Origin of the sequence: Burkholderia sp. MSMB1072 (assembly GCF_001524725.1) — a bacterium.
Lineage (GTDB): Bacteria > Pseudomonadota > Gammaproteobacteria > Burkholderiales > Burkholderiaceae > Burkholderia.
Window position 1 is genome coordinate 1 of the sequence record NZ_LOYC01000071.1, and the last position, 56,181, is coordinate 56,181.

The window sequence follows — 56,181 nt, forward strand, 5'->3', positions numbered from 1 at the left end:
ATCAGCGCGCGTCTGGCACGCTGGACGAACCTGGTCGACCTGTACCGCGCACTCGGCGGCGGCTGGATCCAGCGCGCGGGCGAAGCGCCGCGCGCGCCGGATGCGCCGGTCGATTACGACAAGGCGGCCGCTCCGGCGCCTGCGTCGGCAACGGCGACGAACGGGTAAGCACGGAGAAGGGCGGGCGCGGTATGCCGCGCCTCGCTTCGAAGCGGCTGTATGCGAAAACGAAAACGCCGCGGACGAAAGTCCGCGGCGTTTTCTTTTGCGCCGGCGAATCGTGCGGAAAGAAGGGCGTCGATGTCGTGACGATGCGTGCGCCGCGTCGCATTGCGTTCGTGCAATCACACCGATCGCGCCATCACACCGATCACGCCATCACACCGATCACGCCATCACACCGATCACGCCATCACACCGATCACGTCGATCGCATCGATCACGTCGATCACACCGTCAGTCGGCATGGCGCATCGTGCATCCGGCGACCCGCCTGCCCGCGTGAAGCGGGATCGCCCGGCACCGTGTCGGGTCCTGCACCCCGAAACAAAAACGCCACGGCATGCCGTGGCGTTCGTCGTTACCGCTTCGCGCCGTCGTCCGGCGCGGCGCGATCAGTGGTGCGCGTCGGCGGGACGCCCGTCGAAGTCGTGTCCGGCGCGCCGAATCTCGCAGCGTGCATCCTTTTCGCCTTTCACGCCGTTGAACACGATGTTCAGGATCACGGCCGTGGCCGATGCGAGCAGGATGCCGCTGTGCAGGATCGGCGCGAGCGCCGGCGGCAGCTTCGAGAAGAAGTGCGGCGACACGACCGGCACGAGGCCCATGCCGACGCTCACGGCGACGATGAACAGGTTGTGCGAGTTGTTCACGAAGTCGACCTTCGACAGCACCTTGATGCCGTTCGCGGCGACCATCCCGAACATCACGATGCCCGCGCCGCCGAGCACGAACGGCGGCACCGACGCGACGACCTGCGCCATCTTCGGGAACAGGCCGAGCAGCACGAGGATCACGCCGCCCGTCGCACACACGAAGCGGCTCTTCACGCCCGTCACGCCGATCAGGCCGACGTTCTGCGAGAACGACGTATGCGGGAACGAGTTGAAGATGCCGCCGATCAGCGTGCCGAGACCGTCGACGCGCAGGCCGCGCACGAGGCGCTCCTGGTTGACCGGACGATCGACCATGTCGCCGACCGCGAGGAACATGCCGGTCGATTCGATGAACGTGACGAACATCACCGTGACCATCGTCACGATCGACAGCGGATCGAAGTGCGGCAGGCCGAAGTGGAACGGCATCACGAAGCCGACCCACGGCGCATGCGCCACGCCGTCGGTGTTCACGCGGCCGATCGCGAACGCGATCACGAAGCCGGCGACGATGCCGAGCAGCACCGAGATGTTCGCGATGAAGCCGCGGCCGAACTTGTTGATCAGCAGGATCAGCGTGAGCACGAGCAGCGACAGGCCGAGATAGACCGGGCTGCCGTACTCGGGGTTGCCGACGCCGCCGGCCGCCCAGTTGATGCCCACTTCCATCAGCGACAGCCCGATCACGGCGATCACCGTACCGACGACCACGGGCGGGAAGAACCGCAACAGCTTGCCGATCATCGGCGCGAGCACGATGCCGATGATGCCGGCGGCGATGGTCGAGCCGAAGATGTCGAGAATGCCGAGGCCGGGGTTCGTGCCGATCGCGATCATCGGGCCGACCGCCGCGAACGTGCAGCCCATGATGACGGGCAGGCGGATGCCGAAGATCCACAGGCCGAGCGTCTGGATCAGCGTGGCGATGCCGCACGAAAACAGATCGGCGCTGATCAGGAACGCGATCTGGTCTTTCGGCAGCTTGAGCGCGGCGCCGACGATAAGCGGCACGGCGACGGCGCCGGCGTACATGACGAGGACGTGCTGCAGGCCAAGCGTTACCAGCTTGCCGGTCGGCAGCACCTCATCGCACGGATGGACCGTGTTCGATTGCATCTGTCTCACTCCATGATCTTGTTTTCGGGGTGATACGAAGTTATTCGGAATGTGTCCATGCAACAAGAGCACTGGGTTCTATTCCGCTCTTTGCTGGTTCGATATGCCATTTCGGCATGGAGCCGGGGATCGATCATCGGGAAACTGCCGCGGGAGTGAGGTGTACCGGTTTTATAGCGCTTCAAAATAGCGCCGGCCCCCATGTCAAATATGGGTCGCTTTATGGTGTGTATCGGGCGGCCCGCATAGTGGCAAAAAGCGGGGTGGGGAAATCGCGCCGGGTTAACCCGCGAACGGCCGCTTTCGCGTGCAAGGTGCAGCCCGGTGGAGCGCCTCGACCCGACCGCACTTTCGATGCGCCGAAGCGGCGGCCAAAACCGGGGCGCGCGTCGCGATCCCGTTATCATCGATACCCGTTCATACGACTCCCCCTTCACGTCATGCGCCTGCTCGGAATCGACCTCGGCACCGGCTCCGTCAAACTCGTCACGCTCGATGCCGACGGCGTCGAGCGGGCGGTGGCGAGCGAACCTTATGGGTTGTCGTCGCCGCAGCCCGGCTGGGCGGAAATCGCGCCCGACACGTGGTGGCAGGCGCTCGTGCGCGCGGTCGCGCGGCTGCCGGCCGACGAGCGTGCGCAGGTGGCGGCGATCGGTTTTTCGGGCCAGATGCATGGTGTCGTGCTGATCGACGCGGCCGGCCAGCCGGTGCGACCCGCGCTGCTGTGGCCCGACACGCGCGCGGCGCGCGAGGCGGAGGCGGCCGGCTGGCCGGCGTCCGGATCGCCCGTCGCACCGAACCCCGTGGCGCCCGGCATGGCGGGCCCGCTGTTGCGCTGGCTGGCGACGCACGCACCCGATGCGCTGCGTGCCGCGCGCTGGGCCGTGCAGCCGAAGGACTGGCTGCGCATCGCACTCGGCGGCGACGTGGCGGCCGATCCGAGCGACGCGTGCGCCACCGCGCTCGCGACGCCCGACGGTGCGTGGGATATCGCGTTGATCGACGCGCTCGGCCTGCCGGCCGACCGCTTCGCGCCGGTTCATGCGTCCACCGCGCGCTGCGGCGTGCTCGGCGCGCAGGCCGCCGCAGCGCTCGGCCTGCCGGCCGGCGTACCGTTGGCGACGGGCGCGGCCGACACCGCGTGCGCGGCGCTCGGCAGCGGGCTGGCCGCGGCAGGCGATGCGCTGCTGACGACCGGCAGCGGCGGGCAGATCGTCGTGCTCGCGGATGCGCTGCCGCCCGCGCGGCGCGGCTTGCATCGCTATCGTGCGGCGGCGGGCGGCGGCTATTACACGATGGCGGCGATGCAGAACGTCGGGCTCGCGCTCGAAGCCGTGCGCGGCTGGCTCGGCTACGCGCGCTGGGCCGATGCGTATGACGACGCGTTCGCGCAGCCGGCGTCCGAACGGCTGTGCTTCCTGCCGTACCTGACCGGCGAGCGTTCGCCGTGGATGAACCCCGATGCGCGCGGCGGCTGGCTCGGCCTCGGGCTCGGCGATACGCGCGGGGCGATGATGCGCGCCGCGTTCGAAGGCGTCGCGTTCGCGTTGCGCGCGGGGCTCGATGCGATCCGCGAGGCCGACCGCGGCGACGCGGTGACGACGCTCCGCCTCGCGGGCGGCGGCTCGGTCGATCCGCGCTGGCGCCAGTTGCTCGCCGACGCGCTCGGCGCATCGCTGCAGGCGATCGATTGCCCGAACGCCGCGACGCGTGGCGCCGCGCTGCTCGCGGGCGTCGCGATCGGGCATTGGCGCGAGGATGCGTTGCACGCGCTGGCGCCGAGCGCGTCGCCGGTTGCCGCGCCGCACGACGACCGCCTGCTGGCTGCGCGCCACGCGCGCTTCGTCGATCTGTACGCGCGCACGGATGCATGGTTCACGACGGGCGTTTAAACTCGGGCACTTGTTCTTTTGCGTCAGCGATGACGCATCCTGGCAAGCCGGCGACCGTTTCCCGCACGCGATGCGCGGCGGGAGCAGCCATCATGGCGAGCACGAGATTCTTGTGCCGTGCCGCGCGGCACGGCTTCGACCGATTTGCACGAACCCCTGCAGGCGCCGCACGCCGGCTCGGGCCGATCTCACAGACATACAGGAGTGACACGATGAAAACGAAAGCCGCGATTGCATGGAAGGCGGGTGCGCCGCTGACGATCGAGGAAGTCGATCTCGAAGGGCCGCGCGCCGGCGAAGTGCTGATCGAAGTGAAGGCGACGGGCATCTGCCACACCGATTACTACACGCTGTCGGGCGCCGATCCGGAAGGGATCTTCCCGGCGATCCTCGGCCATGAAGGCGCGGGCGTGGTGGTCGACGTCGGCCCCGGCGTCGGCACCGTGAGAAAGGGCGACCACGTGATTCCGCTCTACACGCCCGAATGCCGCGAGTGCAAGTTCTGCCTGTCGCGCAAGACCAACCTGTGCCAGAAGATCCGCGCGACGCAGGGCAAGGGCCTGATGCCGGACGCGACGTCGCGCTTCTCGCTCGACGGCAAGCCGCTGTTCCACTACATGGGCACGTCGACGTTCTCGAACTACATCGTCGTGCCGGAGATCGCGGTCGCGAAGGTGCGCGAGGACGCGCCGTTCGACAAGATCTGCTACATCGGCTGCGGCGTGACGACGGGCGTCGGCGCGGTCGTGTACTCGGCGAAGGTCGAGGCCGGCGCGAACGTCGTCGTGTTCGGCCTCGGCGGAATCGGCCTGAACGTGATCCAGGGCGCGAAGATGGTCGGTGCGGACAAGATCATCGGCGTCGACATCAACCCGAAGCGCGTCGAGCTCGCGAAGAAGTTCGGGATGACGCACTTCATCAACCCGAACGAAGTCGAGAACGTCGTCGACCACATCGTGCAGCTGACCGACGGCGGCGCCGACTACTCGTTCGAATGCGTCGGCAACGTGAAGCTGATGCGCCAGGCGCTCGAGTGCACGCACAAGGGCTGGGGCCAGTCGTTCATCATCGGCGTGGCCGCGGCTGGCGAGGAAATCGGCACGCGTCCGTTCCAGCTGGTGACGGGCCGCGAATGGAAGGGCTCGGCGTTCGGCGGCGCGCGCGGTCGTACCGACGTGCCGAAGATCGTCGACTGGTACATGGAAGGCAAGATCAATATCGACGACCTGATCACGCACACGCTGCCGCTCGAGCGGATCAACGAAGGCTTCGACCTGATGAAGGCCGGCGAGTCGATCCGCTCGGTCGTGCTGTACTGACCGGGGGCATACCGCCATGCTCGAACTCGTTTCCTCGCATGCGTGCCACGGCGGCGAGCAGCGTTTCTACCGTCACGATTCGGCGGCCATCGGCCTGCCGATGAAGTTCTCGGTGTACCTGCCGCCGCAGGCGGCGCACGGGCGCGTGCCGGCGCTGTTCTATCTCGCGGGGCTCACGTGCACCGACGAGACGTTCGCGATCAAGGCCGGCGCGCAGCAGTACGCGGCGCAGCACGGCATCGCACTCGTGATGCCCGACACGAGCCCGCGCGGCGCGGGCGTGCCGGGCGAGACCGATGCATGGGACTTCGGTGTCGGCGCGGGCTTCTACGTCGATGCGACCGAAGCGCCGTGGTCGACGCATTACCGGATGGAGTCGTACGTGACGGGCGAGCTGCGCGAGCTCGTCGCGGCCGAGCTGCCGATCGACGGCGCGCGGCTCGGGATCTTCGGCCACTCGATGGGCGGCCACGGTGCGCTGACGCTCGCGTTGCGTCATCCGGGCCTGTACCGGTCGGTGTCGGCGTTCGCGCCGATCGCCGCGCCGACGCGCTGCCCGTGGGGCGAGAAGGCGTTCTCGGGCTATCTCGGCGCCGATCGCGAAGCGTGGAAGGCGCACGACGCGAGCGAGCTGGTCGCGCGCGCCGATGCGCCGAAGTTCGCTGAAGGTATCCTGGTCGATCAGGGGCTGGCCGATCAGTTCCTCGCGAACCAGCTGAACCCCGACGTGTTCGAAGCCGCGTGCGCGAAGGCCGGCCAGCCGCTGACGCTGCGCCGCCATCCGGGCTACGACCACGGTTACTACTTCATCTCGACATTCATCGCGGATCATCTCGCGCATCACGCGCGCGTGCTGGTGCGGTGAATATCGGCGCAAGCAGGTCACGCATCCGGTTCGCATGAAAGAACGCCGGCGCTACCCCTTCGGGCACGCCGGCGTTTTCATTGGCATCGGGCGGCGATCGCCGGGCCGCGATCAGTTGCGCCGCAACAGGCTCGCGCCGTACACGAGCGCCGACAGCGCGGTGATCCAGAAGCTCGTCGGCCAGTCGGTGTGATAGGCGAGGACGATGCCGGCCCACGCTTCGAACAGCGCGAACAGCGCGGCGAGCAGCACGCCCGTCGACAGGCGCGTCGACAGGTTCTGCGCGGCCGCCGCCGGCCCGACCAGCAGCGTGAACACGAGCAGCACGCCGACGATCTGCGTCGCCGCGGCCACCGCGAGCGCGCACACCGCGAGGAACAGCATCGACACCGTGCGCAGCGACACGCCCTTGGCTTCGGCCAGCTCGGGCTGCAGCGACGCGAACAACAGCGGCCGCGCGATCAGCGCGAGCGCGGCGAGGCTCACCGCGCCGATGCCCGCGAGCACCGCGAGGGTGTCGCGGCTGACCGCGAGCACGTTGCCGAACAGCAGCGCGGTGACCTGCGTCGCGAACGACGTGTAGAAGTGCAGGAACAGCAGGCCGAAGCCGAGCGCGCCGGACAGGATCACGCCGATCGCGACGTCGCGGCCCGCGAGCCGCTCGCCGAGCGCGCCCATCCCGATCCCGGCCGCGAGCGTGAAGCCGACCATCCCCCAGATCGGCGAGATGCCGAGCAGCACCGCGCCCGTCGCGCCGGTGAAGCCGACGTGCGACAGCGCGTGGCCGGCGAAGGTCTGCCCGCGCAGCACCAGGAAATAGCCGACGATGCCCGCGAGCACCGCGACGATTCCCGACGCCGCGAAGGCGTTGATCATGAAGTCGTATTCAAACATCGTGCGAATGCCCGGGATGGGCGTGTCCATGGTGATGATGGCCGTGTCCGCCGCCACCGCCGTGCGAATGATCGTCGTCCTCGTGTTCGTGATCGTGCTTCTCGATCTCGACGTCGCCCGACATCACGAAGATCTTGCCGTTCACGCGCATCACGTCGATCGGCGATCCGTAGAGCCGCGACAGCACGGGCTTCGTGATCACCTCGTCGACGGTGCCGAGCGCCGCGACGCCGTTGCCGAGATACAGCACGCGGTCGAGCGCGTTCAGCAGCGGATTCAGTTCGTGCGCGGAGAACAGCACGGTGATGCCGAGCTCTTGCTGCACGTTGCGCACGAGTTCGACGACGCCGCGCTGGTGGTTCGGATCGAGGCTGATCAGCGGCTCGTCGAGCAGCAGCAGCTTCGGGTTGCCGAGCAGGCATTGCGCGAGCAGCAGCCGCTGCCGTTCGCCGCCCGACAGTTCGGACAGCGGCCGGCGCGCGAGCGACGAGCCGCCGACGAGGTCGAGCACGCGATCGACGTCGCGGCGCGTGGCCGCGTTCGTGTGCGGCAGGCCCCAGCGGTGGCCGTCGGCGGCCATCGCGACGAAGTCGTAGCCGCGCATCCGGCGGTTCGCGAGGCCGCTCCTGATCTGCGGCATGTAGCCGATCGACGCGTTGCCGCGCACGACCGGCACGCCGCCGACCGACAGCGTGCCGGCCGACACGGGGATGAGGCCGAGCACCGCGCGCATCAGCGTCGTCTTGCCCGCACCGTTCGGCCCGAGCACGCCGACGAATTCGCCGGGCTCGATCGAGAAACTCACGTCGCGCAGGATCGTGCGGCCGCCCAGTTCGAGCGTGACGCGATCGACGGCGAGGGCGTGGGGAGTGACGGTCATGTCGTTACGGTCGTCTGTTACTTGCCGGCCGAAAGCGCGTTGCCGAGCGCGTCGAGCTGGCCGGCCATCCATTGCTGGAAGGTCTTGCCGGCCGGCAGCGTCTCGGTGACGCTGACGGTCGGCACGCCGCTGTCGCGCGCGACTTTCAGCATGCGCTTGGTCATCGGCTCTTCGGCTTGGCTGTTGTAGATCAGCACGCGCACCTGCTTCTTGCGCAGGTCGCCCTCGAACGCGGCGACGTCCTGCGCGCTCGCCTCGGTGTCGTTCATCGTCGCGAGCTGGAAGCGCTGGTTGCGCATGTCGAGGCCGATCGCGTCCGACATGTAGCCGAACACGGGCTCGGTGGCCGTCACGGGCACGCCCTTGTACTTCGCACGCAGCGCGGCGACCTTGTCGTCGACGGGCTTCAGCGACGCGACGAACTTCTGCAGGTTCGCGTCGTACTCGGCCTTGTTCGCCGGGTCGGCGCGGCCGAGCTCAGCCGCGATCGCGCGTGCGGCCACGGGCATCGTCGCCGGGTCGTACCACAGGTGCGGGTTGTCGCCGGCCTTCTTGCCGACGAGATCGGCGACGACGATCGTCGCGCGCTTCGCCTGCTTCGACGCGCCGAGCAGCTTGGCCATCCACGGATCGTAGTTCGCGCCGTTGTAGATCACGACCTGCGCGTGCTGGAGCGCGCGGGCGGTCTTCGGGCTCGCTTCGAACAGGTGCGGATCCTGGTCGGGATTGCTGAGGATGCTCGTGACCGCGACGTGATGGCCGCCGATCTGCGAGGCGACGTCGCCGTAGAAATTCTCGGCGGCGACGACGTTGACGGTCGCAGCCTGCGCAAGCACGGGCGCGGCGAACGACAGCGCGGCGACAGCGGCGGCCAGCCAGCGGACAGGCGACAGGGCGCGCCGCGGCGCGCGCTTCAGGGCAATGGACATGGAACTCCTCGTTGGAAGGGCGGCGCGTGCGCCGCGCGAGTCGGCGTCAGCGTTGTGCGGGCTTGCGCTTGCAGTGCCCGCACAGGCCGCTCAGCTCGACGACTTGGTGGTGGACTTCGAAACCGTGCGCGGGCCCGCTCGCGGACAACTGCTTCGCGAGGTCGCCGCCGGGAATCTCGACGGTGTCGCCGCACGCATCGCAGATCAGGAACTGGCCTTCGTGCGGCACGCCGATCTCGCAGCATGCGAAGAACGCGTTCTTCGATTCGATCCGGTGGATGAAGCCGTGCTCGACGAGGAAATCCAGCGCGCGATAGACGGTCGTCGGCGGCACGCGGCCGCGTTGCGGTTCGAGTTCCGCGAGCAGGTCGTACGCGCCGATCGGGCGCTGCGCGGCCAGCACGCGTTCGTAGACCTGGCGGCGCAGCGGCGTCCACGCGAGCCCGTGCTCGGCGGCGAATGCGTCGGCCCGGGACAGCCGGGCGTCAATGGACGATGAGGTAGCCATGGCATGAAGCAGGCGCTGAAACAAAGTACAGCGATGATATAACGTATCGCCGCGCCATGCAGCGCGAATTCCGTTTCCCGCCCTTGCTTCCCGCGTCGCTGCGTCCCCTTCACCGTCAACGCCACTGCGCCGCACCGTGCGCCGCGCGCCCTTGCCGTGCGGGCGCGGCGGGGCATCGCCGGGCGCGGCCGTGCCGCAGCGCGTCATAGAAAGCCGTCATGTCGTCTTGACAGCGCGTATCGCGTATCCGATCATTCGATCACCAACAGAGCAATTGATCGGTCAGCGAGCGTTCGCTCACTTCGCGACCGTCGTGCAACAGAACGAACCGGAGACAACCAGTGAGACTGGCAGACAAGGTCGCGATCCTGACGGGCGCCGCAAGCGGCATCGGCGAGGCGGTCGCGCAACGCTATCTGGACGAGGGCGCGCGCTGCGTGCTGGTGGACCTGAAGCCTGCGAGCGGCTCGCTCGCACGGCTGATCGAGGCCAGCCCCGGCCGCGCGGTGGCCGTCACGGCCGACGTCACGCGCCGCGACGACATCGCGCGGATCGTCGCGACGGCGGTCGAGCGCTTCGGCGGCGTCGACATCCTGTTCAACAACGCGGCGCTGTTCGACATGCGCCCGCTCCTCGACGAATCGTGGGACGTGTTCGACCGGCTGTTCTCGGTCAACGTGAAAGGGCTGTTCTTCCTGATGCAGGCCGTCGCGCAGCGGATGGTCGAGCAGGGGCGCGGCGGCAAGATCGTCAACATGTCGTCGCAGGCCGGCCGTCGCGGCGAGGCGCTCGTGTCGCACTACTGCGCGACCAAGGCGGCGGTGATCAGCTATACGCAGTCGGCCGCGCTCGCGCTCGCGCCGCACCGGATCAACGTGAACGGCATCGCGCCGGGCGTCGTCGACACGCCGATGTGGGAGCAGGTCGATGCGCTGTTCGCGCGTTACGAGAACCGGCCGCTCGGCGAGAAGAAGCGGCTCGTGGGCGAAGCCGTGCCGCTCGGCCGCATGGGCGTGCCGGGCGACCTGACGGGCGCCGCGCTGTTCCTCGCGTCGGCCGACGCCGACTACATCACCGCCCAGACGTTGAACGTCGACGGCGGCAACTGGATGAGCTGACATGCCGCCGCTCGCATGCGCAACCCGGGCGGATTCGCTGCACGCGGCCGCCGCCGCACGAGGACACGCCTGATGGCCGAGATCGTCGTCGCCGGCGAGCTGCTGGCCGAATTCGTCGCCGTCGAGCGCGGCCAGGGCTTCGATACGCCGGGCCTGTTCGCCGGACCGTTCCCGAGCGGCGCGCCGGCGATCTTCGCCGATCAGGCCGCCCGGCTCGGCGCGCGCGTCGCGTATGCGGGCTGCGTCGGACGCGACGCGTTCGGCGACGCAATGGTCGCGCGGCTCGCACGCGATGGCGTCGACGTCGCGCGCATCCGCCGCGTCGCCCGTCCGACCGGCACCGCGTTCGTCGCGTATCGCGACGACGGCTCGCGCAGTTTCGTCTTCACGTTGTCGACCAGCGCGGCTGCGTGCGTGGATGCGTCCGACGTCGACACCGCGATGTTCGACGGCTGCCGCTATTTCCACGTGATGGGCTCGTCGCTGACGAGCGAATCGGCGATCGCGGCGGTGCAGCGCGGCGTGATCGAGGCCGCGCGCGCCGGCGCGAAGGTGTCGTTCGATCCGAACGTGCGGCCCGAGATGCTGAGTTTTCGGCCGATGCGCGCGGCGCTCGACGAGATGCTCGCCGCGTGCCACCTGTTCCTGCCGAGCGAAGCCGACCTGCCGTTCTTCTGCGGGCCGCAGCCGGCCGAGCGCGCGATCGCGGGCCTGCTCGCGACGCATCCGCTGCTCGAGCGCGTCGTGCTCAAACGCGGCGCGCAAGGCAGCGTCGCGTTCGATCGCGCGCACCGGGCGCAGGCGCCGGCGTTCCCGGTCGACGAAGTCGATCCGACCGGTGCCGGCGACTGTTTCGGCGGCACGCTGGTCGCGAGCCTCGTCGCGGGCCTGCCGATCGATGTCGCGTTGCGCCGCGCGAACGCGGCGGGCGCGATTGCGGTCACGCGGCGCGGCCCGATGGAAGGCAACAGCAGCGCGGCCGAGATCGACCGTTTCCTGACCGAACGAGGTATCGCATGTCCGGCCTGACGACCGTTGCCGAGCGCACGCGCACTGCGCACGCGGACACCGTGCTGCGGATGATCTTCGACGCGAACCGCGCGGACGCGCAGCGCGGCATCTATTCGATCTGCAGCGCGCACCGGCTCGTGCTGGAGGCCGCGTGCGAAACCGCGCGCACCGACGGCTCACCGCTGCTGATCGAGGCGACCTGCAATCAAGTGAACCATCTCGGCGGCTATACGGGCATGACGCCTGCCGATTTTCGCCGCGACGTCGATGCGATCGCCGCGCGCTGCGGGCTCGCGCCGTCGGCGCTCGTGCTCGGCGGCGACCATCTCGGCCCCAACCCGTGGCGGCATCGCCGCGCGGCCGACGCGATGCGCGAGGCCGGGGCGATGGTCGCCGCGTATGTCGAAGCCGGGTTCGAGAAGATCCATCTCGATGCGAGCATGGCGTGCGCGGACGATCCGCCGCGGCTCGACGATCGCACGATCGCCGCGCGCGCGGCCGAGCTGTGCCGCGTCGCGGAAGACGCGGCGGCGCGCGCCGGCGTCGCGCCCGTCTACGTGATCGGCACCGAGGTGCCGACGCCGGGCGGCGAGGTGAGTGGCGACGCGAGTCACGACGCGATCGCGCGGATCGCGGTCACGCGCAGCGACAGCGTCGCGGCGACGCTCGACGCGCACCGCCGCGCGTTCTCGGCGGCCGGGCTCGACGACGCATGGACGCGCGTCGTCGCGATCGTCGCGCAGCCGGGCGTGGACTTCGACGATCGCCACGTGCTCGACTACGACAGCGCCAAGGCAGCGTCATTGGGCGCGAGCATCCTGCAGACGCCGCGCCTCGTGTTCGAAGCGCATTCGACCGATTACCAGACCGAAGCCGCGCTCGCCGCGCTGGTGCGCGACCACTTCGCGGTGCTGAAGGTCGGCCCCGCGCTGACGTTCGCGTTGCGCGAGGCGCTGTTCGCGCTGACGTTCATCGAGGACGCGCTGATCGACGACGTCGCGCAGCGCTCGCGGTTGCGCGACGTCGTCGATGCGGCGATGCGCGCGCAGCCCGAGCACTGGGCGCCGTACTACCGCGGCGACGAGACCGCGCAGCGGCTCGCGCGCCAGTTCAGCTACAGCGACCGCATCCGCTATTACTGGCTGCAGCCGGCCGTCGCGGCCGCGGTCGAGCAACTGTTCGACAACCTCGCGCGGCAGCCGGTGCCGGAGACGCTCGTCGCGCAGTGGCTGCCGGACGTTTATGCGGCATGCCGCGCGGGCGGCCTCGCGAAGGCGCCGCGCGCATGGGTGTGCCACCGGATACGCGACGTGATCGCGCACTATGCGCGCGCGTGCGGCATGCAGCGGCCGGCATGACGGGCCGCGAAGGAAACGATGCAACACCGACGCAAGACCGACGACATTTCGAACAATCACAGGAGACATGCCATGCAACGAAAGATGCTCGACGCCGCCGCACGCTGTTTCGCCGGAGCCGCGCTCGCGACGGCGGCCTGCGCGGCGTCCGCCGGCACGCTGACGATCGCGACGCTGAACAACCCCGACATGATCGAGTTGAAGAAGCTGTCGCCGGCGTTCGAGAAGGCGAACCCCGACATCAAGCTGAATTGGGTGATCCTCGAGGAGAACGTGCTGCGCCAGCGCGCGACGACCGACATCACGACCGGCAGCGGCCAGTTCGACGTGATGGCGATCGGCACCTATGAAACGCCGCAGTGGGGCAAGCGCGGCTGGCTCGCGCCGATCACGGGGCTGCCCGCCGACTACGACCTGAACGACATCGTGAAGACCGCGCGCGACAGCCTGTCGTACAACGGCCAGCTCTACGCGCTGCCGTTCTACGTGGAAAGCTCGATGACGTTCTACCGCAAGGACCTGTTCGCGGCGAAGGGGCTGAAGATGCCGGACCAGCCGACCTACGACCAGATCGCCGAATTCGCGGACAAGCTCACCGACAAGTCGAAGGGCACCTACGGGATCTGCCTGCGCGGCAAGGCCGGCTGGGGCGAGAACATGGCGTACGTGTCGACGGTCGTGAACACGTTCGGCGGGCGCTGGTTCGACGAGAACTGGAACGCGCAGCTGACGTCGCCCGAATGGAAGAAGGCGATCAATTTCTACGTGAACCTGCTGAAGAAGAACGGCCCGCCGGGAGCGAGCTCGAACGGCTTCAACGAGAACCTGACGCTGACCGCGTCCGGCAAGTGCGCGATGTGGATCGACGCGACGGTCGCGGCCGGGATGCTCTACAACAAGCAGCAGTCGCAGGTGGCCGACAAGATCGGCTTCGCGGCCGCGCCGGTTGCCGTCACGCCGAAGGGCTCGCACTGGCTGTGGGCGTGGGCGCTGGCCGTGCCGAAGACGTCGAAGCAGCAGGATGCCGCGCGCAAGTTCGTCGCGTGGGCGACGTCGAAGCAGTACATCGAGATGGTCGGCAAGGACGAGGGCTGGGCCTCGGTGCCGCCGGGCACGCGCACGTCGACGTATCAGCGCGCCGAGTACAAGGCCGCCGCGCCGTTCTCGGATTTCGTGCTGAAGGCGATCGAGACGGCCGACCCGAACGATCCGTCGCTGAAGAAGGTGCCGTACACGGGCGTGCAGTACGTCGGGATTCCTGAATTCCAGTCGTTCGGCACGGTGGTCGGCCAGTCGATCGCGGGCGCGGTCGCGGGCCAGATGTCGGTCGACCAGGCGCTCGCCGCCGGGCAGGCGGCCGCCGACCGCGCGGTGCGGCAGGCCGGCTACAAGAAGTAACGCGCAAGCCGTCGCGCGGCTCGCATCGTGCGCCGTGGCGCACGGCGCGAGCCGGCGAAGCCGACAGGCGGGCAGGCCGTTCGCGCCCGCGCATCAACCGGAGGGACTCCGATCATGCGTCACCTGCGTCTTCCCCTGAGTCACGCGCCGTCGGTCGGCGACGCGTCGTCGCCGCCCGGCGCGCCGCGCCGTGCGCGCGCCGGCGCGAGCTGGCTCGTGTCGCCGTCCGTCGCGGTGCTGCTGCTGTGGATGTCGATTCCGCTCGCGATGACGATCTGGTATTCGTTCTCGCGCTACAACCTGCTGAACCCGGACGTGAAGGGCTTCGCCGGGCTCGACAACTACCGTTTCCTCGCGACCGATCCGTCGTTCCTGCCCGCGATCTGGCACACGCTCGTGCTGATCGGCGCGGTGCTCGCGATCACCGTGGTCGGCGGCGTGCTGATGGCCGTGCTGTTCGACCGCAAGTTCTACGGGCAGGGCATCGCGCGCCTGCTTGCGATCGCGCCGTTCTTCGTGATGCCGACGGTGTCCGCGCTGATCTGGAAGAACATGATCCTGCATCCGGTGTACGGGCTCGTCGCGAACGCGATGCGCGCGCTCGGGATGACGCCGATCGACTGGTTCGCCGATTACCCGTTGACTGCGGTGATCATCATCGTCGCGTGGCAGTGGCTGCCGTTCGCGTTCCTGATCCTGTTCACCGCGATCCAGTCGCTCGACCAGGAGCAGAAGGAAGCCGCGCGCATCGACGGCGCCGGCCCGGTCGCGATGTTCTTCTACATCACGCTGCCGCACCTGAAGCGCGCGATCGCCGTGGTCGTGATGATGGAGACGATCTTCCTGCTGTCGATCTTCGCGGAAATCTATACGACGACGGGCGGCGGCCCCGGCGACGCGACGACCAACCTGTCTTACCTGATCTACGCGCTCGGCCTGCAGCAGTTCGACGTCGGCCTCGCGTCCGCGGGCGGCATCATCGCCGTCGTGGTCGCGAACGTCGTGTCGTTCTTCCTCGTGCGGATGCTCGCGCGCAACCTGAAGGGGGAGTACGAGAAATGAGCGACCTGACCTTCGAAGGCCGGCGCACGCCGGCCGTGTTCGACCTCGTGCGGCGCGCGCTGCCCGGCACGCTCGCATGGCTGATCGCGCTGCTGCTGTTCTTCCCGATCTTCTGGATGGCGATCACCGCGTTCAAGACCGAGCAGCAGGCGTACGCGTCGACGCTGTTGTTCATGCCGACGCTCGACAGCTTCCGCGAGGTGTTCGCGCGCAGCAACTACTTCGCGTTCGCATGGAATTCGGTGCTGATCTCGGCCGGCGTCACGGTGATCTCGCTGCTGTTCGCGGTGCCGGCCGCGTACGCGATGGCGTTCTTCCCGAACCACCGCACGCAGAAGGTGCTGCTGTGGATGCTGTCGACGAAGATGATGCCGTCGGTCGGCGTGCTGGTGCCGATCTACCTGCTGTGGAAGAACTCCGGGCTGCTCGACACGGTGTCGGGGCTCGTGATCGTCTACACGCTGATCAACCTGCCGATCGCGGTATGGATGACCTTCACGTACTTCAACGAGATCCCGAAGGACATTCTCGAGGCCGGGCGCATCGACGGCGCGTCGACGTGGCAGGAGATCGTCTACCTGCTGATGCCGATGGCGCTGCCGGGGCTCGCGTCCACTGCGCTGCTGCTCGTGATCCTGTCGTGGAACGAGGCGTTCTGGAGCATCAACCTGTCGAGCTCGAACGCCGCGCCGCTGACCGTGTTCATCGCGTCGTACTCGAGCCCCGAAGGGCTGTTCTGGGCGAAGCTGTCCGCCGCTTCGCTGCTCGCGGTCGCGCCGATCCTGATCGTCGGCTGGCTGTCGCAGAAGCAGCTCGTGCGGGGGCTCACGTTCGGGGCGGTCAAATGAGGAGGCCAAGCGCAGGGACGAACGTGCTGATCTGCGATTGCGACGGCGTGCTGATCGACAGCGAGGCCGTGGCCGCCGACGTGATCGTGCGCGAACTCGATGCGCGCTGGCCGGGCGTCGATGCGCGGCCGGCCGTGATGCCGCTGCTCGGGCTGCGCATCGAGCGCGTGCTGGCAGGCGCGAGCGACGCGGTGGGGCGCACGCTGTCGGCCGACGACGTCGACGCGATCCGCCGCGCGGTCGAGGCGGCCGCCGTCAACGCGCCGATGGTCGACGGCATCGATGCGGCACTCGAGGCGATCGAGCTGACGACCGCCTGCGCGAGCAACAGCTATCGCGCGTACGTCGAAGCGGCGCTCGCGCGCACCGGGCTCGCGCGCTTTTTCGGCGACCGGCTGTTCTGCGCGGATTCGGTCGCGCGGCCGAAGCCGGCGCCGGACGTGTATCTGGCTGCCGCGCGCACGCTCGGCGCGGCGCCCGCGAACTGCCTCGTCGTCGAGGACAGCGTGACCGGCATCACCGCGGCGGCCGCGGCCGGCATGACCGTGCTCGGCTTCGTCGGCGGCGGGCACGCGTCGGCCGCGCAGATCGACGCGCTGCGCGGCATCGGCGCGCGCCACGTATTCGACGACATGCACGAGCTGCCCGGCTACGTCGCGCGCTGGCAGGCGACGGGCGCGGTGCTGCCGAACTAGCAACGATCGAGCGCCGCCGGCCAGGCGGTGCATCACGAACGAACGGAGACAGATCATGGCAAGCGTGCTCCTGCGCAACATCGCGAAGCGCTACGACGACACCGAAGTGCTGCGCAACGTGAACCTCGACATCGCCGACGGCGAATTCGTCGTATTCGTCGGGCCGAGCGGCTGCGGCAAATCCACGCTGATGCGGATGATCGCCGGCCTCGAAGACATTTCGAGCGGCGACCTGCTGATCGACGGCGCGAAGGTCAACGACGTGCCGAGCGCGAAGCGCGGCATCGCGATGGTGTTCCAGTCGTATGCGCTGTACCCGCACATGACGCTGTACGACAACATGGCGTTCGGCCTCAAGCTCGCGGGCGCGAAGAAGCCCGAGATCGACCAGGCCGTGAAGCAGGCCGCGAAGATCCTGCACATCGATCACCTGCTCGACCGCAAGCCGAAGCAGTTGTCCGGCGGACAGCGGCAGCGCGTCGCGATCGGCCGCGCGATCACGCGCAAGCCGAAGGTGTTCCTGTTCGACGAACCGCTGTCGAACCTCGACGCCGCGCTGCGCGTGAAGATGCGGCTGGAATTCGCGCGGCTGCATGACGAGCTGAAGACGACGATGATCTACGTGACGCACGACCAGGTCGAGGCGATGACGCTCGCCGACAAGATCGTCGTGCTGTCGGGCGGCGCGGTGCAGCAGGTCGGCACGCCGAACACGCTGTATCACGCGCCGGCGAACCAGTTCGTCGCGGGCTTCATCGGCTCGCCGAAGATGAACTTCCTGAAGGGCACGGTCGAATCGGCCGATGCGACCGGCGTGCTCGTGCGGTTCGATAGCGGCGAGACGCAGCGTGTCGCGGTCGACGCGGCCGGGCTGCAGCGCGGTGCGGCCGTGACCGTCGGCGTGCGGCCGGAGCACCTGCTGGTCGATGCGGCGGCGGCCGGCGTCGCCGCGCGGACGATGGCCGTCGAATCGCTCGGCGACGCGGCGTATCTGTATGCGGAGTCGGCCGTCGCGCCGGACGGGCTGATCGCGCGAATTCCGCCGCTCGACACGTATCGCACCGGCGAGGCGCTGCGCGTGCATGCGCTGCCCGAGCACTGCCATCTGTTCGACGAGCACGGGCAGGCGTTCCGGCGGCTGAGCGCGCACGCGAAGGCGGCTTGACCGCCGCGCGCCGGTTACAACCGCAAATGCTCGGCCATGTAGTCGACGAACGCGCGCAGCTTGGGCATCGGATGGCGGCCTGACGGCCACAGCACGTAGAACGGCGTGCGGCTCGCGACGTGGTCGTCGAGCACCGCGCGCAGCCTGCCGTCGGCGAGCGTGTCGCGTACGAAGAACTCGGGCAGGCATGCGATGCCGAGCCCGCGCAGCGCGAAGCACAGGCGCGTCTCGGCGTTGTTGCTGACCATCGAGACGGGTACCTCCGGCGGCGTGCCGGTGCGCGGCGCGCGCAGCGGCCAGATCTCGAGCTTGCCGCTGCTCGGGAAGCGGTAATGCAGGCAGCGATGCTGCGCGAGATCGGCCGGCGTGCGCGGCGCGCCGTGCCGGTCGAGATAGTCGGGCGACGCGACCAGGTGCTGGCGGAAGTGGCCGAGCAGCCGCGACGACAGTCGCGAATCGGTCGGCCGGCCGGTGCGCAGGACCACGTCGAAGCCTTCGTCGATCACGTCGACGATCCGGTCGCTGAAATCGATGTCGAGCTCGATCTCCGGATACGCGGCCATGAAATCGGCGAGCACCGGCAACAGCAGCGTGCCGATCGTCGGCAGGCTCACGCGCAGCCGCCCGCGCGGCGCCTCGACGCTCTGCGTCAATTCCCGCTCGGCCGCGTCGATTTCGGCGATCACGCGCCGGCACCGTTCGAGAAAGCGCGCGCCTTCGGCCGTCAGCGTGATGCTGCGCGTGCTGCGGTGAAAGAGCCGCACGTTCAGGCGCGCCTCGAGGCGCGCGATGCGCTTGCCGATCGCCGACGCCGACAATCCGAGCGCGCGGCCGGCCGCGACGAAGCTGCGCGTTTCCGCGACCTGGACGAACACGACGAAACCGCCAAGATTTTCCATGCAGGGCCTCGATTACGGACATCGATGTCCGGAGTGTCCGGAACTCTAACCCGGTTTTTCTTCCGGTGCCGGCTCCTTACGATGGGCGTTCCTTCACTGTTCGAGGTCACGCCATGTCATCGCTGCCTGTCACCACGCACCGCAGGGAACCGGACGCCGCGCTGCGCGCGCGGCTCGACGCCGTGCTCGATCGCGCGCTGGCCGACGCGCGCGTGGTCGGCGCGGTCGTGCTGGTCGCGCGCGACGGCGAATTGCGTTATGCACGCGCGGCCGGGCTGGCCGACCGCGAAGCCGGCACGCCGATGCGCGAGGACACGCTGTTCCGGCTCGCGTCGGTATCCAAGCCGATCGTGACGGCCGCCGCGATGCGGCTGGTCGCGGCATCGAAGATCGGGCTCGACGAACCGGTTGCGCGCTGGCTGCCCGCATTCACGCCGACGCTCGCGGGCGGCGCGCCTGCCGACATCACGCTGCGCCATCTGCTGTCGCACACGGCCGGGCTCGGCTATCGCTTCCTCGAAGCCGACGCCGACGGGCCGTATGCGCGCGCGGGCGTGTCCGACGGCATGGACGTCGCCGGACCGTCGCTCGCGGAGAACGTGCGGCGCGTCGGCGGCGTGCCGCTGCGGTTCGCGCCCGGCACATCGTGGCACTACTCGCTCGCGACCGACGTGGTCGGTGCGCTGATCGAGGCGGTCGACGGCCGGCCGCTCGCCGACGCCGTGGCGGCGCTCGTGACGGCGCCGCTCGGGATGACCGACACGGCGTTTTTCACGCATGACGCGGCGCGCCTGGCGACGCCTTACGTCAGTACGCCCGGCGTGCCGCGCCGCATGACCGACGACGATCTCGTCCCGGTGTACGAGGGTACGGTCGGCATCCGTTTCGCACCGGCGCGCGCGTTCGACGCGGCCGCGTGGCCGTCGGGCGGCGCCGGGATGATCGGTACGGCGGCCGACTGCATGACGCTGCTCGATACGTTGCGCACCGGGCGCGACGGTTGGCTCGCGCGCCGCTGGATCGACGAGATGTCGCGCGTTCAGCCGGGCGCGCACGATCTGCCGGACGCGCCGGGGTTCGGCTTCGGACTCGGCTTTTCCGTGCTGCATGACCCGGTGGCCGCGCAATCGCCGGAATCGGTCGGCACGTGGCGCTGGGGCGGCGCCTACGGGCATGCGTGGTTCGTCGACCGGGCGGCCGGGCTGACGGTGGTGGCGCTGACCAATACGTTGTACGAAGGGATGCACGGGCGCATCGTCACCGACGTGCGCGATGCGGTGTATGGCGTCGACGACCGGAGTGCGCAATGAGCGAGTGCATATCCGTCTCCAGCCGCGCCGTCGATCGGGCTGCCGATCCGTCCACGCCGGCCCGTGCTCACCTGCCTGTCGCGAACCTGCTTGCGCTGGCCACCGCCGGCTTCATCACGGTGCTCACCGAAGCGCTGCCGGCCGGCCTGCTGCCGCCGATGAGCGCCGACCTGCGCGTGACCGAGGCGCTGATCGGCCAACTGGTGACCGCCTACGCGCTCGGCTCGATCGTCGCGGCGATTCCGCTCGTCGCCGCGACGCGCGCGATGCGCCGGCGCCGCCTGTTGCTCGCGGCGCTGGCAGGCTTCGTCGTGTCGAACGCGCTGACGGCCGCGTCGCCGTATTACGCGCTCACGCTTGCGGCCCGGTTCGTCGCGGGGATGTCGGCCGGACTGCTGTGGGCGCTGCTGGCCGGCTATGCGAGCCGGATGGTCGACCCGTCGCTGCGCGGCCGCGCGATCGCGGTCGCGATGCTCGGCATACCGGCGGCGATGTCGATCGGCATTCCGGCCGGCACCGCGCTCGGCGCGACGTTCGGCTGGCGCATCGCGTTCGCCGGTATTTCGGCCGCGGCGCTCGCGCTGATCGGCTGGATCCGCATGCGCGTACCCGACTATCCGGGCCAGCAGGCCGGCGCGCGCGAGCCGGTGCTCGGCGTGATGACGCTGCCCGGCGTGCGCCCGGTGCTGACGGTGATGTTCGCGTACGTGCTCGCGCACAACATGCTGTACACGTACGTCGCGCCGTTCCTCGCGGGCGTGCGGATGGGTACGCAGGTCGATGTGGTGCTGTTCGTGTTCGGCGTCGCGTCGCTCTTCGGCATCGCGCTGACGGGCGCATGGATCGGCGCCGCGCAGCGACGCCTCACGCTCGCGAGCATCGCGCTGTTCGCGCTGGCGGCGGCGATGCTCGGCGCCGGTTCCGGGATGACGACCGTCTATGCGGGCGTCGTGCTGTGGGGGCTCGCGTTCGGCGGCGCGCCGACGCTGTTCCAGACGGCCACCGCGAACGCGGCGGGCGAATCGGCCGACGTCGCGCAGTCGATGCTCGTGACGGTGTGGAATCTGGCGATCGCCGGCGGCGGCATCGCGGGCGGGATGCTGCTCGGCGCGACGGGCGCCGGCGCGATTCCGTGGGTGCTCGTCGCGCTGCTGGCGCTGGCATGGGTCGGCGCGTGGCGTGCACGCCGGCATGCGTTTCCGGCGCCGGGCGCGGCCTGAGCCGGCGCGTGCGACGGCGGCGTCAGGCCGCCTTCGCGGCGAGCGCGGCGCGCGCGCAGGTTTCGTCGGTGACGAGCCCCGACAGCCAGCCGCCGCGCAGCGCGGCAATCACCGCGTCGTGTTTCTTCGGGCCGCCGGCGAACGCGATCGTCGGCCGCTTCGGCGGCGTGGCGAGCGCGACGCTCGTCACGCGTGCGCTCGTCGACACGGTGATCTGCGTGCCGTGCGCGTCGATCGGCACGCCGAGCAGTTCGGCCACCGCGCCGAGCGCGGTCATCTCGTCGCGCTCCTGCTCGGTGATGAAGCCGTCTTCGTAGAGCGGGCAGTGCGGACCGATGTTGCCGATCCCGACGAACGCGACGTCCGCCTCGCCCGACAGCGCCTCGACGATCCGGTACAGCCGGTGATTGCACCACTGCGCGCGCTCGGCGTCGCTGTCGGCGAACAGCGGCGCGGGCAGCAGGAAATGCTTGCTGCCGGTTTTCTCGGAGATGTACTGCGCGACGTCGTAGCGGTTCGACGAGCCGTCGGCCGCGATCGCGCCGACCATCGACACGAGCCGGTGCTGCGGGCGGTCGATCTGCGCGATCTGCGCGACCGCGGCCTTCAGCGTTCGGCCGCTGCTGACCGCGATCACCATCGGCCGCGTTTCGTTCAGGTAGCGCTCCATCACCTGCGCGCCGGCGACCGCGAGCTTGCGGTCGATCGCGTCGGGCGCATCGGCGTCGACGGGCACGACTTCGCACATCGCGAGGCCGTAGCGTTTCGACAGCTGCGCGCCGAGATCGAGACAGTCGGCGAGCCGGTGATCGACGCGCACGCGGATCAGGTTCTTCTCGACCGCGAACGCGACGAGGCGCTGCGCGACGGGGCGCGACACCTGCAGTTTTTCGGCGATTTCGTTCTGCGTGTCGCCCGCGACGTAATAGAGCCACGCGGCGCGCGTGGCGAGATCGAGTTTTTCTGAGGACTTGGACACGATAGCGATTCGGTTCGGATCTGGGGGGCCGCCCCGTGGGCCGGCCGGCGGGCCGCATGACGGCATCCACTGTACCGCATGTCGCACGCACGGCCGGCGGGCGGCCGTGCGTGCGCGGCGCCTACGCGAGCCGTGCGCGCGACGGTTCGTACAACGGCCGCACGTGACGGTACAGCGTACGGAACGCATCGAGGCGCTCGCGCAGCCGCGCATGGCGGGCGGCGTCCGGTGCGTATTCGGCGCGCACCGGCGGCTTGGTCAGCACCGTCTGCGGATCGCCGCCGACGGCTAGCCACCCGAGCCGTGCCGCGCCGAGCGCCGCGCCCGTTTCGCCGCCGCCGATCTGGCGCGTGCGCACGTTCAGCGCGTCCGCGATCAGTTGCGCCCAGAACGCGCTGCGCGCGCCGCCGCCGATCAGCGACAACTGGTCGGTTTCGACGCCGGCCGCATGCAGCGCGTCGAGGCCGTCGGCGAGGCCGAGCGTCACGCCTTCGAGCACCGCATAGCCGAGGTGCGCACGCTCGGTCGCGTGCGTCATCCCGAAGAACGCGCCTTGTGCGTACGGATCGTTGTGCGGCGTGCGTTCGCCCGACAGGTAGGGCAGGAACAGCGGCGCCGCGGCGAGCGCGTCGGCGTCGAGCGCCGCGACTTCGGCGAGCAGCGCGGGCTCGTCGGTACCGGTCAGCTTGCAGACCCAGCGCAGGCAGCTCGCGGCCGACAGCACGACGCTCATCAATTGCCAGCGATCGGGAATCGCATGGCAGAACGCATGCACGGCCGAGGCGGGATTCGGCATGAAGCGGTCGCCGACCACGCTCAGCACGCCGGACGTGCCGAGCGACACGAAGCCGTCGCCCGCGTGGATCGCACCGATGCCGAGCGCGCTCGTCGCGTTGTCGCCGCCGCCGCCCGCGACCGGGACGGCTTCCGACAGCCCGAGCTCGCGTGCGACGTCCGCGCGCAGCGTGCCGGACGGCGCGTTGCCCTCGACGATGCGCGGCATCTGCTCGCGTGTCATCCCGCACGCGGCGAGCAGCGCATCGGACCAGTCGCGGCGTGCAACGTCGAGCCACAGCGTGCCGGCCGCGTCCGACGGGTCCGACACTTTCGCGCCGGTCAGCCGGAATCGCAGGTAGTCCTTCGGCATCAGCACGCATGCGGTTGCGGCGAACACGTCGGGTTCGTGCTTCGCGACCCACAGCAGTTTCGGCGCGGTGAAGCCGGGCATCGCGAGGTTGCCGGCCAGCGCATGGAGATCGGGTGCGCGCTCGGTGAGCAGCGCGCATTCGTCGGCGCTGCGCATGTCGTTCCACAGGATCGCGGGGCGCAGCACGCGATCGTCGCGGCCGAGCAGCACCGCGCCGTGCATCTGGCCCGACAGGCCGATGCCGCGCACCTGCGCGAACGCCTGGGGGTGTCGCTCGCGCAGTGTCGCGAGCGCGGCGAGCGTGCCTTGCCACCAGTCGTCCGGATGCTGTTCGGCCCAGCGCGGATGCGGTCGCGACACCGTGAACGGCGAGCCGGCGGTGCCGACGACCGCGCCGTCCGGGGCGAGCAGCAGCACCTTCACTTCCGAGGTGCCGAGGTCGATGCCGAGATACATGTGCGATCCGTTCCGTCAGAGAGGAGCCGCTACTTTAGCCGTGCCGCGCGGCATGTGCCAAGCGGGTTCGCCCGGCTGCGCGGCCGGGCGCCGGCGCGCGCGTCGTCAGCGCGCGGCGAGCCATGCGTCGACGCGCGCGAGCCCGGCGCGCAACGCGTCGAGCAGCGCGGCGTTGCCGGCCAGTGACCCCCACAGCGCGCGGTCGGTGCACAGCGCGACGACCGGGTCGTCGGCGTCGACGATCGCACGCGCGGCGCTTTCGTCCATCACGCCGTCCTGGTACGCATACGGCAGCGTGCCGCGTGCCCAGCGCTCGAGAAAGCGCAGGAACAGCGCGGGCAGCACGGCGGTGGCGACCGGCGCGGCGCCGCGCGCGAACGATTCGACGAGCGTCGGCGCGATGAAGCCGGGGATCTTCGAGAAGCCGTCGGCCGCGACGCGCTGGTTCGTGTCGAGCACGTACGGGTTGCCGAAGCGCTCGAGCACGACGTCGCGGTAGCGCGCGAGATCGAGCGGGCTCGGCGTCAGGCACGGGATCACGTCCTGCGTCACGTAGTCGTGCGCGAAGCGACGGATCGCCGCGTCGTGCGTGCCTTCGTGGATATACGTATGGCCCGCCAGCGTGCCGGCCCATGCAATGCAGCTGTGGGTCGCGTTGAGGATGCGGATCTTCGCTTCCTCGTACGGATGCACGTCGTCGACGAGTTCCGCGCCGGCTAGCTCCCAGCGCGGCCGGCCGGCCGCGAAACGATCCTCGATCACCCACTGGATGAACGATTCGCCCATCACCGGGCACGCGTCGTCGACGCCGGTGGCCGCGCGTACGCGCTTGCGCACGTCGGCGGTCGGGCGCGGCGTGATGCGATCGACCATCGCGCTGGGCGTCGCGACGTTCGCATCGAACCACGCGACGAGAGCCGTTTCGCCGCGCCGTTCGAGGAATTCGCGCATCCCCGCGCGAAAGCGTGCGCCGTTGTTGCGCAGGTTGTCGCAGCTTTGCAGCGTGAGCGGGCCGGCGCCGCGCCGCACGCGTTCGGCGAGCAGCGCCGCGAGCGCACCGTACAGCGTGGTGCGCGCGCCCTGCAGGTCGGCGGCGACATCGGCGTTCGCGAGGTCGAGCCGGTCGTGTTCGTCGAGGTAGTAGCCGCCTTCGGTGACGGTGAACGACACGATCCGGCAAGCCGGATCGGCGCCGGCGTCGATCAGCGCGGCGAGATCGATCGACCACGGCAGCACGCGCGTGATCGAGCGGATCGTCTCGTAGGCGCGCTCGCCTTGCGGCGTGACGGTTTCGAGCGTGTACGCGCCATGTTGCGCGGCGAGCGCGTCCATCGTCGCGCGCATGTCGTCGCGAATGTTGCCGACGGTCAGCGACCAGCGTTCGTCGGCCGGCACGGCCGCGTTCACGCGATGCAGATACCACGCCTGGTGCGCGCGGTGAAACGAGCCCGCGCCGATGTGCAGCAGCACGGGCGTGCGGGCGGAGGGCGAGTCGCTCATGCGGTGTCTCCTGTTCCTGCCTGTCTATCCTGTCGAATACGATCATTTGCTCTTTATGTGAGCGAATGATCGTATTCGGGCGAACGAAAGTCAAGGCGGGGACACGGCATTTCGATGGTGCGCTGCGGCGCGGGCGGGGCGGGCACGCGGGCGGGCATGCGGGCAGGCGCGACGCAGCTGGCGGAAAAAGCGTCAGCGCCCTTCGCGCGTGAGCGCGACGAGTTCGTCGAGCAGCTTGCCGGCCGGCCCCGGCAGGATCCCGTGGCGGCGCCTGAATGCGGTGAGCGTGCGCACCGCGACGACTTCGCGCACGGGCAGCGTGTCGATCGTGCCGGCGCGCCGTTCGGCGCCGTACATTGGCTCGGCCATCCAGCAGAGGAATCCCGCATGCGCGACCAAGCTTTTCAGCGTCGTGACCGAGCGCGTCTCGACCGCGATGTCGGGCAGCGGGAGGCCGTGTGCGTCGAAGGTCGCACGCATATGGTCGAACGGCGCGGTGCCGCGCGGCGGAATCGCCCAGCGCGCGTGCAGCGTATCGGCGAGCGTCGGCGCGCGGCCGAGTGCGCGCAGCGGATGGTGCGGCGCCGCAACGATATGGCTGCGATCTTCCCAGCGGCATTCGGGAATCGCGACGATCTCGTCGGTATCGGGCCCGTGCGCGGACAGCGCGAGGTCGATCTCGTGCTTGACCAGCCCTTGCGCGAGCCGGTCCCACACGCCTTCGATGATTTCGACGCGCAGGTTCGGCCAGCGGTCGAGCACGCGGCCGACCGCGACCGGCAGCACGAGGCTCGCGATGCTGCCCACCGTGCCGACCTTGATCGTGCCCTTCGCGAACCCGCGCATCGCGTCCAGTTCCTCGCGCGCATGCTCGGCCTCGTGCTGCAGCAGCGTCGCGTGCGGCAGCAACGCTTCGCCGAACGCGGTGAGCTGCACGCCCTTCGAATGGCGCTCGAACAGCGGCGCGCCGACCTGCTCCTCGAGCCGCTTCAGGATCCGGCTCAGCGCCGGCTGCGTGACGTGCAGCGCGTCGGCCGCGCGGCCGAGGCTGCCGCACGCGACGATCGTCGTGAACGCACGCAATTGTCGGAGATCGAAAGTCATGCCGGGACGTAATGGCTTTTCGCAGAAAATACAGTATCCGCGAATGGCTTGCGCTTCGATACTGTGGAAACCGCCAAGCCATCGAGGAGACGCCCGAGCATGTCCGGCACCCCGTCCCAATCCGCCGTATCGATCACCGTTCGCGATGCCGTCATCGACCTGTTTCGCCAGTTCGGCATCGACCGCGTGTTCGGCAATCCCGGCTCGACCGAGCTGCCGATGTTTCGCGACTTCCCCGACGATTTCCGCTACGTGCTCGGCCTGCACGAAGCCGTCGTGGTCGGGATGGCCGACGGCCATGCGCAGGCCACCGGCAATGCAGCGGTCGTCAACCTGCATTCGGCGGCGGGCGTCGGCAACGCGATGGGCAACCTGTTTACCGCGTTCAAGAACCGCACGCCGCTGATCGTCACCGCAGGCCAGCAGGCGCGCGCGATTCTGCCGTTCGATCCGTTCCTCGGCGCGACGCAGGCCGCCGAGCTGCCGAAGCCGTACGTGAAATGGAGCATCGAGCCCGCTCGCGCGCAGGACGTGCCGGCCGCGATCGCGCGTGCGTACCGTATCGCGATGCAGGAGCCGCGCGGCCCCGTGTTCGTGTCCATCCCGGTCGACGACTGGGACCAGCCGGCCGAACGGCTGCCGCGGCGCGACGTCAGCAGTATCGTGCGGCCCGATCCCGACGCGCTCGCGCGGCTCGGCGACGCGCTCGACGCCGCGCGGCGCCCGGCGTTCGTGGTCGGCGCGGCCGTCGATCGCGCGGGGGCGTGGGACGACGCCGTGCGTCTCGCCGAGCGGCATCGTGCGCGCGTGTACGTCGCGCCGATGTCGGGGCGCTGCAGCTTTCCCGAGGACCATCCGCTGTTCGCCGGCTTCCTGCCCGCGATCCGCGAGAAGATCGTCGCGCGGCTCGCCGGGCACGATCTCGTGTTCGCGTTCGGCGCGCCCGCGTTCACCTATCACATCGAAGGCTTCGGTCCGCACGTGCCGCCGGGCGCGATGCTCGTGCAGCTCGTCGACGATCCGGGCGTCGCCGCGTGGACACCGTCGGGCGATGCGGTCGTCGGCAACCTGCGGCTCGCCGCGCGCGATCTGCTGACGCGGCCCGCGCCGCCCGAGCGGCCGATGCCCGCGCTGCGCCCGCCGCACGTCCGTGTCGACACGCCCGCCGCCGGCGAGCGCATGTCGGTCGCGTTCGCGCTGCAGACGCTCGCCGACGTGCGCGACGCGCAGGACATCGTCGTCGAGGAGGCGCCGAGCGCGCGGTCGGTGATGCAGGAACATCTGCCGTTCACGCGCAGCGGCACGTTCTACACGATGGACAGCGGCGGCCTGGGCTACGGGATGCCGGCCGCCGTCGGCGTCGCGCTCGCGCAGCCGGGCCGGCGCGTGATCGGGCTGATCGGCGACGGCTCGAGTCTGTACTCGATCCAGGCGCTGTGGAGCGCCGCGCAGCTGAAGCTGCCGATCACGTTCGTGATCCTGAACAACCGGCGTTACGCGGCGCTGCAGGACTTCGCGCCCGTGTTCGGCTTCGGCCCCGGCGATCCGGTGCAGGGCACCGATCTGCCCGACCTGGATTTCGTCGCGCTCGCGCAAGGGATGGGCTGCCGCGGCGTGCGCGTCGCCGACGCCGCACGCCTGCGCGACACGCTGACCGACGCGCTGCGGGCCGCGACGCCGGTCGTCGTCGAAGTCGAGATTGCCTGACGCGCCGCGCGTGTCTTTCCGGAGATGCCATGCAAACCGTAGCGATGCTGATCGGCGGCGAACGCCGCCACTCGTCCGGCGGCGCGACCTTCGTGCGCCGCAACCCGCTCGACGGCGAAATCGCGTCGGTCGCGCCTGCGGGCACCGTCGACGATGCGTGCGCGGCGGCCGACGCGGCCGCGCGTGCGTTTCCCGAATGGGCCGTGCTCGGCCCCGGCGCGCGACGCGCATTGCTGCTGAAGGCGGCCGCCGCGCTCGAAGCGAAACACGAGCAGTTCGTCGCCGCGATGGCGGCCGAGACGGGCGCCTCCGCGCTGTGGGCCGGCTTCAACGTGAAGCTCGCGGCGAGCGGGCTCGTCGAGGCCGCGTCGCTCACCACGCAAGTCGGCGGCGCGCTGATCCCGTCCGACGTGCCCGGCTCGCTCGCGATGGGCGTGCGGCAGCCGGCCGGCGTCGTGCTCGGCATCGCGCCGTGGAATGCGCCGGTGATTCTCGCGACGCGCGCGCTCGCGCTGCCGCTCGCATGCGGCAACACGGTCGTGCTGAAAGGCTCGGAACTGTGCCCCGTCACGCACGGGCTGGTCGTCGAGGCGCTGCAGGAGGCCGGGCTGCCGCCGGGCGTCGTCAACTTCGTGACGAACGCGCCCGACGACGCGGGCGCCGTCGTCGACGCATTGATCGCGCATCCGGCCGTGCGCCGCGTGAATTTCACCGGCTCGACCCGGGTCGGGCGGATCGTCGCCGAAGCATGCGCGCGCCATCTGAAACCGTCGGTGCTGGAACTCGGCGGCAAGGCGCCGTTCGTCGTGCTCGACGATGCCGATCTCGACGCGGCGGTCGACGCGGCCGCATTCGGCGCATTCGCGAATTCCGGGCAGATCTGCATGTCGACGGAGCGCATCGTCGTCGACGCATCGATCGCCGATGCTTTCGCAGCGAAGCTTGCCGCCAAGGCCGCATCGCTGCCGCTCGGCGACCCGCGCCACGGGCCCGTCGTGCTCGGTTCGCTGATCGACGCGAAGGCCGTCGAGCGCTGCAACGCGCTGATCGACGATGCGCTCGCGCACGGCGCGACGCTGCTGTGCGGCGGCAAGGCCGACGGCACGCTGTTTCCCGCGACGCTGCTCGATCACGTGACGCCGGCGATGCGCATCTATGCGGAAGAATCGTTCGGCCCGGTGAAGGGTATCGTGCGCGTCGACGGCGAGGACGCCGCGATCCGCTGCGCGAACGACAACGCGTTCGGGCTGGCGTCGGCCGTGTTCAGCCGCGACGTCGCGCGGGCGCTGCGTATCGCCGCGCGCATCGAATCGGGCATCTGTCACGTGAACGGCCCGACCGTGCACGACGAGGCGCAGATGCCGTTCGGCGGCGTGAAGGACAGCGGCTTCGGCCACTTCGGCGGCCAGGCCGGCATCGCCGCGTTCACCGACCTGCGCTGGATCACCGTGCAGACGGCGCCGCGCCACTATCCGTTCTGACGAGGCTGCCGACGATGAGGATCGCGATTCTGGGCGCGGGCGCGATGGGCTCGCTGTTCGGCGGGCGGCTCGCCGAAAGCGGCGAAGCCGTCACGCTGATCGACGTGAACGATACGCATCTCGATGCCATCCGTCGCGACGGGCTGCGCATCGACGACGATCGCGGCGAGCGGCGCATTCGCACGCTGCAGGCCGTGCGGCCGGAAGTCGCGAACGCGCACGCGGCCGCCGCGCCCGACACACCGTTCGACCTCCTGATCGTTTTCACGAAATCGCTGCACACGCGGGCGGCGCTCGACGGCGTGCGTGCGCTGCTGACGGCGGGCACGTTCGTGCTGACGCTGCAGAACGGGCTCGGCAACGTCGAGACGCTGAATGCGTTCGTACCGATCGAGCGCATCCTGGTCGGCGTGACGACGTGGCCGGCCGATGCGGCCGGCCCCGCGCACGTGCGCTCGCACGGCGCCGGCACGATCCGCATGATGACGGCCGACGGCGCGGCGCGCCCGTTCGCGACGGCCGTGGCCGACGCGTTGTCGCGCGCGGGGCTCGCGTGCACGCTCGATCCCGACGTGTGGGCCGCGATCTGGGAGAAGGTCGCGTTCAATGCGGCGCTCAACACGCTGTGCGCGGCGACGGGCTGCACCGTCGATCAGCTTGGCCGTCATCACGACGGGCCGCGGCTCGCGCTGGCGATCGCGGCCGAGACTGCCGCCGTCGCGCGCGCGAAGGGCATTGCGGTCGACGGCGAACGCATTGCGCGCAACGTCGAGCATGCGATCCTCGAACATCGCGGCCATCGCCCGTCGATGCTGCAGGACGTGCTCGCGGGCCGCCGCACCGAGATCGACGCGATCAACGGCAAGGTCGTCGCGGCCGCGCGCGAAGCGGGCGTCGCGGTGCCGCATGCCGAGACGCTGCTCGCGCTCGTCCGGCTGATCGACGCACGGACGAACTGAGCAGCAGGCCGGCGGCCGGCTGGCGCCGCGTGACGAGACGGATGCCGCGCACGCGGGGCGATGGCGCCGGATCGTGAAAGGCAGGACAGGACGCCGGCGCCGATGCATGCGCACCGGCCGGCTGCGCAGTACGAGATCCGGGCACGCGTGTGCGCCAGCCCGGACAACAGGAGGCGCCATGAAAGCCATCGAATACCGTTGTCTTGCCGCGCGCCGTTCGCGCACGTTGCCGCCGACGTGCGGCGCCCGGGAGGTCGCATGAGCACGCGCGACCCGCTGGACGGACGGCTGCCGCCGTCGGTCGACGTCGGCACGACGCTCGACGACGGGCCGTTCACGGCGATGCAGCGCGGCGTGGTGCTGCTCGCCGCGCTCGCGATCGTGCTCGACGGCTTCGACGGCCAACTGATCGGTTTCGCGATTCCCGTGCTGATCCGCGAATGGGGCATCACGCGTGGCGCGTTCGCGCCGGCCGTCGCGGCGGGGCTGATCGGAATGGGTATCGGCAGCGCGTGCGCGGGGATCGTCGCGGATCGCTTCGGCCGCCGCCAGGCCGTGATCGGCAGCGTGTTCCTGTTCGGCATCGCGACCTGTGCGATCGGGTTCGCGCCCGACGTCGCGACGATCGCGATGCTGCGCTTCTGTGCAGGGCTCGGGATCGGCGGCGCGCTGCCGACGGCCACCACGATGACCGCCGAATACACGCCCGCGCGGCGCCGCACGATGATGGTGACCGCGACGATCGTCTGCGTGCCGCTCGGCGGGATGCTGGCCGGCCTGTTCGCGCACGAGGTGCTGCCGCGCTACGGCTGGCGCGGGCTGTTCTTCGCGGGCGGTGCGCTGCCGCTCGTGTTCGGCTTCGTGCTCGTGCGCGCGTTGCCCGAATCGCCGCGCTATCTCGCGCGGCGCCCCGCACGCTGGCCGGAACTCGGCGCGCTGCTCGCGCGAATGCAGCGGCCGGTCGCGCCCGGCACCGTGTTCACCGATACGAAGGACGCCCACGCGCCCGGCAGCCGCGGCGGCTTCGGCGCACTGTTCGCGAGCGGCCACGCGCGCGACACGATCGCGCTGTGGTGCGCGTTCTTCATGTGCCTGCTCGCCGTGTATGCGGCGTTCAGCTGGCTGCCGACGATGCTCGCGGCGAGCGGGTTGAGCGTGTCGGTCGCGGGCTCGGGACTCACCGCGTACAACCTCGGCGGCGTGGTCGGCGCGCTGCTGTGCGCGTGGGCGATCGCGCATGCGGGGTCGCGCTGGCCGCTCGTGCTGTGCAGCATCGGCGGCGCGGCGAGCGCGGTGTGGCTGATGGGCGTCGATGCGAGCCGCCATACGGGCTGGCTGATCGTCGGGCTCGGCTTGCACGGGCTGTTCGTCAATGCGGTGCAGTCGACGATGTATGCGCTGTGCGCGTACATCTACCCCACGGCCGTGCGCGCGACGGGCACCGCGAGTGCGCTCGCGTTCGGCCGGCTCGGCGCGATCCTCAGCGCATTCGCGGGCGCGATCGTGATCACGGCGGGCGGCGCGGGTGCCTACCTGACGATGCTGGCCGTTGCGATGGGCGTGGTCTGCGTCGCGCTGCTTGCGGTGCGGCGGCACATTCCGCGGCTGTCGCGCGCGCATGCGCCGCCGCGCGAAGGGGAGGAGCTCGCTCGGACGTCGTCGTGACGGCGCCCGAGCGACGTGCGTTACAGCGTGGTGCGCACGTGCCAGAGTTCTGGGAACAGCACGACGTCGAGCATCTTGCGCAGGTACGGCGCGCCGCTCGTGCCGCCGGTGCCCTGCTTGAAGCCGATGATGCGCTCCACCGTCGTCACGTGACGGAAGCGCCACTGGCGGAACGCATCCTCGAGATCGACCAGTTCCTCGGCCATCTCGTACAGCTCCCAGTGCTGCTGCGGATGACGATAGACCTCGAGCCACGCGGCCTCGACCGTTTCGTCGTGACGCGTCGGCTGCGTCCAGTCGCGATCGAGCCGCTCGGGCGCGATGGGGAACCCGCGCCGCGCGAGCAGGCGCACGACCTCGTCGTAGAACGACGGCGCCTCGAGCGTCGCGCGCACCTGTTCGAGGATGTCGGGCCGGTGCGCATGCGGCTGCAGCATCCGCGCGTTCTTGTTGCCGAGCAGGAATTCGAGCTGGCGATACTGATACGACTGGAAGCCCGACGACTGGCCGAGATACGGCCGCATCGCCGAATACTCGGACGGCGTCATCGTCGACAGCACGTTCCACGCCTGCACCAGTTGCTCGAGGATGCGCGACACGCGCGCGAGCATCTTGAACGCGGGCGGCAGCGCGTCGGCGCGCACCGCATCGAGCGCGCCGCGCAGCTCGAACAGCGCGAGCTTCATCCACAGCTCGCTCGTCTGATGCTGGATGATGAACAGCATCTCGTTGTGATCGGGCGACAGCGGATGCTGCGCGTCGAGGATCGCATTCAGCGACAGGTAGTCGCCGTAGCTCATCGACTTCGAGAAATCGAGCTGCGCGTCGTGCCAGCCGCCTTCAGCGGCATCGCCCGGCACGTGCGGCGCTTCGTGCGCGGCTTGCGCCGGCTGGGCCGCACGTGCGCCCGAGAACGGACAGCCTGCCGGCGCGTCGCCGCCGGGGGGCTGCATATGACCAGAATTCACGACTTTCTCCAGATTTGAATGACGAACGCGCGGCGCGCGCGCCGCATGCACCGGCGGCGCGCCGCGCAAAACCGCTCAGGTCACCGCGCCGCGTTCGGCGAACTCGGGCGCCTTCCACGCGTCGGTGGCGAGGATGTCGCGCAACGTCTCGACCGCGTCCCATACGTCGGCGAAGCGCGTATAGAGCGGCGTGAAGCCGAAGCGCAGCACGTACGGCTCGCGGTAGTCGCCGATCACGCCGCGCGCGATCAGCGCCTGCATCACTTCGTAGCCGTGCGGATGCTCGAAGCTCGCCTGCGAGCCGCGCTGGTGATGCGCGCGCGGCGTGACGAGCTTCAGCGACAGGCCCGCGCAGCGTTCCTCGACGAGCGCGATGAACGCGTCGGTCAGCGCGAGCGACTTGCGGCGGATCGTCTGCATGTCGGTCTGCAGGAATACGTCGAGCCCGCATTCGACCATCGACATCGACACGATCGGCTGCGTGCCGCACAGGAAGCGCGCGATGCCCGGATCGGGCGCGAAGCCCGGCTGCATCGCGAACGGTGCACGGTGGCCCCACCAGCCCGACAGCGGCTGCGAGAAATGCGCGAGATGGCGTTGCGGCACCCACACGAACGCGGGCGAGCCGGGGCCGCCGTTCAGGTACTTGTACGTGCAGCCGACCGCGCCGTCCGCGCGTGCGCCGTTCAGGTCGACCGGCACCGCGCCGGCCGAGTGCGCGAGATCCCACAGCATCAGCGCGCCCGCGTCGTGCACGAGCTGCGTGACGGCTGGCATGTCGTGCATGTAGCCGGTGCGGTAGTTCACGTGGGTGATCATCGCGACGGCCGTGTCCGCGCCGAGCGCGTCGGGCAGGTCGGCCGGATCGTCGATCAGGCGCAACTCGTAGTGGCCGCCGAGCTGCTCGATCAGCCCTTGCGCGATGTACAGGTCGGTCGGGAAGTTCGAGCGTTCCGACACGATCACGCGGCGCTCGGGCGCACGCTCGGCCTGGTGGCGCAGCATCGCCGAGAGCAGCTTGAACAGGTTGATCGAGATGGTGTCGGTGACGACCGTCTCGCCGGGCGCGCCGCCGATCAGCGTCGCGAGCTTGTCGCCGAGGCGGCGCGGCAGCGCGAACCAGCCGGCCGTGTTCCAACTGCGGATCAGGCCTTCGCCCCATTCGGCGCCGATCGCCTGCTGCGCGCGGGCAGCCGACGCGCGCGGCTGCGCGCCGAGCGAGTTGCCGTCGAGGTAGATCACGCCGTCGGGCAGCGAGAACTGGTCGCGCAGCGGGGCGAGCGGGTCGTCGCGGTCGAGCGCGAGCGCGTCTTCACGGGTCTTGATCATCATGATGGGGGTCGTAGGTCGGGTAATCAGGAAGCCTGCGAGGAAGCCCGCGCGGGCAGTGCGCGCAGCACCGCGCGCACGGGGCTCGCGTCGAGCGTCGCGAATTTCAGCGGCAGCGCGATCAGTTCGTAGTCGCCGGCCGGCACGTCGTCGAGCACGATTCCTTCGAGGATCGCCATCCGGTGCGCACGCACGCGGCGATGCGCATCCATGGTCTTCGATTCCTGCGGATCGAGCGACGGTGTATCGATGCCGATCAGCTTCACGCCGTGCGCGGCGAGCAGGTCGACGGTGTCGGGCGCGACCGCGCAGAAATCGCTGTCCCACTGCTCGACGCTGGCGTGCTCGTACGTGCGCAGCAGCACGCGCGGCGGCACGCCGTCGAGCGCGGCCGCGACGTCGGCCGGCTGTACGACCGGCGATGCGCCGATGCAATGGATCACGCGGCACGGGCCGAGATAGGTGTCGAGCGGCACCGCGCCGATCGGCGCGCCGTCGGCGTCGTAGTGCAGCGGCGCGTCGCAGTGCGCGCCCGTGTGCGGCGACAGCGTCAGGCGTGCGACGTTGACCGGCGAACCGGCCTCCATCCGCCACACGCGTTCGACGGAAACCGGCGTATCGCCCGGCCACACGGGGGTGGCGGGGCTGACGGGCGGCGAGATGTCCCAGAGTGTGTCCATGGCGTGACGAATCGTGAGTCGATCATTCGAATGATAGGTGGACGCTCGCAGAAAGTGCTTGCGAAATAAACATGGACAATCCGCCGGATTGGCAGATAATTCGACTCAGAGGGAAAACGGGGACCAAAAATGCACGCGATCACGCTCGATGCCACCGACTGCCGGATTCTGGCGGTACTGCAGGAGGAGGGCAGAATCAGCAATCTCGACCTGGCCGAACGCATCTCGCTTTCGCCATCCGCCTGCCTGCGCCGCATGCGCCTGCTCGAGGAGCAGGGCGTGATCGAGCACTATCGCGCGTGCCTGAGCCGCGAGAAGCTCGGCTTCGAGCTCGAGGCGTTCGTGCAGGTGTCGATGCGCAACGAAGAGAATCAATGGCACGAGCGCTTCGCGGAAGCGCTGCGCGAATGGCCGGAGGTGGTCGGCGCGTTCGTCGTGACGGGCGAGAGCCACTATCTGCTGCGCGTGCTCGCGCACAACCTCAAGCACTATTCGGATTTCGTGCTGAACCGGCTCTACAAGGCGCCGGGCGTGATGGACATCCGTTCGAACATCGTGCTGCAGACGCTGAAGGACGAAGCCGGCGCGCCGGTCGGCCTGGCGCGCACGGGGGCGATCAAAGCGGTGTGAGGCCGTGGAAGCCGCCGCCGTGGAACACGAGCGGCGGTGCCGTTTCCGATACCGCGCGCACGCCGCAGCGTTCCACTTCGCCGACGAAGATCACGTGGTCGCCTTCGTCGTAGCGGCTGCGGTTGTGGCATTCGAACCACGCGAGCGCGCCGTCGAGCACGGGCATTCCCGAGTTGCCGGCCGCGTGCGCGATCCCTTCGAAGCGGTCGCCCTTGTAGGTCGAGAAGCGTTTGCACAGGTCGAGCTGCGACGCCGCGAGCACGTTCACCACGTAATGGCTGTTGCCGCGGAACACGGGCGTCGACGCCGATTTGTGCGCGAGGCTCCACAGCACGAGCGGCGGATCGAGCGACACCGAATTGAACGAGCTGGCGGTGATGCCGATCAGCTGGCCGGACGGCGCCTGCGTCGTGATCACCGTCACGCCCGTCGCGAACTGGCCGAGCGCCTGCCGGAAGGCGGCCGAGTCGAAATCCGGCGGATTGGCGTGGCTCATCGGGCAGCCATCCGGAACGGAACGGGCGGGCGCGACACGCCACGGGTGTGACGGGCGCGGCGGACGAAAGGCGACGAGGCGGTCGATGAAGAAGGGGTGCGCATGGCCCGATTTTAGCGGAATCGGGGCCGCCGGGCCTGCTCCGGCGGCGCAGCGCGACGGCAGGGTGACGTAGCGAACACTGCGGCGCGCGGCCGGCGGCGCCGTTCTGTCGCGTTTTTCGACGGTGCGGCCGTTCATGCCGACGCCCGCCGTGCTGTCCCGCCCGGCATCGCCGCCCGTGCTATCGCGCCGTCGCCAGCCCGAGCGACAACGCGCCCGTCACGATCAGGCTCGACGCCCATACCGCATCCAGATTGAACCAGCTCCGCGACACGAACTTCAGCCCGAGATAGCGGTACACGAGCCACGCGAGCCCGCCACCGGCGGCGATCATCGCGGCCGCGTGCACGGCCGCGACGACGAGCGCCATGCCGAGGTGCGCATCGACGAGCCTCGCGGCCGCGCGATGGCCCGCATCCCGGTCGAGCCCGCAGAGGCCGAGGTAGATCGGCACGAGCATCAGCCCCGCGCCGTGCGCGAGCGCGACCGCGAACGACCACAGGCCGAGCCGCGCCGGCGGAATCCGCGCCAGCGCCCGCGGATGCCGGCGCCGGATCAGCAGCCCTGCGCCGAAGCCGATCACGAGTGCGCTCGCACCGATCCGGATCGCCGACTGCCAGGCGAGCAGCGCTGCAAGCAGCCCGAACGGCAGCATCACCGCGAAGACGGCGAGCGCATGACCGAGCGCGAGATAGCCGAGCGCGGCGACGAGCGCGGCGCCGCGGCGCGTCATCAGCGCGTTCGACACCGCGAGCGGCCAGCCCATCGCCGGGTTCAGCCCGTGATACACGCCGCTCGCGAGCACGGCCGCCCACCACGCGAACGGCACGTGAAGGCCGGTGCTCAACGCTTGACCGACGGATAGCAAAACGAATCGGTCGAGCAGTCGCCGCCTTCGAGCCGGATCTGGTGCGCGCGGTAACCGTCGGGGAATTCGACCCAGTAGTCGTCGGCGAGCGTCAGCCCGCCGTCCGGCCCCGCGTGCGCGAGCACCTGCGCGGCCGGCACGCCATCCGGATAGAACTGATCGTCCCACGTCGAATAGAGCGAGTTGGTCCAGTACACGCGCCGGCCGTCGCGGCTGATCTCGACCATCTGCGGGCCGCCCGCGAACGTGCGGCCGTTCGGGTGCGGCGCACGGCGCGCGATGCCGCCGATGCGTACCGACCCGGCCAGCACCGGGTTGTGCGGATCCGACACGTCGTACTGGCGCATTTCGCCGGTGCCCCAGCACGACACGTACAGGAACCGGTCGTCGAGCGACAGGTCGATGTCGGTCACGAGCGGCGGCACCGCGCCGAATCCTTGCAGCAGCGGCGGCAACGCGTCGGCGGCGGCCGGCTCGGCCGGGATCGTCGCGGTCTTCTTCGCATGGAACTTGCCGCCTTCGCGCCACCAGGTCCAGATCGAACCTTCGAGGTTGGTCGTATCGACCACGACGCCGACGAATCCGTATTCGCGCACCGGGTCGTGCGCGGGCCGCACCTCCAGCGCCATCTGGTGCTGCGCGCCGAGATCGATCGTCTGCACGTTGCGTCGCGCGCGCAGGTCCCAGAAATGCAGCCGGTGCCCATACTTGTTCGCGAGCAGATCCTCGGGAACGATCCCGTTCTCGAATTGCGGCGGCAGCGCCCATTCGCTCGACACCATGTAGTCGCGCGGCAGGTTCCACCAGAAGTCGTAGTGCTTGTCCTGCGGGCCGCGGTCGATCTCCCAGCGGCCGAGCACGTCGAAGGTTTCGCAATCCATGATGAAGATGCCGGGCGCGCCGTCGGTGCCGTCCTTGCCCGCGCCGCCGAGCGTGCTCACGTAGATGCCCTCGGGGCCGCAGTGCACGGTGTGCGGCCGCGAATAGCCGGTCTTCGCGAACACTTCTTCGGGCTCGATGATCTTGTGGATCCGTGCCTGTGTCGGATGCGGCTTCGTGTCGATCACGTAGATGCGCGACGAGCGCAGGCCGGGGATGATCAGGAAGCGGCGCTCGAGGAACGCATGGCCGGTGAGCGGCGACAGCGACGACGAACACGCATTCCAGCCGAAGTGGTGAAACTCGTCGCCGGTGTTCGGCATCGTCACCGTATGCACGATCTTGCCGTACGTCGATGAACCGGGCTTCACGTCGATCACGGCGAGCGCGTCGGGTCTGGAAAAATCGGGGCTCAGCAACAACGTATACGCGAATGCTTCGGCCGGCGCCTGCATCGCGAGCTCGGGCGAAGCGTGAAACGTCGGATCGGGCCGCATGCTCATGGTGATGTCCTCTCGATGGTGTCGGATCGCTGACGCACGGCCTTTCGTGGCGGGCGTGCAGGCTGCGGTTGCCGCGCGGCGCGCATCATGCGGGCGGAGCGCTCGGCAGGAGCAGGCACGCGAGGGCGACGCGCGCGATGCCGTGCATCAGGTCGTGAAAGCGGGAAATGGCGAAGGGCTGCCGCGCGGCGCCCGCCGCGAAACGGGCAGGCGCCATCGCGATGGTGCGATCGACGTATCGGCGACCGGGCCTGCGAAGCAGGCGATGTCTGTTAAGGCGTACATATCGATGTTCCGGCAGATGTCGTTGGCATCGGGGGCGGGCATGCATCGGACGCTGTGCGGGCGACGGGTTGGCCGTCGCGTGCGCGTGCCTAAGTGTAGACGAGAAACCCGCGGCGGGTCGCGTGCGGCGCCTGGCCGATCTGCCAGGTTCGCGCGCGAGTGAGATACTTGACGAAGTGCCGTTGCCGTCCGCGTCGCGGGCAGGCCACGGCGACGCGAAACGGTGGCGCCGGCGCCCGCGCGCCGGCTGCCGTCATCCACGAGGGACTGATTTCATGGGGAACGAGATGCTTGAAACCGCGACGCTCGGAGGCGGGTGTTTCTGGTGCACGGAGGCCGTGTTTCTCGACGTCGACGGCGTGACGGCCGTCCAGTCGGGTTACGCGGGCGGCCATACGCGCAATCCCGGCTATCGCGACATCTGCGAGGGCGACACGGGCCACGCGGAAGTCGTCAACGTGACGTTCGATCCGGCGCGCATCGGCTATCGCGAGATCCTCGAGATCTTCTTCGCGACGCACGATCCGACCCAGTTGAACCGGCAGGGCAACGACGTCGGCACGCAGTACCGGTCGGTCGTGTTCACGCATTCGGATGCGCAGCGCGACACCGCGCTCGACGTGATCCGCGAACTCGAGCGCGAACAGGTGTTCGGCCAGCCGATCGTCACGCAGGTCGTGCCGCTCGACGACAACTACTGGCCGGCGGAGGACTATCACCAGAACTATTACGCGCGGAACCCGGGGCAGGGCTATTGCTCGGTCGTGATCGGGCCGAAGCTCGCGAAATTCCGGCAGAAGTTCTCGCATCGGCTGAAGTCGCTGCGCGGCGCGTAAGCGCGGGCATGACCGGCGCCAACCGGCGTCACGCCGCCTCGTTGCGCGACTGCGCGCACGCGGCGGCGATTTCGCGCGCGAGCGCGATGCACGACAGCGGCGCGGAGCCTTCGGCCTTGTTGTTGATGGTGATGATCACCGGCTGCCCGGCCAGCGCATAGCGCGCGGCCAGTTCGGCGAGTGCCGAGCGCGTGGCCGGATCCTCGTCGACGAGCTTGTCGAACGGCTCGTATTTCGCTTTCGCCTGTTCGTACTTGAAGCCGCCGTGCAGGCTCCAGCGCACGATCAGCGGGCCCGGCGCGTCGCCGTCGAGCAGCGCGAGCGCGGCGGCCTGGCGCAGCGGGTCGGGCATCCGCGCGTGCAGGCCGACGCAGTAGCGCACGCCGAGCGCGGCCAGCGCACGGATGAAGCGCGGCGTGAGCAGGCTCGCGTCGCGGATCTCGATCGCGAGCGCGTGCCGTCGGCGTCCGGCGGCAGCGGCGGCAGCGCCGCGAAGAACGCGGCGAGCCGGTCGATCAGCGCGGCCGGTTCCGCGAGCAACTGATCGGGCAGCGGCGAGAACTGGAACACGAGCACGCCGGCCTTGCGGCCGAGCCCATCGAGACAGGGCTGCACGAATTCGCGGGTCGCGAGCGGCGCATCGAGGAAGGTCGGGTTCGGCCCGGACGGCTCGCCGCGCCGGCCGCGGATCACCGCGTCGGTCACCGCGGCCGGCGCCTTCACGACGAAGCGGAAATCGTCAGGCACCTGTTGCGCGTAGCGCAGGTAATCGGCCACCGACAGCGGGCCGTAGAACGACCGGTCGAGGCTCACACTCTTCAGCAGCGGATGTGCGCCATACGCTTCGAGCCCTTCGCGCGACAGCTTCGTCTGCGCGAAATCGCCGTCGTAGACGATGCCGTTCCAGCCGGGGAAATACCACGACGACGTACCGAGCCGCACGTTCGGCGGCAGCCCGGCCGCCACGTCGGCCACGTCGGCCGGGATCGGCGCGGGAAGCACGCCGCGCTTGCGGCGGCCTTTCTTCGGCGCAGCGGCCGGCGGGGACGGTTCGTCCCACAGCAGGCCGGACGACGGTACGGGCGCGTCGTCGGCGGGGCGGGAAGTCGTACGGGCGGGCGGCGCCGGCTGCGCGTCTTTTTGCGCGTCCGGCATCACGTGCTCATCGGGGCTGGCGGAGCGACCGTCGTTCGCAGGCGACGCGCGTGGGGCGTGCGTCGGCACGCCGAACAGGTCGAATTGTCCGTCGGCGTGCGACCCGTTGGCGTCGTCGTGCTGCTGTCGTTCCGGCGGCGCCTTGCGCCGCGTCCTGCCGTCACCCATGCATGCCCAGCGTGAGGCGCCGCCTAGCGCGGCAGCGCATGTTCGTACATGTAGCGCCGCGACCACGGCAGCGTTTTCGCGCTGCGTCCGGCCTTGCGGCACACGATCTGGAAGATCGACACGTCGTCGTGCTCGAACGCATACGCGCAGCCGGCAAGATACACGCGCCAGATCCGGAATTTCTCGTCGTCGACGAGCTTTCTCGCTTCTTCGGCTTTCGCTTCGAAGTTTTCCGTCCAGATATCGAGCGTGCGCGCATAGTGCCGGCGCAGGCTTTCGACGTCAACCGCCTCGAGTCCGCCGCGCTGCGCCGCTTCGAGCGCAAGGCTGATGTGCGGCAGCTCGCCGTCCGGGAACACGTAGCGATCGATGAATTCGCCGCCGCCGAGCGCCGTTTCGCCGCTTTCCGCGTCGGTCGACGTGATCCCGTGGTTCATCGCGATGCCGTCGTCGGTCAGCAGCTCGCGGATGCGCGAGAAATAGAGCGGCAGGTTCTTGCGGCCGACGTGCTCGAACATCCCGACGCTCGTGATGCGGTCGAACTGGCCTTCGATCTCGCGGTAATCCTGCAGACGAATCTCGATCCGGTCTTCGAGCCCCGCCGCCTTCACGCGCGCGGTCGCGAGGTCGAACTGGTTCTGCGACAGCGTCACGCCGAGACACGTCGCGCCGAACTTCTGCGCGGCGCGCAGCACGAGTGCGCCCCAGCCGCAGCCGATGTCGAGCAGGCGCTGGCCGGGCTCGAGCCGGATCTTCGTGAGGATGTGGTCGATCTTCTTGATCTGCGCGGTGGCGAGATCCTCGTCGCCGTTCTCGAAGTACGCGCACGAGTACACCATGTTCTCGTCGAGCCACAGCTGGTAGAACTCGTTCGAGACGTCGTAGTGGTACTGGATCGCCTTCTTGTCGGTGCTCTTCGTGTGATTGAAGTAGCGCTTCACGCGGGCGAGCTTGCTCGCGCTCGTCACGGTGCTGCGAGCGAGCGAGTAGCCGATGTTGATGATGTCCGACAGCTTGCCTTCGATGTCGATCTTGCCCTTCACGTACGCCTCGCCGAGATTGTCGAGGCTCGGTTCGAGCAGCAGCGGCAACGCCGACGCACTGTTCACCTTCAGCGTGACCTGCGGCGCGCTGAAGGTGCCGAAATCGAGTTGTTCGCCGTTCCACAGCACGAGGCGCGCCGGTATGTTCGCCTTCGCCCGTACTTCGTCCGCCCACTGTGCCAGCTTCTTTTCCCAGAACATTTGGATTCTCCGTTTGTTCGTTGAATCGAATACAGCCAAGTATCTTGACCGGCGCCTGCCGCTTGCCGCGCGGGCGCCCGGATGCAACACGAGACACGGCCGGCACGCGCCGGCGGCGCGCTTACGGCGACAGGCGCGAGATCGTCCAGCCCGACGCCGCCGCGGCGTCGCGCGTATAGAGCAGGCGGTCGTGCAGCCGCGACGGGCGCCCCTGCCAGAACTCGATCGAATCGGGCACGAGGCGGTAGCCGCCCCAGTGCGGCGGGCGCGGCGGGTCGTCGCCGTAGCGCTCGCTGACGGCCCGTTCGCGCGCTTCGAGCGTCGCGCGGCTGTCGATCACGGTGCTCTGCTCCGACGCCCATGCGCCGATGCGCGAGCCGAGCGGGCGCGACGCGAAATAGCGGTCGCTTTCTTCCGCGCTGGTTTTCTCGATCCGGCCCTCGATGCGCACCTGGCGCTCGAGCTCGATCCAGTAGAACAGCAGCGCGGCTTGCGGATGCACGGCGAGATCGTGGCCCTTGCGGCTTTCGTAATTGGTGAAGAAGACGAACCCGCGTTCGTCGACGCCCTTGATGAGCACGATCCGGGCCGACGGCCGGCCGTCGGCGCCGACGGTCGCGAGCGTCATCGTGTTCGGCTCGGGCAGCTTGGCGGCGAGCGCCTCCTTGAACCAGCGATCGAACTGGGCGAAGGGATCGGGGGCGGCATCGGCCTCGTCGAGCGAAGCACGCGAATAGTTGATGCGGAGATCGGCGAGAGTCGTCATGTTATGCAAACGCTTCAATCTGGGGCCAGTATAGCGAACGCGCGGGAATCGTGCGTGCACAGTGGCGCGTGCGAGCGGGGAGTTCAGGCAAAATAGAGGGCTGCACGACTTACGTTTTCCTTGCTGCCATGTCCTCCGCCGACGCTGTCCCGCCCAGTTCTTCCGATCTTACCCCGACCCCGGAAATCCGGCTTGACGTGGATCGCGCGCGGCGTTTCGGCGGCGTCGCGCGCCTGTACGGCGCGCCGGCCGCCGCCGCGTTCGAGCGGGCGCACGTCGCGGTGATCGGAATCGGCGGCGTCGGGTCGTGGGCGGCCGAGGCACTCGCGCGCAACGCGGTCGGCACGCTCACGCTGATCGATCTCGACAACGTCGCGGAAAGCAACACGAACCGGCAGGTCCATGCGCTCGACGGCAATTACGGCAAGCCGAAGGTCGACGCGATGGCCGAGCGGATCGCGCTGATCGATCCCGCGTGCCGCGTGAACCGGATCGAGGATTTCGTCGAGCCCGACAACTTCGACGCGCTGCTCGGCGGCGGCTTCGACTACGTGATCGACGCGATCGACAGCGTGCGCACGAAGGTCGCGCTGATCGCATGGTGCGTCGCGAAGCGGCAACCGTTGATCGTCGTCGGCGGCGCGGGCGGGCAGCTCGACCCGACACGCATCCGCATCGACGACCTCGCGCTGACGATCCAGGATCCGCTGTTGTCGAAGGTGCGCGCGCAGTTGCGCAAGCAACACGGTTTTCCGCGCGGGCCGAAGGCGCGTTTCAAGGTCAGCGCCGTGTATTCGGACGAGCCGCTGATCTATCCGGAAGCGGCGGCCTGCGACATCGAGGACGGCGCGGAGCCGTCCGCGGCCGCGCACGTCGCGGGGCTCAACTGCGCGGGTTTCGGTTCGAGCGTGTGCGTGACCGCGAGCTTCGGGTTCGCGGCCGCCGCGCATGCGCTGCGGGCGATCGCGGCACGGGCGGCCGGCTGAGCCCGCAGCGCGCGGGCGGGCAGGGCAAGATGATGCCGCGGCGCGAGTGACGTGCCGCGAGCGATACGGCGATGCAGCCGGGCCATCGCGGCCCGGCCGGGCGTGCATCAGTTGAGCGCCATGCTCAGCTTGCGTCGCCACGCGGCGACGAGGTCGGGGCGATCGCCGGCCAGTTCGAACACCGAGATCATCGTGCGGCGGCCGAGGTCGTCGCCGTAGGCGCGATCGCGCGTCACGATTTCCAGCAACTGCTCCAGCGCGCCTTCGTACGCGCGCCGCGCGATCAGGCTCTGCGCGAGGTCGAAGCGCGCGTCGAGATCGGCCGGGTTCGCTGCGATACGCGCTTCGAGCGCGTCGGTCGGCGGCAGGTCGGCCGTGGCGTCGAGCGCGTCGAAACGGGTCTTGATCGCCTGGTAGCGCGGGTCGCCGTTCTGCACGGTTTGCGGCGACAGGCGTTCGGTTTCGGCGCGCGCGGCGTCGACCTCATTGCGCGCGAGCAGCAGCTCGATCAGGTCGAGACGCGCGTCGTCGTAGCCGGGGTTCAGCGCGAGCGCCGCTTCGAGGTGCGCGAGCGCATCGTCGAAGCGCTGTTCGGCCATCGCATACTGCGCGGCGCGGCGCTCGGCTTCCTCGGCCGCCGGCAGCAGCCGGTCGAGGAACGCGCGCAACTGGCCTTCGGGCAGCACGCCGACGAACTGGTCGACCGGGCGCCCGTCGGCGAACGCGATCACGTGCGGGATGCTGCGCGTCTGGAAGTGCGCGGCGAGTTCCTGATTCTCGTCGACGTTGACCTTCACGAGCTTCCAGCGGCCTGCGTAGTCGGCTTCGAGTTTTTCCAGCAGCGGGCCGAGCGTCTTGCAGGGGCCGCACCACGGCGCCCAGAAGTCGACCAGCACGGGCGTGTCCAGCGACGCCTCGATGACGTCTTTCTCGAATGTGGCAAGCGTGGTGTCCATGTCGTTCTCTTCCGTTCGAATATCGTCAGGATGGGGGTGGCGCGCCGCTTTTTCAACGCGGCTTCGATTCGGGCAGCGGAATCCACTCGGTTTCGCCCGGCACCTTGCCCATCTCCTGGCGCGTCCAGGCCGCTTTCGCACGCTCGATCGCGTCGCGGCTGCTCGCGACGAAATTCCATTCGATGAAGCGTTCGCCGTCGATCCGGTCGCCGCCGAGCAGCATCGCGCGTGCGCCGCGGCCGCTCGTCAGCGTGACCGTCGCGCCCGGCGCGAGCACGGCCATCCGTTCGGCCGGCACCGGCGTGCCGTCGATCGCGAGCTCGCCGTCGACCACGTAGACCGCGCGCTCCTCGTGCGACGCATCGAGTTCGAGCCGGCCGCCGGCCGCGAATTCGGCCGCGACGTACAGCGTGCGCGAGAACGTCGTCACGGGCGAGCGCAGCCCGAACGCGTCGCCGGCGATCACCGTCAGCGACACGCCGTGTTCGTCGCGCTTGGGCAGCGTGTCGGCCGCGTGGTGCTCGAACGACGGCTCGGTCGTCTCGTGCGCTTGCGGCAGCGCGACCCAGGTCTGGATCCCGTGCACGGTATGGCCGCTGGCGCGCTGCGCGTCCGGCGTGCGCTCCGAGTGGACGATCCCGCGGCCGGCCGTCATCCAGTTCACGTCGCCCGGCACGATTTCCTGCCGAGAGCCGAGGCTGTCGCGGTGCAGGATCGCGCCGTCGAACAGGTAGGTGACCGTCGCGAGCCCGATGTGCGGATGCGGGCGCACGTCGAGCCCCGTGCCGGCCGGCAGCATGGCGGGCCCCATGTGATCGAAGAAGATGAACGGGCCGACGAGGCGTGCGGCGAGCGCGGGCAGCGTGCGGCGCACCTGCAGGTTGCCGATGTCGCGCACGTGCGGCTTCAGCAGGGCTTTGATCGAGTCGGTCATGGCGGGCCTCGTGGGAACGGCTGGATTGCCGGTCATTGTACTGGCGGCGCGGCGGCGCGCGTGACGGGGAACGCGAAGCGCGCGGCGCGATGCGGCTGCGGCAGGCATGCGTCGTGCGGTATCCCCCGCGTTGCACGAGCCGCTGCGCACGCCGGCGGCGCGCGCGGCCGATTCCACGCGCGCAGCGCGGGTATCGGGCCGGGCGCGAAACCCGGTAGACTGACCGGCTTCACGACAATGATTCGACAATCGAAGGAGACGCCGATGATGGCCCCGAAGGACTTGCTGCTCGCGCTGGTCGTGATTCTGGCGTGGGGCGTGAACTTCGTCGTGATCAAGGTCGGCCTGCACGGCATGCCGCCGATGCTGCTCGGCGCGCTGCGCTTCACGCTCGCGGCCGTGCCCGCGGTGTTCTTCGTGCACCGGCCGCAGATTTCGTGGCGTCTGCTGGTGCTGTACGGCGCGACGATCCAGCTCGGCCAGTTCGTGTTCCTGTTCACCGGGATGTACGTCGGCATGCCGGCCGGCCTCGCATCGCTCGTGCTGCAGTCGCAGGCGTTCTTCACGCTGGTGTTCGCGATGCTGTTCCTCGGCGAGCGGCTGCGTGCGCAGAACCTGATCGGGCTGGCGATCGCCGCGGGCGGGCTCGTCGTGATCGCCGCGCAGGGTGGCCGCGCGATGGCGCTCGCGGGCTTCCTGCTGACGATCTGCGCGGCCGCGATGTGGGCCGTCGGCAATATCGTCACGAAGAAGGTCGGGAAGGCGAATCTCGTGTCGCTCGTCGTGTGGGCAAGCCTCGTGCCGCCCGTGCCGTTCTTCCTGCTGTCGCTGTGGTTCGAAGGGCCGCAGCGGATCGCGACCGCGCTCGCGGGCCTGGACGGCGCGTCGATCTTCGCGGTCGTCTATCTCGCGTTCGTCGCGACGCTGCTCGGTTACGGGCTGTGGAGCCGCCTGCTGTCGCGCTACCCGGCCGCGCAGGTCGCACAGTTCTCGCTGCTGGTGCCGATCGTCGGGCTCGCGTCGTCGGCGCTGCTGCTCGACGAGCATCTGACGCAAGCGCAGCTGATCGGTGCCGCGCTCGTGATGGGCGGGCTCGCGGTGAACGTGTTCGGCGGGAAACTGCTGAGCCGCGTCGCGGCGTCGTGACGCGCCGGCACGCGCTGCGTGCCGGCGGCAGGGAGCGGGCGGCGCTCAGGCCATCCGGTTCTTCGCGAGCGGCGGATTTGCGGCGAAATAACGCTTGATGCCGCGGAAGATCGCGTCGGCCATCTCGTCGCGATAGCTGTCGTCGTTGAGCCGGCGCTCTTCGTCCGGGTTGCTGATGAATGCGGTTTCGACGAGGATCGATGGAATGTCGGGCGCCTTCAGCACCGCGAACCCGGCCTGCTCGACCGAGCCCTTGTGCAGCTTGTTGATCCCGCCCACTTCCTTCAGCACGTAGTTGCCGTAGCGCAGCGAGTCGCGGATCTGCGCGGTCGTCGACATGTCGAACAGCGCGCGGTTCACTGCCGCGTCCGCCGTCTTGATGTTGATGCCGCCGATCAGGTCCGACGAATTCTCCTTGTTCGCCATCCAGCGCGCCGCGGCGCTCGTCGCTCCGTGGTCGGACAGCGCGAACACCGACGAGCCGCGCGCGGACGGCGTCGTGAACGCGTCCGCGTGGATCGACACGAAGAGATCCGCGCCGACGCGGCGCGCTTTCTGCACGCGCACGTTCAGCGGCACGAAGAAATCGGCGTCGCGCGTCATCATCGCGCGCATGTTCGGTGCAGCGTCGATCTTCGCGCGCAGCTTCTTCGCGATGTCGAGCGCGATGTGCTTCTCGTACGTGCCGGCGCCGCCGATCGCGCCCGGATCCTCGCCGCCGTGGCCCGGATCGATCGCGACCGTCAGCAGGCGCACGGTGCCGCCCTTGCCGGATTTCGGCGCGGTGAACTTGTAGGTGTCGCCGTCGTCGTCGTTGTCGTCACGGCGCGCGATGACGGGCGGCGGCTTGACGGCCGGCTTCGCGGGCGTCGACGGCGTGCCGGCGGCCGGCGGCGCATGCGGCGCGGCCGGCGTGTTCTGCGCGAAACGCTGGAAGAATGCGTCGCTGTTGTCGCCCGCGGCGGGCGGCGGCGTGCCCGGGCCGGCCAGCGCGGGCGGCGGCTGCATCTGCTGCGCGCGCGCGGTGTCGTTGAGCGCCTGTTCCTTGCGTTCCGTCTGCGCGATCAGGTCGGACAGCGGATCGGGCGCGACGGCCGGATACAGGTCGAACACGAGCCGGTACTTGTACGTGCCGACGGGCGGCAGCGTGAACACCTGCGGCTTCACCGAGCCTTTCAGGTCGAACACCATCCGCACGACGTGCGGCTGATACTGGCCGACGCGCACCGACTGGATCTGCGGATCGTTCGGCGCGATCTTCGATACGAGGTCGCGCAGCGCCTGGTCCAGGTCGAGGCCGCTCAGGTCGACGACGAGCCGGTCGGGACCCTGCAGCAACTGTTGGCTATTCTGCAGCGGCTGATCGGATTCGATCGTGACGCGCGTGTAATCGCGCGCGGGCCACACGCGCACGCCGAGCACCGACGACGCGTGCGCGAGCCGCGGCGCGACGAGACCGAGCACCAGCGTCGATGCCCCCGCGCGCAGAATCTGACGGCGCCGCCAGTTGTGCGTCGCGGTGGCCGCCGATTCGATCGAGCGGAACGGTTTGATCAACATCTTTCGAGACATGCCTTTCCTGAAGCGCTGTACGCACGGACGGTGAGGGCGCGGCCGTCGCCGTCCACGTCGAGCGAGAAAACCAGATCGGGCACGCCGAGCAGGGCGCCCGCCTGTTGCGGCCATTCGACGAGGCAGATCGCGCTGGAATTGAAATATTCGCGAAAGCCTGCGTCGGACCATTCGGCCGGATCGTTGAATCGATACAGATCGAAGTGATAGACCTCGAGTTCCCCATCGCTGCGTTCGAGCGCGTACGGCTCGACGAGCGTATAGGTCGGGCTGCGCACGCGCCCCGAGTGGCCGAGGCCGCGCAGGATCGCGCGCACGAGGGTCGTCTTGCCCGCGCCGAGATCGCCGATCAGTTGGATCTGCAGCCCGTCGAACGCATGGGCGCGGTCGAGCGCGATGCGCGCTGCGTCGAGCGCGTGCGCGAAGCGCGTGCCGAAGGCCTCGGTTGCCGCTTCGTCGGCGAGCGCGATCACGCGCTCCGCGAGCGGGGCGGGCAACATGGCATGAGGCGGTTGGCTGGGCGTGGCTGGCATTCTCGTAAAATAGTGCGATGAACCGACTACCGGAACGCACCGCATCCGACAGGCCTTCGACTCGTGACGAAGGCGCGGCGCCGTGCGCGCTCGACGATGCGGCGTTGACTGCGCTCGCCGCTCGCATCAGGGCGTGGGGGCGCGAATTGGGTTTCGGGGCGATCGGCATCAGCGATACCGATCTCTCGGATGCCGAAGCAGGCCTCGCCGCCTGGCTGGAAGCCGGGTACCACGGCGAAATGGATTATATGGCGAAACATGGGATGAAACGCGCGCGGCCGGCCGAACTTGTGGCCGGTACGCGACGCGTGATCTCCGTGCGGCTCGCCTATTTGCCGGCCCAAACGCTCGCTGACGGTGCACCCGGCGGCGCGCCCGATGCGCTCGTCGCGCACGACTGGCGCGCGCGCGAACGGGCGCGGCTCGACGATCCGCAGGCGGCCGTCGTGTCGATCTATGCGCGCGGCCGCGACTATCACAAGGTGCTGCGCAACCGGCTGCAGACGCTCGCGGAACGCATCGAGCACGAGATCGGCGGGTTCGGCCACCGCGTGTTCACCGATTCGGCGCCCGTGCTCGAAGTCGAGCTTGCGCAGAAGGCCGGGGTTGGCTGGCGTGGCAAGCATACGCTGCTGTTGCAGCGCGACGCCGGCTCGCTGTTCTTTCTCGGCGAGATCTACGTCGATCTGCCGCTGCCGACCGATGCGCACACGTCGCCCGACATCGCGCCCGAGACGCCCGGCGCGCATTGCGGCAGTTGCACGCGCTGCCTCGACGCATGCCCGACCGGCGCGATCGTCGAACCGTACCGCGTCGATGCGCGCCGCTGCATTTCGTATCTGACGATCGAACTGAAAGGCAGCATCCCCGAGCCGCTGCGGCCGATGATCGGCAATCGCGTGTACGGCTGCGACGACTGCCAGCTCGTGTGCCCGTGGAACAAGTTCGCGCAGGCCGCGCCCGTCGCCGATTTCGACGTGCGGCACGGCCTCGACCGCGCGACGCTCGTCGAGCTGTTCGCGTGGGACGCCGACGCGTTCGATACGCGGATGCAGGGCAGCGCGATTCGGCGTATCGGCTACGAAAGCTGGCTGCGCAATCTCGCGGTCGGGCTCGGCAATGCGCTGCGCGCCGGCGCGGACCGGCTCGACCCACCCGCGCGCGATGCGATCGTCGCCGCGCTGCGCGCGCGGGCCGACGATCCGTCGCCGGTCGTGCGCGAGCATGTCGAATGGGCGCTGCGAGCCGCGTGAAGGCGGCGTAAAGTGTCGTCGGCGCGCGGGCAGGGCCGCGCGCATCCCCCGGTCAGGAGAAGGCAATGTTCAACGCAGTCATCGACGCGCCGTTCGGCAAGGTCGGCATCCGCACCGATGCCGCGGTGGTGCGCGAGATCGTCTATCTGCCCGAATCGATGAAGTCGGTCGAGCCGGATTCGGCGCTCGCGAAGCGCGCGGTCGAGCAGATCGAACGTTATTTCGAGTGCGCGTCCGCCCGCTTCGACCTGCCGCTCGCCGACGTCGGCAGCGCATTCCAGCACCGCGTGTGGGACGTGATCAGCGATATCCCGCCCGGTACGGTGCTGACCTACGGCCAGGTCGCGAAGCGGATCGGCAGCGCGCCGCGCGCGGTCGGCCAGGCGTGCGGTGCGAACTACTTCCCGCTCGTGATCCCGTGCCATCGCGTCGTCGCGGCGGGCGGCCTCGGCGGGTTCGCGAACCACGACGACAATGGTTATTACCAGCAAGTGAAGCGCTGGCTGCTGACGCACGAGGGCGTGCCGTACCGATGAGCGAACCGCTGATTTCCCCCGAAGCCGACGGCGATGCCGTCGCGGCGTCGCCCGCGCTGCTCGCGAGCCGCGCGTCGATCGACGTGTTCTGCGATGCGCTGTGGCTCGAACACGGGCTCGCGCGCAACACGCTCGATGCGTACCGGCGCGACCTGGCGCTGTTTTCCCAATGGCTGGCCGCGACGCACGACGCGCCGCTCGACTCGGCCGACGAGGCGATGGTGACGGGCTACATCGCCGCGCGCAGCGACGGCAAGGCGACGTCGTCGAACCGGCGACTGTCGGTGTTCCGCCGCTATTACGGCTGGGCCGTGCGCGAGCATCGCGCGAGCGCCGACCCGACGCTACGGATCACGTCCGCGAAACAGGCGGCCCGGTTTCCGTCGACGCTGTCCGAGGCGCAGGTCGAGGCGCTGCTCGGCGCGCCCGACATCGGCACGCCGCTCGGCCTGCGCGATCGCACGATGCTCGAGCTGATGTATGCGAGCGGGCTGCGCGTGAGCGAGCTCGTGACGCTGAAGACGGTCGAGGTCGGCCTCAACGAAGGCGTCGTGCGCGTGATGGGCAAGGGTTCGAAGGAGCGGCTCGTGCCGTTCGGCGAAGTCGCGCACGGCTGGATCGAACGCTACCTGCGCGACGCGCGACCGGCGCTGCTCGGCGCGCGCGCGGCCGACGCGCTGTTCGTGACCGCTCGCGGCGACGGGATGACGCGCCAGCAGTTCTGGAACATCATCAAGCGGCACGCGCAGCAGGCCGACGTGCGCGCGCACCTGTCGCCGCACACGCTGCGGCATGCGTTCGCGACGCACCTGCTGAACCACGGCGCCGACCTGCGCGTCGTGCAGCTGCTGCTCGGCCACAGCGACATCTCGACCACGCAGATCTATACGCACGTCGCGCGCGAGCGGCTCAAGACGCTGCACGCGCAGCACCACCCGCGCGGCTGACGCGCGCCCGAGCATGCGGCGCCGCACGCGCCGATGCGGGCTCACGCGTGTGCGGCGGCCGCGTCAGATCAGTTCGCGCAGCCGGTGCTTGAGCACCTTGCCGGTCGACGCGGCCGGCAGGGCAGCGAGCACGCGGACATGCGCAGGGCGTTTGTAAGCCGCGAGCCGATCCGCGCACCACGCGTGCAATGCCGCCTCGTCCGCCGTCGCGCCCGGCACCAGCTCGACGAACGCGAGCACTTCCTCGTTGCCTTCGATCGCGCGGCCGATCACGGCCGCCTGCACGACGTCCGGATGCGCGTTCAGCACCTGTTCGACCTCGACCGGATACACGTTGAAGCCCGAGCGGATGATCAGTTCCTTGCTGCGGCCCGCGATCGTCACCGCGCCGTCCGCGTCCTGCCGCGCGAGATCGCCGGTGCTCAGCCAGCCGTCCGGCGACACGGCCGCGCGCGTCGCGTCCGCGTCGCGGTAGTAGCCGAGCATCACGTTCGGCCCGCGCACGCGGATCTCGCCGACTTCGCCGGGCGGCACGTCGGTGCCGTCCGGCGCGACGATCCGCATGTCGACGCCCGGAATCGGCACGCCGACCGAACTGTCCGTGCGCGGCGCGTCGAGCGGCGTCTGCGTGATCGTCGGGCTGCTTTCGGTCATCCCGTAGCCGTTGTGCAGCGGCACGCCGTACAGGCGCTCGACGCGCGCCTTCAGGTTCGCATCGAGCGGCGAGCCACCCGAATACGCGAAGCGCAGCCGCGGCGCGCGCCATGCGTGGCCGTGCGTGTGCAGGTGTTCGAGCAGCTTTGCGTGCATCGCGGGCACGCCCTGGAAGATCGTGACGCCTTCGTCGGCGAGCGCGACGCGGACGGCTTCCGGCGAGAAGCGCGGCGCGAGCCGCAGCGTCGCGCCCGCGTACAGGCTGCCCAGGCATACCGACGCGAGCCCGTACACGTGGGACACGGGCAGCACCGTGTAGGCGACGTCGTCGGGCGACACGCGGCGCAGCGTGCTCGATGTCGCCGCGATGAACAACAGGTTGCGGTGCGACAGCATCACGCCCTTCGGCATGCCGGTCGTGCCCGTCGTGTAGATCAGCGCCGCGCATTGCTCGGCGCCGTCGGCGGCCACCGGTTCGGCGGGCGCGCCCGCATCGACCCGATACGACCACGTGCCGATGTCGACCGGCAGTGCGCCGGTGGGCGCGGCGCCGAGCCGCTCGGCATGGGTGCGCGCATCGGGGGATACATCTGTCGTGAATGCAATCAGCTTCGGGTGCGCATGCGCGGCGATCGCGTCGAGCTCGGCGGCCGACAGCCGCGCGTTCGACAGGAGCGCCCAGGCGTCGAGGCGGGCGGCCGCGAACAGCAGCACGATCTGCGCGACGCAGTTTTCCGCGACGATCATCACGCGGTCGCCACCTTGCACGCCCAGGCTCGCCAGCCGTGCTGCCGCCGCTTCGATGGCCCGTGCCAGCTCGCCGTACGACAGGCGGCGCGCATCTTCGATCAGCGCCGGATGCGCAGGCGATTGCGCGGCCCGATGGGCAGGCACGTCGGCGATGCGACGCGGCAGCGCGGCGAGCAGCGCATCGACGTCGAGCGATTCGGATGAACGGCGAGGCGAGGACATGGCGTCTCCAGAAGAGGGGCAGGCGGCGGCTGACGATATTTGCGAACGATCGTGCCACGACGGCGCGCGCGCCACAATCGGCCAATCGGGCAATAGCGCTTCGCGATGCCCGCAACGATGACGCGTGCAATCGTCGTCAAGAGGCGGCGGGCCACCCGGCGGAAAAACCGGGCCGCGAGTATACCGTCGGCGCGGGCATGCCATTGCGCGCGCGCCGATCGTTCGCCATTAAAATGCCGCCATGAGCAAATCCAGACACGTGTCCGAAACCCCCGCGACCCAGTTGCTGCGCCGCCACGGCGTCGCATTCGGCGAGCATCCGTACGAATACGTCGAGCACGGCGGCACCGGCGAATCGGCGCGCCAGCTCGGCGTCGACGAGCATAGCGTCGTGAAGACGCTCGTGATGGAAGACGAACACGCGAAGCCGTTGATCGTACTGATGCACGGCGACCGCACCGTGTCGACGAAGAATCTCGCGCGGCAGATCGGCGCGAAGCGGGTCGAGCCGTGCAAGCCCGAGGTGGCGAACCGCCATTCGGGCTATCTCGTCGGCGGCACGTCGCCGTTCGGCACACGCAAGGCGATGCCCGTCTACGTCGAGGCGACGATCCTCGAATTGCCGACGATCTACCTGAACGGCGGCCGGCGCGGCTACCTCGTCAGCCTCGCGCCGGCGGTGCTCACGTCGCTGCTCCGCGCGCAGCCCGTGCAGTGCGCGAGCGTCGACTGAGGGTTTCACCTTCGTGGCAGTCCGCGCCCGTTCGGTAGAATGGGCGCCGTTTCGGCTTGCCGGCTTGCCGTGCACCGCCGTCCCTTTCCCGATACGTTGAAAGAAGAGTTCCCCGCATGCAGATCCTGCTCGCCGCCCTCGTTGCCTACCTGATCGGTTCGGTGTCGTTCGCCGTCGTCGTCAGTTCCGTGATGGGCCTGGCCGACCCGCGTTCGTATGGATCGAAGAATCCCGGCGCGACCAACGTGCTGCGCAGCGGCAACAAGAAGGCCGCGATCCTGACGCTCGTCGGCGACGCGTTCAAGGGCTGGATCGCCGTCTGGCTCGCCCGGCGCTTCGGCCTGCCCGACGTCGCGGTCGCATGGGTCGCGATTGCCGTGTTCCTCGGCCACCTGTACCCGGTGTTCTTCCGCTTCCAGGGCGGCAAGGGCGTCGCGACCGCGGCCGGCGTGCTGCTCGCCGTGCACCCGGTGCTCGGGCTCGCGACCGCGTTGACCTGGCTGATCGTCGCGTTCTTCTTCCGCTATTCGTCGCTCGCGGCACTGGTGGCGGCCGTGTTCGCGCCGGTGTTCGACGTGTTCCAGTTCGGCATGCCGGGCCACAACCCGATCGCCTGGGCCGTGCTCGCGATGAGCGTGCTGCTCGTGTGGCGCCACCGCGGCAACATTTCGAAGCTGCTCGCGGGACAGGAGAGCCGGATCGGCGACAAGAAGAAGGCAGCCGCGGACGGCGGCGCGCACGACGGCGGGAAAGCCTGAGAAGGCGCGGCGCTTGCCGCGCGCCGGGCGCGCCGCGTATGCGGGGCCCGGCCGGACGACGTGACGGGCCGGCGGCCGGTCAGTCGCGGAAGTTGTTGAAGTCGAGCGGCGTGTCGGTCACGTCCTTGCGCAGCATCGCGATCGTGCTTTGCAGGTCGTCGCGCTTCGCGCCCGAGATGCGCACCGCGTCGCCCTGGATGCTCGCCTGCACCTTGATCTTGCTGTCCTTCACGAGGCGCACGATCTTCTTCGCGAGGTCTCCCGTCACGCCTTTCTTCACGGTGACGATCTGCTTGACCTTGTCGCCGCCGATCTTCTCGACCTTGCCGTAGTCGAGGAAGCGCACGTCGACGTTGCGCTTGGCCAGCTTGCCGATCAGCACGTCCTTGACCTGGCCGAGCTTGAAATCGTCGTCGGCGAACAGCGTCAGCTCGCGTTCCTTCTGCTCGACGCGTGCGTCGGAGCCCTTGAAGTCGAAGCGCGTCGAGATTTCCTTGTTCGACTGCTCGATGGCGTTCTTCACTTCGATCATGTTCGCTTCGGAAACGACGTCGAACGATGGCATGGCATTCTCCCTTGAGATGCGGGCGCCCGGCTCGCGCGCGGGCACTCGCTATAATTGCGGACTGTTTGCCATTTTACCGATGCCCCTCCGTTTGCCCAAGGCCGGCCATGCGCCGCCCGGGCCGACGTGACCGCGAATGCCGATGCCTCCTGACGATTCCGCCCTGTCGCTGCTTCCCGACCATCCGCTCGCCGCGCACAACACGTTCGGCATCGCCGCGCGCGCGCGTTTCGCCGCGCGCATCACCCGAGCGGCCCAGTTCGAGGCGCTGCATCGCGACCCGCGGGTCGCGAACCTGCCGCAGCTCGTGCTCGGCGGCGGCAGCAATATCGTGTTCACGCGCGATTTCGACGGCGTCGTGCTGCTC

51 protein-coding genes and 2 pseudogenes (1 of these 53 only partly in view) are annotated in these 56,181 nt (G+C 69.5%); 28 read left to right on the forward strand and 25 right to left on the reverse strand.

The window, feature by feature from the left end; genetic code table 11:
- A pseudogene (locus WS89_RS34060) lies at positions 1-168 on the forward strand (multidrug transporter); the annotation flags it as partial.
- Positions 169-614: 446 nt separating this feature from the next.
- Here WS89_RS34060 and WS89_RS29920 read toward each other — a convergent pair.
- A complete protein-coding gene (locus tag WS89_RS29920; RefSeq protein ID WP_059506709.1) occupies positions 615-1,991 on the reverse strand; it encodes a nucleobase:cation symporter-2 family protein in 1,377 nt (458 codons plus the stop codon).
- A gap of 440 nt (positions 1,992-2,431) precedes the next feature.
- On the opposite strand from WS89_RS29920, the gene WS89_RS29925 reads away from it, so the two are divergent.
- The 3 genes from WS89_RS29925 to fghA all read left to right on the forward strand — a co-directional run bounded on the left by WS89_RS29925 (position 2,432) and on the right by fghA (position 6,067).
- On the forward strand, positions 2,432-3,883 hold the full coding sequence (locus tag WS89_RS29925; RefSeq protein WP_059795695.1) for a xylulokinase: 1,452 nt from the start codon (positions 2,432-2,434) through the stop codon (positions 3,881-3,883).
- 212 nt (positions 3,884-4,095) lie between these two features.
- Positions 4,096-5,202, forward strand: coding sequence for an S-(hydroxymethyl)glutathione dehydrogenase/class III alcohol dehydrogenase (locus tag WS89_RS29930; protein WP_034208263.1), 1,107 nt, complete (start codon positions 4,096-4,098; stop codon positions 5,200-5,202).
- 16 nt (positions 5,203-5,218) lie between these two features.
- A complete protein-coding gene (gene fghA / locus WS89_RS29935) occupies positions 5,219-6,067 on the forward strand; it encodes an S-formylglutathione hydrolase (protein WP_059795697.1) in 849 nt (282 codons plus the stop codon).
- Positions 6,068-6,178: 111 nt separating this feature from the next.
- Here fghA and WS89_RS29940 read toward each other — a convergent pair whose 3' ends face one another.
- From WS89_RS29940 to WS89_RS29955, 4 genes are read right to left on the reverse strand one after another with little or no spacing between them, the layout of a single operon-like run.
- Entirely contained in the window at positions 6,179-6,961 is a 783-nt protein-coding gene (locus WS89_RS29940; RefSeq protein ID WP_059795972.1) for a metal ABC transporter permease, read from the reverse strand.
- Entirely contained in the window at positions 6,954-7,841 is an 888-nt protein-coding gene (locus WS89_RS29945; protein WP_059795699.1) for an ABC transporter ATP-binding protein, read from the reverse strand. The genes WS89_RS29940 and WS89_RS29945 overlap by 8 nt, the downstream gene beginning before the upstream one ends.
- A gap of 17 nt (positions 7,842-7,858) precedes the next feature.
- Entirely contained in the window at positions 7,859-8,770 is a 912-nt protein-coding gene (locus WS89_RS29950) for a metal ABC transporter solute-binding protein (protein ID WP_059795701.1), read from the reverse strand.
- A gap of 46 nt (positions 8,771-8,816) precedes the next feature.
- A complete protein-coding gene (locus WS89_RS29955; RefSeq protein WP_027785279.1) occupies positions 8,817-9,278 on the reverse strand; it encodes a Fur family transcriptional regulator in 462 nt (153 codons plus the stop codon).
- Positions 9,279-9,619: 341 nt separating this feature from the next.
- On the opposite strand from WS89_RS29955, the gene WS89_RS29960 reads away from it, so the two are divergent.
- The 8 genes from WS89_RS29960 to WS89_RS29995 all read left to right on the forward strand — a co-directional run bounded on the left by WS89_RS29960 (position 9,620) and on the right by WS89_RS29995 (position 17,933).
- Complete coding sequence (locus WS89_RS29960; RefSeq protein ID WP_059795702.1) at positions 9,620-10,396, forward strand: L-iditol 2-dehydrogenase; 777 nt, start codon at positions 9,620-9,622, stop codon at positions 10,394-10,396.
- Between the two features lie 72 nt (positions 10,397-10,468).
- Positions 10,469-11,425, forward strand: a complete 957-nt coding sequence (locus WS89_RS29965; RefSeq protein WP_059795704.1) for a sugar kinase — start codon at positions 10,469-10,471, stop codon at positions 11,423-11,425.
- Positions 11,413-12,765 carry a D-tagatose-bisphosphate aldolase, class II, non-catalytic subunit gene (locus WS89_RS29970; RefSeq protein WP_059795705.1) on the forward strand — a complete coding sequence of 451 codons (1,353 nt, stop codon included), beginning with the start codon at positions 11,413-11,415 and terminating at the stop codon, positions 12,763-12,765. Before WS89_RS29965 ends, WS89_RS29970 begins: the two co-directional genes overlap by 13 nt.
- Positions 12,766-12,837: 72 nt before the next feature.
- A complete protein-coding gene (locus WS89_RS29975; RefSeq protein WP_059504614.1) occupies positions 12,838-14,163 on the forward strand; it encodes an ABC transporter substrate-binding protein in 1,326 nt (441 codons plus the stop codon).
- Between the two features lie 114 nt (positions 14,164-14,277).
- Positions 14,278-15,225 carry a carbohydrate ABC transporter permease gene (locus tag WS89_RS29980; protein WP_059795707.1) on the forward strand — a complete coding sequence of 316 codons (948 nt, stop codon included), beginning with the start codon at positions 14,278-14,280 and terminating at the stop codon, positions 15,223-15,225.
- Complete coding sequence (locus WS89_RS29985) at positions 15,222-16,073, forward strand: carbohydrate ABC transporter permease (RefSeq protein WP_034208254.1); 852 nt, start codon at positions 15,222-15,224, stop codon at positions 16,071-16,073. The genes WS89_RS29980 and WS89_RS29985 overlap by 4 nt, the downstream gene beginning before the upstream one ends.
- A complete protein-coding gene (locus WS89_RS29990; protein ID WP_059795709.1) occupies positions 16,070-16,768 on the forward strand; it encodes an HAD family hydrolase in 699 nt (232 codons plus the stop codon). The genes WS89_RS29985 and WS89_RS29990 overlap by 4 nt, the downstream gene beginning before the upstream one ends.
- Positions 16,769-16,823: 55 nt before the next feature.
- Positions 16,824-17,933 (forward strand): ABC transporter ATP-binding protein, encoded by a 1,110-nt coding sequence (locus WS89_RS29995; protein ID WP_034208252.1) that lies wholly within the window; start codon positions 16,824-16,826, stop codon positions 17,931-17,933.
- A gap of 14 nt (positions 17,934-17,947) precedes the next feature.
- Here the strand turns inward: WS89_RS29995 and WS89_RS30000 are convergent, their stop codons facing one another.
- Complete coding sequence (locus WS89_RS30000; RefSeq protein ID WP_059504621.1) at positions 17,948-18,832, reverse strand: LysR family transcriptional regulator; 885 nt, start codon at positions 18,830-18,832, stop codon at positions 17,948-17,950.
- A gap of 113 nt (positions 18,833-18,945) precedes the next feature.
- Here WS89_RS30000 and WS89_RS30005 point away from each other — a divergent pair, with 113 nt between their 5' ends.
- The gene (locus tag WS89_RS30005) at positions 18,946-20,142 is read left to right on the forward strand and encodes a serine hydrolase domain-containing protein (protein ID WP_059795711.1); all 1,197 of its coding nucleotides are present in this window, start codon (positions 18,946-18,948) and stop codon (positions 20,140-20,142) included.
- Positions 20,139-21,362, forward strand: coding sequence for an MFS transporter (locus WS89_RS30010; protein WP_059795712.1), 1,224 nt, complete (start codon positions 20,139-20,141; stop codon positions 21,360-21,362). The genes WS89_RS30005 and WS89_RS30010 overlap by 4 nt, the downstream gene beginning before the upstream one ends.
- 22 nt (positions 21,363-21,384) lie before the next feature.
- Here the strand turns inward: WS89_RS30010 and WS89_RS30015 are convergent, their stop codons facing one another.
- From WS89_RS30015 to WS89_RS30030, 4 genes are all read right to left on the reverse strand, one after another.
- On the reverse strand, positions 21,385-22,341 hold the full coding sequence (locus WS89_RS30015; RefSeq protein ID WP_059504626.1) for a sugar-binding transcriptional regulator: 957 nt from the start codon (positions 22,339-22,341) through the stop codon (positions 21,385-21,387).
- Between the two features lie 121 nt (positions 22,342-22,462).
- Entirely contained in the window at positions 22,463-23,944 is a 1,482-nt protein-coding gene (gene xylB / locus WS89_RS30020; protein ID WP_059504628.1) for a xylulokinase, read from the reverse strand.
- Positions 23,945-24,049: 105 nt separating this feature from the next.
- Entirely contained in the window at positions 24,050-25,444 is a 1,395-nt protein-coding gene (gene dalD, locus WS89_RS30025; protein WP_059795714.1) for a D-arabinitol 4-dehydrogenase, read from the reverse strand.
- 192 nt (positions 25,445-25,636) lie between these two features.
- Complete coding sequence (locus WS89_RS30030) at positions 25,637-26,548, reverse strand: LysR family transcriptional regulator (RefSeq protein WP_059795716.1); 912 nt, start codon at positions 26,546-26,548, stop codon at positions 25,637-25,639.
- 99 nt (positions 26,549-26,647) lie between these two features.
- Here WS89_RS30030 and mdlC point away from each other — a divergent pair, with 99 nt between their 5' ends.
- The 4 genes from mdlC (at position 26,648) to WS89_RS30050 (ending at position 32,360) form a co-directional block, all read left to right on the forward strand.
- Positions 26,648-28,255 (forward strand): benzoylformate decarboxylase, encoded by a 1,608-nt coding sequence (gene mdlC / locus WS89_RS30035; RefSeq protein ID WP_059795717.1) that lies wholly within the window; start codon positions 26,648-26,650, stop codon positions 28,253-28,255.
- A gap of 29 nt (positions 28,256-28,284) precedes the next feature.
- Complete coding sequence (locus tag WS89_RS30040) at positions 28,285-29,736, forward strand: aldehyde dehydrogenase family protein (protein ID WP_059795719.1); 1,452 nt, start codon at positions 28,285-28,287, stop codon at positions 29,734-29,736.
- 14 nt (positions 29,737-29,750) lie between these two features.
- On the forward strand, positions 29,751-30,695 hold the full coding sequence (locus WS89_RS30045) for a ketopantoate reductase family protein (RefSeq protein WP_059795721.1): 945 nt from the start codon (positions 29,751-29,753) through the stop codon (positions 30,693-30,695).
- Between the two features lie 258 nt (positions 30,696-30,953).
- Positions 30,954-32,360: an MFS transporter gene (locus WS89_RS30050; RefSeq protein WP_059795726.1), complete on the forward strand. Its 1,407-nt coding sequence runs from the start codon at positions 30,954-30,956 to the stop codon at positions 32,358-32,360.
- A gap of 20 nt (positions 32,361-32,380) precedes the next feature.
- On the opposite strand, the gene kynA is transcribed toward WS89_RS30050, so the two are convergent.
- The 3 genes from kynA to kynB form a co-directional block, all read right to left on the reverse strand.
- Positions 32,381-33,313, reverse strand: a complete 933-nt coding sequence (gene kynA / locus WS89_RS30055) for a tryptophan 2,3-dioxygenase (protein ID WP_059504632.1) — start codon at positions 33,311-33,313, stop codon at positions 32,381-32,383.
- A 90-nt stretch (positions 33,314-33,403) separates the two neighbouring features.
- Positions 33,404-34,657 carry a kynureninase gene (kynU, locus tag WS89_RS30060; protein ID WP_373557137.1) on the reverse strand — a complete coding sequence of 418 codons (1,254 nt, stop codon included), beginning with the start codon at positions 34,655-34,657 and terminating at the stop codon, positions 33,404-33,406.
- Between the two features lie 26 nt (positions 34,658-34,683).
- Positions 34,684-35,337, reverse strand: a complete 654-nt coding sequence (gene kynB, locus WS89_RS30065) for an arylformamidase (RefSeq protein WP_059504635.1) — start codon at positions 35,335-35,337, stop codon at positions 34,684-34,686.
- Between the two features lie 129 nt (positions 35,338-35,466).
- On the opposite strand from kynB, the gene WS89_RS30070 reads away from it, so the two are divergent.
- Positions 35,467-35,967: an Lrp/AsnC family transcriptional regulator gene (locus WS89_RS30070; protein ID WP_006477992.1), complete on the forward strand. Its 501-nt coding sequence runs from the start codon at positions 35,467-35,469 to the stop codon at positions 35,965-35,967.
- Here WS89_RS30070 and WS89_RS30075 read toward each other — a convergent pair.
- The 3 genes from WS89_RS30075 to WS89_RS30085 form a co-directional block, all read right to left on the reverse strand.
- On the reverse strand, positions 35,954-36,463 hold the full coding sequence (locus WS89_RS30075) for a flavin reductase family protein (RefSeq protein ID WP_034208238.1): 510 nt from the start codon (positions 36,461-36,463) through the stop codon (positions 35,954-35,956). The genes WS89_RS30070 and WS89_RS30075 overlap by 14 nt on opposite strands.
- Positions 36,464-36,746: 283 nt before the next feature.
- The gene (locus WS89_RS30080; protein ID WP_059504638.1) at positions 36,747-37,412 is read right to left on the reverse strand and encodes a hypothetical protein; all 666 of its coding nucleotides are present in this window, start codon (positions 37,410-37,412) and stop codon (positions 36,747-36,749) included.
- Positions 37,409-38,815, reverse strand: coding sequence for a selenium-binding protein SBP56-related protein (locus tag WS89_RS30085; protein WP_059795728.1), 1,407 nt, complete (start codon positions 38,813-38,815; stop codon positions 37,409-37,411). The genes WS89_RS30080 and WS89_RS30085 overlap by 4 nt, the downstream gene beginning before the upstream one ends.
- A 560-nt stretch (positions 38,816-39,375) precedes the next feature.
- On the opposite strand from WS89_RS30085, the gene msrA reads away from it, so the two are divergent.
- Positions 39,376-39,936, forward strand: coding sequence for a peptide-methionine (S)-S-oxide reductase MsrA (gene msrA, locus WS89_RS30090; protein ID WP_059504641.1), 561 nt, complete (start codon positions 39,376-39,378; stop codon positions 39,934-39,936).
- A gap of 28 nt (positions 39,937-39,964) precedes the next feature.
- Here msrA and WS89_RS30095 read toward each other — a convergent pair.
- From WS89_RS30095 to pdxH, 3 genes and pseudogenes are all read right to left on the reverse strand, one after another.
- Positions 39,965-41,259 (reverse strand): annotated as a pseudogene (locus WS89_RS30095) (DUF72 domain-containing protein).
- Between the two features lie 23 nt (positions 41,260-41,282).
- The gene (locus WS89_RS30100) at positions 41,283-42,503 is read right to left on the reverse strand and encodes an SAM-dependent methyltransferase (protein ID WP_034208233.1); all 1,221 of its coding nucleotides are present in this window, start codon (positions 42,501-42,503) and stop codon (positions 41,283-41,285) included.
- 121 nt (positions 42,504-42,624) lie between these two features.
- Positions 42,625-43,269: a pyridoxamine 5'-phosphate oxidase gene (pdxH, locus tag WS89_RS30105; RefSeq protein WP_034208232.1), complete on the reverse strand. Its 645-nt coding sequence runs from the start codon at positions 43,267-43,269 to the stop codon at positions 42,625-42,627.
- A 128-nt stretch (positions 43,270-43,397) separates the two neighbouring features.
- On the opposite strand from pdxH, the gene tcdA reads away from it, so the two are divergent.
- A complete protein-coding gene (gene tcdA, locus WS89_RS30110) occupies positions 43,398-44,255 on the forward strand; it encodes a tRNA cyclic N6-threonylcarbamoyladenosine(37) synthase TcdA (protein WP_059504645.1) in 858 nt (285 codons plus the stop codon).
- A gap of 107 nt (positions 44,256-44,362) precedes the next feature.
- Here tcdA and trxA read toward each other — a convergent pair whose 3' ends face one another.
- Positions 44,363-45,211 carry a thioredoxin gene (gene trxA, locus WS89_RS30115; RefSeq protein ID WP_011694383.1) on the reverse strand — a complete coding sequence of 283 codons (849 nt, stop codon included), beginning with the start codon at positions 45,209-45,211 and terminating at the stop codon, positions 44,363-44,365.
- Between the two features lie 52 nt (positions 45,212-45,263).
- Entirely contained in the window at positions 45,264-46,145 is an 882-nt protein-coding gene (locus tag WS89_RS30120; RefSeq protein ID WP_059795730.1) for a pirin family protein, read from the reverse strand.
- A 267-nt stretch (positions 46,146-46,412) separates the two neighbouring features.
- Between WS89_RS30120 and WS89_RS30125 the strand changes: the two genes are divergently transcribed.
- Positions 46,413-47,291: an EamA family transporter gene (locus WS89_RS30125; RefSeq protein ID WP_179949901.1), complete on the forward strand. Its 879-nt coding sequence runs from the start codon at positions 46,413-46,415 to the stop codon at positions 47,289-47,291.
- 45 nt (positions 47,292-47,336) lie between these two features.
- Here WS89_RS30125 and WS89_RS30130 read toward each other — a convergent pair whose 3' ends face one another.
- Both WS89_RS30130 and tsaE read right to left on the reverse strand, forming a co-directional pair.
- Positions 47,337-48,863, reverse strand: a complete 1,527-nt coding sequence (locus WS89_RS30130; protein WP_059504653.1) for an N-acetylmuramoyl-L-alanine amidase — start codon at positions 48,861-48,863, stop codon at positions 47,337-47,339.
- Entirely contained in the window at positions 48,845-49,396 is a 552-nt protein-coding gene (tsaE, locus tag WS89_RS30135; protein ID WP_059795734.1) for a tRNA (adenosine(37)-N6)-threonylcarbamoyltransferase complex ATPase subunit type 1 TsaE, read from the reverse strand. The genes WS89_RS30130 and tsaE overlap by 19 nt, the downstream gene beginning before the upstream one ends.
- Before the next feature lie 17 nt (positions 49,397-49,413).
- On the opposite strand from tsaE, the gene queG reads away from it, so the two are divergent.
- The 3 genes from queG (at position 49,414) to xerD (ending at position 52,132) form a co-directional block, all read left to right on the forward strand.
- On the forward strand, positions 49,414-50,649 hold the full coding sequence (gene queG, locus WS89_RS30140; protein ID WP_059795737.1) for a tRNA epoxyqueuosine(34) reductase QueG: 1,236 nt from the start codon (positions 49,414-49,416) through the stop codon (positions 50,647-50,649).
- A gap of 65 nt (positions 50,650-50,714) precedes the next feature.
- Positions 50,715-51,185 (forward strand): methylated-DNA--[protein]-cysteine S-methyltransferase, encoded by a 471-nt coding sequence (locus tag WS89_RS30145; RefSeq protein ID WP_059795739.1) that lies wholly within the window; start codon positions 50,715-50,717, stop codon positions 51,183-51,185.
- Positions 51,182-52,132 (forward strand): site-specific tyrosine recombinase XerD, encoded by a 951-nt coding sequence (gene xerD / locus WS89_RS30150; protein WP_059795741.1) that lies wholly within the window; start codon positions 51,182-51,184, stop codon positions 52,130-52,132. Before WS89_RS30145 ends, xerD begins: the two co-directional genes overlap by 4 nt.
- A 63-nt stretch (positions 52,133-52,195) precedes the next feature.
- Here the strand turns inward: xerD and WS89_RS30155 are convergent, their stop codons facing one another.
- Complete coding sequence (locus WS89_RS30155; protein WP_059795743.1) at positions 52,196-53,758, reverse strand: class I adenylate-forming enzyme family protein; 1,563 nt, start codon at positions 53,756-53,758, stop codon at positions 52,196-52,198.
- Positions 53,759-53,999: 241 nt separating this feature from the next.
- Here WS89_RS30155 and ybaK point away from each other — a divergent pair, with 241 nt between their 5' ends.
- Positions 54,000-54,491 (forward strand): Cys-tRNA(Pro) deacylase, encoded by a 492-nt coding sequence (gene ybaK / locus WS89_RS30160; RefSeq protein WP_059504665.1) that lies wholly within the window; start codon positions 54,000-54,002, stop codon positions 54,489-54,491.
- Positions 54,492-54,607: 116 nt separating this feature from the next.
- Complete coding sequence (gene plsY / locus WS89_RS30165) at positions 54,608-55,249, forward strand: glycerol-3-phosphate 1-O-acyltransferase PlsY (RefSeq protein ID WP_034208220.1); 642 nt, start codon at positions 54,608-54,610, stop codon at positions 55,247-55,249.
- Positions 55,250-55,328: 79 nt separating this feature from the next.
- Here the strand turns inward: plsY and WS89_RS30170 are convergent, their stop codons facing one another.
- Positions 55,329-55,814, reverse strand: coding sequence for a YajQ family cyclic di-GMP-binding protein (locus WS89_RS30170; protein ID WP_034208219.1), 486 nt, complete (start codon positions 55,812-55,814; stop codon positions 55,329-55,331).
- Between the two features lie 136 nt (positions 55,815-55,950).
- Between WS89_RS30170 and murB the strand changes: the two genes are divergently transcribed.
- Positions 55,951-56,181: the 5' end (the start) of a UDP-N-acetylmuramate dehydrogenase gene (gene murB / locus WS89_RS30175; RefSeq protein ID WP_059795744.1), read on the forward strand. The gene runs 819 nt beyond the window's last position; the window shows 231 of its 1,050 coding nt (coding positions 1-231); it begins with the start codon at positions 55,951-55,953; its stop codon lies off the right edge, out of view.

Bases quoted from the DNA above. Each gene is read 5' to 3' on its own strand.
- WS89_RS30155 (WP_059795743.1), bottom strand. From the start codon at position 53,758: ATGTCCTCGCCTCGCCGTTCATCCGAATCGCTCGACGTCGATGCGCTG.
- WS89_RS29955 (WP_027785279.1), bottom strand. From the start codon at position 9,278: ATGGCTACCTCATCGTCCATTGACGCCCGGCTGTCCCGGGCCGACGCA.
- WS89_RS29945 (WP_059795699.1), bottom strand. From the start codon at position 7,841: ATGACCGTCACTCCCCACGCCCTCGCCGTCGATCGCGTCACGCTCGAA.
- WS89_RS29980 (WP_059795707.1), top strand. From the start codon at position 14,278: ATGCGTCACCTGCGTCTTCCCCTGAGTCACGCGCCGTCGGTCGGCGAC.
- pdxH (WP_034208232.1), bottom strand. From the start codon at position 43,269: ATGACGACTCTCGCCGATCTCCGCATCAACTATTCGCGTGCTTCGCTC.
- kynA (WP_059504632.1), bottom strand. From the start codon at position 33,313: ATGCAGCCCCCCGGCGGCGACGCGCCGGCAGGCTGTCCGTTCTCGGGC.
- WS89_RS29940 (WP_059795972.1), bottom strand. From the start codon at position 6,961: ATGTTTGAATACGACTTCATGATCAACGCCTTCGCGGCGTCGGGAATC.
- WS89_RS29985 (WP_034208254.1), top strand. From the start codon at position 15,222: ATGAGCGACCTGACCTTCGAAGGCCGGCGCACGCCGGCCGTGTTCGAC.
- WS89_RS29990 (WP_059795709.1), top strand. From the start codon at position 16,070: ATGAGGAGGCCAAGCGCAGGGACGAACGTGCTGATCTGCGATTGCGAC.
- WS89_RS30030 (WP_059795716.1), bottom strand. From the start codon at position 26,548: ATGACTTTCGATCTCCGACAATTGCGTGCGTTCACGACGATCGTCGCG.
- WS89_RS30120 (WP_059795730.1), bottom strand. From the start codon at position 46,145: ATGACCGACTCGATCAAAGCCCTGCTGAAGCCGCACGTGCGCGACATC.
- queG (WP_059795737.1), top strand. From the start codon at position 49,414: ATGAACCGACTACCGGAACGCACCGCATCCGACAGGCCTTCGACTCGT.
- WS89_RS30005 (WP_059795711.1), top strand. From the start codon at position 18,946: ATGTCATCGCTGCCTGTCACCACGCACCGCAGGGAACCGGACGCCGCG.
- WS89_RS29925 (WP_059795695.1), top strand. From the start codon at position 2,432: ATGCGCCTGCTCGGAATCGACCTCGGCACCGGCTCCGTCAAACTCGTC.
- tsaE (WP_059795734.1), bottom strand. From the start codon at position 49,396: ATGCCAGCCACGCCCAGCCAACCGCCTCATGCCATGTTGCCCGCCCCG.
- WS89_RS29930 (WP_034208263.1), top strand. From the start codon at position 4,096: ATGAAAACGAAAGCCGCGATTGCATGGAAGGCGGGTGCGCCGCTGACG.
- WS89_RS30010 (WP_059795712.1), top strand. From the start codon at position 20,139: ATGAGCGAGTGCATATCCGTCTCCAGCCGCGCCGTCGATCGGGCTGCC.
- trxA (WP_011694383.1), bottom strand. From the start codon at position 45,211: ATGGACACCACGCTTGCCACATTCGAGAAAGACGTCATCGAGGCGTCG.
- msrA (WP_059504641.1), top strand. From the start codon at position 39,376: ATGGGGAACGAGATGCTTGAAACCGCGACGCTCGGAGGCGGGTGTTTC.
- WS89_RS30170 (WP_034208219.1), bottom strand. From the start codon at position 55,814: ATGCCATCGTTCGACGTCGTTTCCGAAGCGAACATGATCGAAGTGAAG.
- kynU (WP_373557137.1), bottom strand. From the start codon at position 34,657: ATGATCAAGACCCGTGAAGACGCGCTCGCGCTCGACCGCGACGACCCG.
- WS89_RS30045 (WP_059795721.1), top strand. From the start codon at position 29,751: ATGAGGATCGCGATTCTGGGCGCGGGCGCGATGGGCTCGCTGTTCGGC.
- WS89_RS30000 (WP_059504621.1), bottom strand. From the start codon at position 18,832: ATGGAAAATCTTGGCGGTTTCGTCGTGTTCGTCCAGGTCGCGGAAACG.
- mdlC (WP_059795717.1), top strand. From the start codon at position 26,648: ATGTCCGGCACCCCGTCCCAATCCGCCGTATCGATCACCGTTCGCGAT.
- WS89_RS29975 (WP_059504614.1), top strand. From the start codon at position 12,838: ATGCAACGAAAGATGCTCGACGCCGCCGCACGCTGTTTCGCCGGAGCC.
- WS89_RS30085 (WP_059795728.1), bottom strand. From the start codon at position 38,815: ATGAGCATGCGGCCCGATCCGACGTTTCACGCTTCGCCCGAGCTCGCG.
- xylB (WP_059504628.1), bottom strand. From the start codon at position 23,944: ATGTATCTCGGCATCGACCTCGGCACCTCGGAAGTGAAGGTGCTGCTG.
- WS89_RS30145 (WP_059795739.1), top strand. From the start codon at position 50,715: ATGTTCAACGCAGTCATCGACGCGCCGTTCGGCAAGGTCGGCATCCGC.
- WS89_RS30075 (WP_034208238.1), bottom strand. From the start codon at position 36,463: ATGAGCCACGCCAATCCGCCGGATTTCGACTCGGCCGCCTTCCGGCAG.
- plsY (WP_034208220.1), top strand. From the start codon at position 54,608: ATGCAGATCCTGCTCGCCGCCCTCGTTGCCTACCTGATCGGTTCGGTG.
- WS89_RS29995 (WP_034208252.1), top strand. From the start codon at position 16,824: ATGGCAAGCGTGCTCCTGCGCAACATCGCGAAGCGCTACGACGACACC.
- ybaK (WP_059504665.1), top strand. From the start codon at position 54,000: ATGAGCAAATCCAGACACGTGTCCGAAACCCCCGCGACCCAGTTGCTG.
- dalD (WP_059795714.1), bottom strand. From the start codon at position 25,444: ATGAGCGACTCGCCCTCCGCCCGCACGCCCGTGCTGCTGCACATCGGC.
- WS89_RS29965 (WP_059795704.1), top strand. From the start codon at position 10,469: ATGGCCGAGATCGTCGTCGCCGGCGAGCTGCTGGCCGAATTCGTCGCC.
- WS89_RS30040 (WP_059795719.1), top strand. From the start codon at position 28,285: ATGCAAACCGTAGCGATGCTGATCGGCGGCGAACGCCGCCACTCGTCC.
- WS89_RS30130 (WP_059504653.1), bottom strand. From the start codon at position 48,863: ATGTCTCGAAAGATGTTGATCAAACCGTTCCGCTCGATCGAATCGGCG.
- WS89_RS30070 (WP_006477992.1), top strand. From the start codon at position 35,467: ATGCACGCGATCACGCTCGATGCCACCGACTGCCGGATTCTGGCGGTA.
- kynB (WP_059504635.1), bottom strand. From the start codon at position 35,337: ATGGACACACTCTGGGACATCTCGCCGCCCGTCAGCCCCGCCACCCCC.
- tcdA (WP_059504645.1), top strand. From the start codon at position 43,398: ATGTCCTCCGCCGACGCTGTCCCGCCCAGTTCTTCCGATCTTACCCCG.
- WS89_RS29920 (WP_059506709.1), bottom strand. From the start codon at position 1,991: ATGCAATCGAACACGGTCCATCCGTGCGATGAGGTGCTGCCGACCGGC.
- xerD (WP_059795741.1), top strand. From the start codon at position 51,182: ATGAGCGAACCGCTGATTTCCCCCGAAGCCGACGGCGATGCCGTCGCG.
- WS89_RS30100 (WP_034208233.1), bottom strand. From the start codon at position 42,503: ATGTTCTGGGAAAAGAAGCTGGCACAGTGGGCGGACGAAGTACGGGCG.
- WS89_RS29950 (WP_059795701.1), bottom strand. From the start codon at position 8,770: ATGTCCATTGCCCTGAAGCGCGCGCCGCGGCGCGCCCTGTCGCCTGTC.
- WS89_RS29970 (WP_059795705.1), top strand. From the start codon at position 11,413: ATGTCCGGCCTGACGACCGTTGCCGAGCGCACGCGCACTGCGCACGCG.
- WS89_RS30125 (WP_179949901.1), top strand. From the start codon at position 46,413: ATGGCCCCGAAGGACTTGCTGCTCGCGCTGGTCGTGATTCTGGCGTGG.
- WS89_RS30050 (WP_059795726.1), top strand. From the start codon at position 30,954: ATGAGCACGCGCGACCCGCTGGACGGACGGCTGCCGCCGTCGGTCGAC.
- fghA (WP_059795697.1), top strand. From the start codon at position 5,219: ATGCTCGAACTCGTTTCCTCGCATGCGTGCCACGGCGGCGAGCAGCGT.